General features: G+C 72.2%; 55 protein-coding genes (1 of these 55 cut by a window edge). 25 read left to right on the forward strand and 30 right to left on the reverse strand.

What is annotated here, in order from left to right:
• Window positions 1–94: 94 nt before the first annotated feature.
• From ACFVSL_RS11665 to ACFVSL_RS11680, 4 genes are all read right to left on the reverse strand, one after another.
• Window positions 95–439, reverse strand: coding sequence for a hypothetical protein (locus ACFVSL_RS11665; RefSeq protein ID WP_386941142.1), 345 nt, complete (start codon window positions 437–439; stop codon window positions 95–97).
• Window positions 440–588: 149 nt separating this feature from the next.
• Window positions 589–957, reverse strand: a complete 369-nt coding sequence (locus ACFVSL_RS11670; protein ID WP_386941143.1) for a nuclear transport factor 2 family protein — start codon at window positions 955–957, stop codon at window positions 589–591.
• A 98-nt stretch (window positions 958–1055) separates the two neighbouring features.
• Window positions 1056–2060: a magnesium and cobalt transport protein CorA gene (locus ACFVSL_RS11675; protein WP_386941144.1), complete on the reverse strand. Its 1005-nt coding sequence runs from the start codon at window positions 2058–2060 to the stop codon at window positions 1056–1058.
• Between the two features lie 3 nt (window positions 2061–2063).
• Window positions 2064–2699: an MSMEG_1061 family FMN-dependent PPOX-type flavoprotein gene (locus ACFVSL_RS11680; protein ID WP_386941145.1), complete on the reverse strand. Its 636-nt coding sequence runs from the start codon at window positions 2697–2699 to the stop codon at window positions 2064–2066.
• Between the two features lie 271 nt (window positions 2700–2970).
• Between ACFVSL_RS11680 and ACFVSL_RS11685 the strand changes: the two genes are divergently transcribed.
• Genes ACFVSL_RS11685 through idi form a run of 9 tightly spaced genes read left to right on the forward strand, consistent with a single transcriptional unit; the run spans window position 2971 to window position 11971 of the window.
• Window positions 2971–4089: a polyprenyl synthetase family protein gene (locus tag ACFVSL_RS11685; RefSeq protein WP_386941146.1), complete on the forward strand. Its 1119-nt coding sequence runs from the start codon at window positions 2971–2973 to the stop codon at window positions 4087–4089.
• Between the two features lie 42 nt (window positions 4090–4131).
• Window positions 4132–5442, forward strand: coding sequence for an inositol-3-phosphate synthase (locus tag ACFVSL_RS11690; RefSeq protein WP_386941147.1), 1311 nt, complete (start codon window positions 4132–4134; stop codon window positions 5440–5442).
• Window positions 5439–6323: an SCO3242 family prenyltransferase gene (locus ACFVSL_RS11695; RefSeq protein WP_386941148.1), complete on the forward strand. Its 885-nt coding sequence runs from the start codon at window positions 5439–5441 to the stop codon at window positions 6321–6323. The genes ACFVSL_RS11690 and ACFVSL_RS11695 overlap by 4 nt, the downstream gene beginning before the upstream one ends.
• Window positions 6320–7177, forward strand: a complete 858-nt coding sequence (locus ACFVSL_RS11700; protein ID WP_386941149.1) for a sugar phosphate isomerase/epimerase family protein — start codon at window positions 6320–6322, stop codon at window positions 7175–7177. The genes ACFVSL_RS11695 and ACFVSL_RS11700 overlap by 4 nt, the downstream gene beginning before the upstream one ends.
• On the forward strand, window positions 7174–7836 hold the full coding sequence (locus ACFVSL_RS11705) for an EboA domain-containing protein (protein ID WP_386941150.1): 663 nt from the start codon (window positions 7174–7176) through the stop codon (window positions 7834–7836). The genes ACFVSL_RS11700 and ACFVSL_RS11705 overlap by 4 nt, the downstream gene beginning before the upstream one ends.
• A 1-nt stretch (window position 7837) precedes the next feature.
• Window positions 7838–8731: a TatD family hydrolase gene (locus ACFVSL_RS11710; protein WP_386941151.1), complete on the forward strand. Its 894-nt coding sequence runs from the start codon at window positions 7838–7840 to the stop codon at window positions 8729–8731.
• The gene (gene eboE, locus ACFVSL_RS11715; RefSeq protein WP_386941152.1) at window positions 8731–9972 is read left to right on the forward strand and encodes a metabolite traffic protein EboE; all 1242 of its coding nucleotides are present in this window, start codon (window positions 8731–8733) and stop codon (window positions 9970–9972) included. The genes ACFVSL_RS11710 and eboE overlap by 1 nt, the downstream gene beginning before the upstream one ends.
• Window positions 9969–11372 (forward strand): alkaline phosphatase family protein, encoded by a 1404-nt coding sequence (locus tag ACFVSL_RS11720; RefSeq protein WP_386941153.1) that lies wholly within the window; start codon window positions 9969–9971, stop codon window positions 11370–11372. The genes eboE and ACFVSL_RS11720 overlap by 4 nt, the downstream gene beginning before the upstream one ends.
• Window positions 11369–11971, forward strand: a complete 603-nt coding sequence (gene idi / locus ACFVSL_RS11725) for an isopentenyl-diphosphate Delta-isomerase (protein WP_386941154.1) — start codon at window positions 11369–11371, stop codon at window positions 11969–11971. Before ACFVSL_RS11720 ends, idi begins: the two co-directional genes overlap by 4 nt.
• Here the strand turns inward: idi and ACFVSL_RS11730 are convergent.
• On the reverse strand, window positions 11862–12563 hold the full coding sequence (locus ACFVSL_RS11730) for a TrmH family RNA methyltransferase (RefSeq protein WP_386941155.1): 702 nt from the start codon (window positions 12561–12563) through the stop codon (window positions 11862–11864). The genes idi and ACFVSL_RS11730 overlap by 110 nt on opposite strands.
• Window positions 12564–12648: 85 nt before the next feature.
• Window positions 12649–13029 carry a hypothetical protein gene (locus ACFVSL_RS11735; RefSeq protein WP_386941156.1) on the reverse strand — a complete coding sequence of 127 codons (381 nt, stop codon included), beginning with the start codon at window positions 13027–13029 and terminating at the stop codon, window positions 12649–12651.
• A gap of 85 nt (window positions 13030–13114) precedes the next feature.
• Between ACFVSL_RS11735 and ACFVSL_RS11740 the strand changes: the two genes are divergently transcribed.
• From ACFVSL_RS11740 to ACFVSL_RS11765, 6 genes are all read left to right on the forward strand, one after another.
• Window positions 13115–14566 (forward strand): Nramp family divalent metal transporter, encoded by a 1452-nt coding sequence (locus ACFVSL_RS11740; protein WP_386941157.1) that lies wholly within the window; start codon window positions 13115–13117, stop codon window positions 14564–14566.
• Between the two features lie 138 nt (window positions 14567–14704).
• Entirely contained in the window at window positions 14705–16006 is a 1302-nt protein-coding gene (locus tag ACFVSL_RS11745; RefSeq protein WP_386941158.1) for an ATP-binding protein, read from the forward strand.
• A 36-nt stretch (window positions 16007–16042) separates the two neighbouring features.
• The gene (locus tag ACFVSL_RS11750) at window positions 16043–16741 is read left to right on the forward strand and encodes a metal-dependent transcriptional regulator (protein WP_386941159.1); all 699 of its coding nucleotides are present in this window, start codon (window positions 16043–16045) and stop codon (window positions 16739–16741) included.
• A gap of 132 nt (window positions 16742–16873) precedes the next feature.
• Window positions 16874–18238, forward strand: a complete 1365-nt coding sequence (locus tag ACFVSL_RS11755) for a serine hydrolase domain-containing protein (RefSeq protein ID WP_386941160.1) — start codon at window positions 16874–16876, stop codon at window positions 18236–18238.
• 97 nt (window positions 18239–18335) lie between these two features.
• The gene (locus ACFVSL_RS11760) at window positions 18336–19130 is read left to right on the forward strand and encodes an HAD-IIA family hydrolase (RefSeq protein WP_386941161.1); all 795 of its coding nucleotides are present in this window, start codon (window positions 18336–18338) and stop codon (window positions 19128–19130) included.
• A 41-nt stretch (window positions 19131–19171) separates the two neighbouring features.
• Entirely contained in the window at window positions 19172–19660 is a 489-nt protein-coding gene (locus ACFVSL_RS11765) for a hypothetical protein (protein WP_386941162.1), read from the forward strand.
• A 27-nt stretch (window positions 19661–19687) separates the two neighbouring features.
• Here the strand turns inward: ACFVSL_RS11765 and ACFVSL_RS11770 are convergent, their stop codons facing one another.
• Window positions 19688–20695, reverse strand: coding sequence for an aldo/keto reductase (locus ACFVSL_RS11770; protein WP_386941163.1), 1008 nt, complete (start codon window positions 20693–20695; stop codon window positions 19688–19690).
• A gap of 106 nt (window positions 20696–20801) precedes the next feature.
• On the opposite strand from ACFVSL_RS11770, the gene ACFVSL_RS11775 reads away from it, so the two are divergent.
• A complete protein-coding gene (locus tag ACFVSL_RS11775) occupies window positions 20802–22286 on the forward strand; it encodes a PLP-dependent aminotransferase family protein (RefSeq protein ID WP_386941164.1) in 1485 nt (494 codons plus the stop codon).
• A gap of 34 nt (window positions 22287–22320) precedes the next feature.
• Here ACFVSL_RS11775 and ACFVSL_RS11780 read toward each other — a convergent pair whose 3' ends face one another.
• From ACFVSL_RS11780 to ACFVSL_RS11825, 10 genes are all read right to left on the reverse strand, one after another.
• Window positions 22321–22506 (reverse strand): hypothetical protein, encoded by a 186-nt coding sequence (locus tag ACFVSL_RS11780; protein ID WP_386941165.1) that lies wholly within the window; start codon window positions 22504–22506, stop codon window positions 22321–22323.
• 292 nt (window positions 22507–22798) lie between these two features.
• Complete coding sequence (locus tag ACFVSL_RS11785) at window positions 22799–23503, reverse strand: NUDIX hydrolase (RefSeq protein WP_386941166.1); 705 nt, start codon at window positions 23501–23503, stop codon at window positions 22799–22801.
• A gap of 42 nt (window positions 23504–23545) precedes the next feature.
• Window positions 23546–24478 carry a nucleoside hydrolase gene (locus ACFVSL_RS11790; protein ID WP_386941167.1) on the reverse strand — a complete coding sequence of 311 codons (933 nt, stop codon included), beginning with the start codon at window positions 24476–24478 and terminating at the stop codon, window positions 23546–23548.
• The gene (locus ACFVSL_RS11795; RefSeq protein ID WP_386941168.1) at window positions 24475–25428 is read right to left on the reverse strand and encodes a ribokinase; all 954 of its coding nucleotides are present in this window, start codon (window positions 25426–25428) and stop codon (window positions 24475–24477) included. The genes ACFVSL_RS11790 and ACFVSL_RS11795 overlap by 4 nt, the downstream gene beginning before the upstream one ends.
• A 1-nt stretch (window position 25429) precedes the next feature.
• Window positions 25430–28963 (reverse strand): septum formation family protein, encoded by a 3534-nt coding sequence (locus ACFVSL_RS11800; protein ID WP_386941169.1) that lies wholly within the window; start codon window positions 28961–28963, stop codon window positions 25430–25432.
• Window positions 28963–29523 (reverse strand): orotate phosphoribosyltransferase, encoded by a 561-nt coding sequence (gene pyrE / locus ACFVSL_RS11805; protein ID WP_386941170.1) that lies wholly within the window; start codon window positions 29521–29523, stop codon window positions 28963–28965. The genes ACFVSL_RS11800 and pyrE overlap by 1 nt, the downstream gene beginning before the upstream one ends.
• A gap of 10 nt (window positions 29524–29533) precedes the next feature.
• Window positions 29534–30982, reverse strand: coding sequence for a threonine/serine exporter ThrE family protein (locus ACFVSL_RS11810; RefSeq protein WP_386941171.1), 1449 nt, complete (start codon window positions 30980–30982; stop codon window positions 29534–29536).
• A 10-nt stretch (window positions 30983–30992) separates the two neighbouring features.
• Window positions 30993–32348: an anaerobic C4-dicarboxylate transporter family protein gene (locus tag ACFVSL_RS11815; protein ID WP_386941172.1), complete on the reverse strand. Its 1356-nt coding sequence runs from the start codon at window positions 32346–32348 to the stop codon at window positions 30993–30995.
• On the reverse strand, window positions 32345–33085 hold the full coding sequence (locus tag ACFVSL_RS11820; protein WP_386941173.1) for a Type 1 glutamine amidotransferase-like domain-containing protein: 741 nt from the start codon (window positions 33083–33085) through the stop codon (window positions 32345–32347). The genes ACFVSL_RS11815 and ACFVSL_RS11820 overlap by 4 nt, the downstream gene beginning before the upstream one ends.
• Before the next feature lie 320 nt (window positions 33086–33405).
• Window positions 33406–33528, reverse strand: a complete 123-nt coding sequence (locus tag ACFVSL_RS11825; protein ID WP_281349888.1) for a hypothetical protein — start codon at window positions 33526–33528, stop codon at window positions 33406–33408.
• A gap of 139 nt (window positions 33529–33667) precedes the next feature.
• On the opposite strand from ACFVSL_RS11825, the gene ACFVSL_RS11830 reads away from it, so the two are divergent.
• On the forward strand, window positions 33668–34585 hold the full coding sequence (locus ACFVSL_RS11830) for a LysR family transcriptional regulator (RefSeq protein ID WP_386941174.1): 918 nt from the start codon (window positions 33668–33670) through the stop codon (window positions 34583–34585).
• 60 nt (window positions 34586–34645) lie between these two features.
• Here the strand turns inward: ACFVSL_RS11830 and ACFVSL_RS11835 are convergent, their stop codons facing one another.
• Entirely contained in the window at window positions 34646–35242 is a 597-nt protein-coding gene (locus ACFVSL_RS11835) for a dihydrofolate reductase family protein (protein ID WP_386941175.1), read from the reverse strand.
• 68 nt (window positions 35243–35310) lie between these two features.
• Between ACFVSL_RS11835 and ACFVSL_RS11840 the strand changes: the two genes are divergently transcribed.
• The 3 genes from ACFVSL_RS11840 (at window position 35311) to ACFVSL_RS11850 (ending at window position 37708) form a co-directional block, all read left to right on the forward strand.
• The gene (locus tag ACFVSL_RS11840) at window positions 35311–36150 is read left to right on the forward strand and encodes a helix-turn-helix domain-containing protein (RefSeq protein WP_386941176.1); all 840 of its coding nucleotides are present in this window, start codon (window positions 35311–35313) and stop codon (window positions 36148–36150) included.
• 147 nt (window positions 36151–36297) lie between these two features.
• A complete protein-coding gene (locus ACFVSL_RS11845) occupies window positions 36298–37071 on the forward strand; it encodes an enoyl-CoA hydratase/isomerase family protein (protein ID WP_386941177.1) in 774 nt (257 codons plus the stop codon).
• A gap of 97 nt (window positions 37072–37168) precedes the next feature.
• Window positions 37169–37708 (forward strand): CinA family protein, encoded by a 540-nt coding sequence (locus ACFVSL_RS11850; RefSeq protein ID WP_386941178.1) that lies wholly within the window; start codon window positions 37169–37171, stop codon window positions 37706–37708.
• A gap of 84 nt (window positions 37709–37792) precedes the next feature.
• Here the strand turns inward: ACFVSL_RS11850 and ACFVSL_RS11855 are convergent, their stop codons facing one another.
• The 9 genes from ACFVSL_RS11855 to ACFVSL_RS11895 all read right to left on the reverse strand — a co-directional run bounded on the left by ACFVSL_RS11855 (window position 37793) and on the right by ACFVSL_RS11895 (window position 47901).
• Window positions 37793–39286, reverse strand: coding sequence for a CoA-acylating methylmalonate-semialdehyde dehydrogenase (locus tag ACFVSL_RS11855; protein ID WP_386941179.1), 1494 nt, complete (start codon window positions 39284–39286; stop codon window positions 37793–37795).
• A 25-nt stretch (window positions 39287–39311) separates the two neighbouring features.
• Window positions 39312–40634, reverse strand: a complete 1323-nt coding sequence (locus ACFVSL_RS11860; RefSeq protein ID WP_386941180.1) for an aspartate aminotransferase family protein — start codon at window positions 40632–40634, stop codon at window positions 39312–39314.
• Between the two features lie 74 nt (window positions 40635–40708).
• The gene (locus tag ACFVSL_RS11865) at window positions 40709–41860 is read right to left on the reverse strand and encodes an ABC transporter substrate-binding protein (protein ID WP_386941181.1); all 1152 of its coding nucleotides are present in this window, start codon (window positions 41858–41860) and stop codon (window positions 40709–40711) included.
• Between the two features lie 18 nt (window positions 41861–41878).
• Window positions 41879–42718 (reverse strand): ABC transporter permease, encoded by an 840-nt coding sequence (locus ACFVSL_RS11870; protein ID WP_386941182.1) that lies wholly within the window; start codon window positions 42716–42718, stop codon window positions 41879–41881.
• Entirely contained in the window at window positions 42718–43632 is a 915-nt protein-coding gene (locus ACFVSL_RS11875) for an ABC transporter ATP-binding protein (RefSeq protein WP_386941183.1), read from the reverse strand. The genes ACFVSL_RS11870 and ACFVSL_RS11875 overlap by 1 nt, the downstream gene beginning before the upstream one ends.
• On the reverse strand, window positions 43629–44510 hold the full coding sequence (locus ACFVSL_RS11880; RefSeq protein WP_386941184.1) for an ABC transporter permease: 882 nt from the start codon (window positions 44508–44510) through the stop codon (window positions 43629–43631). Before ACFVSL_RS11880 ends, ACFVSL_RS11875 begins: the two co-directional genes overlap by 4 nt.
• On the reverse strand, window positions 44507–45523 hold the full coding sequence (locus ACFVSL_RS11885) for a TIGR03842 family LLM class F420-dependent oxidoreductase (protein WP_386941185.1): 1017 nt from the start codon (window positions 45521–45523) through the stop codon (window positions 44507–44509). Before ACFVSL_RS11885 ends, ACFVSL_RS11880 begins: the two co-directional genes overlap by 4 nt.
• A gap of 45 nt (window positions 45524–45568) precedes the next feature.
• Window positions 45569–47011: a dihydropyrimidinase gene (gene hydA, locus ACFVSL_RS11890; protein WP_386941186.1), complete on the reverse strand. Its 1443-nt coding sequence runs from the start codon at window positions 47009–47011 to the stop codon at window positions 45569–45571.
• 41 nt (window positions 47012–47052) lie between these two features.
• Window positions 47053–47901 carry a nitrilase-related carbon-nitrogen hydrolase gene (locus ACFVSL_RS11895; protein ID WP_386941187.1) on the reverse strand — a complete coding sequence of 283 codons (849 nt, stop codon included), beginning with the start codon at window positions 47899–47901 and terminating at the stop codon, window positions 47053–47055.
• 290 nt (window positions 47902–48191) lie between these two features.
• On the opposite strand from ACFVSL_RS11895, the gene ACFVSL_RS11900 reads away from it, so the two are divergent.
• Window positions 48192–49571: a PLP-dependent aminotransferase family protein gene (locus ACFVSL_RS11900; RefSeq protein WP_386941188.1), complete on the forward strand. Its 1380-nt coding sequence runs from the start codon at window positions 48192–48194 to the stop codon at window positions 49569–49571.
• Window positions 49572–49621: 50 nt separating this feature from the next.
• Window positions 49622–50011: an MmcQ/YjbR family DNA-binding protein gene (locus ACFVSL_RS11905; RefSeq protein ID WP_386941189.1), complete on the forward strand. Its 390-nt coding sequence runs from the start codon at window positions 49622–49624 to the stop codon at window positions 50009–50011.
• 16 nt (window positions 50012–50027) lie between these two features.
• Here the strand turns inward: ACFVSL_RS11905 and ACFVSL_RS11910 are convergent, their stop codons facing one another.
• Window positions 50028–50507, reverse strand: coding sequence for a hypothetical protein (locus tag ACFVSL_RS11910; protein ID WP_386941190.1), 480 nt, complete (start codon window positions 50505–50507; stop codon window positions 50028–50030).
• Between the two features lie 167 nt (window positions 50508–50674).
• Window positions 50675–51676, reverse strand: coding sequence for a hypothetical protein (locus ACFVSL_RS11915; protein WP_386941191.1), 1002 nt, complete (start codon window positions 51674–51676; stop codon window positions 50675–50677).
• 122 nt (window positions 51677–51798) lie between these two features.
• Here ACFVSL_RS11915 and ACFVSL_RS11920 point away from each other — a divergent pair, with 122 nt between their 5' ends.
• Complete coding sequence (locus tag ACFVSL_RS11920) at window positions 51799–52068, forward strand: hypothetical protein (protein WP_386941192.1); 270 nt, start codon at window positions 51799–51801, stop codon at window positions 52066–52068.
• On the opposite strand, the gene ACFVSL_RS11925 is transcribed toward ACFVSL_RS11920, so the two are convergent.
• A complete protein-coding gene (locus ACFVSL_RS11925; RefSeq protein WP_386941193.1) occupies window positions 52065–53504 on the reverse strand; it encodes a P-loop ATPase, Sll1717 family in 1440 nt (479 codons plus the stop codon). The genes ACFVSL_RS11920 and ACFVSL_RS11925 overlap by 4 nt on opposite strands.
• 291 nt (window positions 53505–53795) lie before the next feature.
• Here ACFVSL_RS11925 and ACFVSL_RS11930 point away from each other — a divergent pair, with 291 nt between their 5' ends.
• Entirely contained in the window at window positions 53796–54857 is a 1062-nt protein-coding gene (locus ACFVSL_RS11930) for a DNA polymerase IV (RefSeq protein WP_386941530.1), read from the forward strand.
• A 27-nt stretch (window positions 54858–54884) separates the two neighbouring features.
• A protein-coding gene (locus tag ACFVSL_RS11935; protein WP_386941194.1) for a bifunctional lysylphosphatidylglycerol flippase/synthetase MprF crosses the window boundary here: on the forward strand, window positions 54885–55324 show its start. The gene runs 1720 nt beyond the window's last position; only the first 440 of its 2160 coding nucleotides appear in the window; the start codon lies at window positions 54885–54887; the stop codon falls past the right edge of the window.

Consider the following 55324-nt stretch of genomic DNA (forward strand, 5'->3'; position numbering starts at 1 on the left):
GGGGGGGCCCCCCCCCCCCCGCCCCCCGCAGGGCGGGGGGGGGCCCCCGGCCGGCCCTGGGGCGTCGCTGCGGCGGGCGTCGCTGCGGCGGGCGTCACTGCGGCGGGCGCTCGTCCTCCACGCAGCCGTTCTCGGCGAAGTCGGGATCGCCGCGCCCCTCGAACCAGGTGGGCGTGCCGTGGTCGTCGTACCAGAAGCCCGGGTAGACGTCCTCTTCGTCCTGGTGCTTGGCATGCGCCTTCACCACGGCGAGCTTGTCGGTCTCGATGTACACGAACGGGTTCTTGGCGCTGTGCGTGGCATGGCAGTACGGCACGCGGTGGTCGCCGCCGACCGGCGCGCTCGCGTTCGCGGCGACGCCGGCCCCCAGCACGCTCACGGCGATGAACGGCAGGGCGGCAGCGCCGGCGACGAGCCGGCGCGAAAGTGCGGTTGACATGGCGGAGTCTCCCCTCTGACTCGATTCGACGCCAAGCCAACTCCGACCCGGCGCGAGCGGCAATCCCGAGAACGGGGTACAGCGAGCACGCGGCATCCCCGTGATCACCGGCGACGCCGGTCAGGTCGACCCCCGGAACGGGGGACGGGTCAGGCGGGCGTCTGCTGGTGCGCCGCGACGTGCCAGGCGCCGTCGTCGTAGAGGTACGTGGTCGACATGCGGAGGTTCACCTCGTCGTCGCCGCGTCGCGCGACCGCGCGGTAGACGACGACCCCGGCGCGATCGCCGAGCCGGATGACGGCCGGCTCGTGCAGCTCGTACGCGTCCCACGGGGGCGTGCTGCGGAATGCCGCGAGGATCTCGTCGCGGCCGAGGACGGCCCCTTCGACGACCATGAGCGCGTCACGGGTCATCGCACGCTGGTAGTGCTCGCCCCCGCGGCCCTCGACGATCGCACGCCACCCGGCGTGCTCCTCGTGCAGCAGACGGGCGGGCAGATCATCGGTGATCGCGGTCATGACCCAACGCTAATCGCGATCGGATGACTCGGGAAGGGCCGCGTTCGGGATGCCGGACGAGTGGCCGCCGCCGCGGGGCGCCCCGGGGCATCCGGCGATCACAACCAGTGCTTCGACTTGAAGATCAGATACAGGATGAAGCCGGAGACGAACATGAGCAGGATGGCGAACGGGTAGCCCGCGCTCCAGCCGAGCTCGGGCATGTTGTGGAAGTTCATGCCGTAGATGCCCGCGACGAGCGACGGCGCGAAGAAGATCGCCGCCCAGCTCGAGATCTTCTTGGTCTGCTCGCTCTGCGCGATGCTCGCCTCGTTCTGCCGCTGTGCGACGAGCGTCGCGTGCACGCTCAAGGCGTTCTGCAGGGTCTGCCGGTACTCCTCCGCGCGCTCGGTGATGCGGATGACGTGATCGAGGACGTCCCGGAATCCGCGTCGGAGCTCGAGCTCGGGGTCGCCCGCGTCGTCGTGCAGCTCGCCGCGGATCGTCTCGACCATGTCGCGCAGCGGCTTCACCGCGCGCTGGAACTCCATGACCTCGCCCGAGAGGTCGTAGATGCGCTTCGCGACCGCGTCGTCGCCGCTGAAGAGCTGCTCCTCGATCTCGTCGATGTCGTTCTCGAGGCCCGCGACGACCGGGGCGTACTCGTCGACGATCTGGTCGACCACCGCGTAGAGCACGCCGATCGGGCCGCGGGCGAGCAGTTCGGGCTCGGCCTCCAGCCGGGCACGCACGCGACCGAGGTCGGGCTTCTCGGCGTGGCGGATCGCGACCACGAAGTCGCCGCCGACGAAGAGGTGGACCTCGCCGAACTCGACCCGCTCCTCGGCATCGAGGTAGCGGGCGGGACGCAGGACCACGAATTGCGTCGTGCCGTAGCGCTCGAGCTTCGCGCGCTGATGCCCGCTGAGCGCGTCTTCGACGGCGAGCTCGTGGAGTCCGAACTCCTCGGCGACGACGCCGAGCTCGGCCGCGTCGGGACGGTACAGGCCGATCCAGGCGAACCCGCCGGCATGCCGCTCGAGGGCCTCGAAGGTGTCGGCGAGCGCGGCGGGCGAGGCGGCCCGCCGGCCGTCGACGTAGATCGCATTGTCGATGACCGGCATGGGTCAACCGTAGATGCGGTCGGCGTAGCTCGGGCCGTAGTAGGCGTCGAGCTCCTCGAGCGAGTCGCCCTGACGCTCGACCGCCTTCGAGATGACCGCGCGCCGTGGTGCGGCGTCGGGAGCCCAGGTGTCGGGCTGCCAGGCCTTCGAGCGCAGGAACGCCTTCGAGCAGTGGAAGAAGACCTCGTCGATGTCGACCTCGATCGCGAGGATGGGCCGGTTGCCGCGCACGACCCCGTCGTCGAAGTACGGCGCATCGCGCACGATCGTCGCCCTGCCGTTGACGCGCAGGGTGTCGCCGCGCCCGGGGATCGCGAAGAGCAGCCCGACGTGCGGGTTCCGCAGCAGGTTGCGGAACCCGTCGACGCGCCGGTTGCCGACGCGCTCGGGCACCGCGATGGTGCGCTCGTCGAGCACCACGGCGAACCCCGAGGGGTCGCCCTTCGGCGAGACGTCGAGGTTGCCCAGCTCGTCGCTCGTCGCGACGAAGGCGAGGGGGGCGGCGGCGAGCCAGGCGATGTCGACCTCGTGCAGCCGGTCGCGCGTCTTGTTCGCGGCGGTCGGCAGCGGCGCGCCGACGATCGCCTCGAGCTCGTCGAGCGTGGTGACGGGGATGCCGCGGGCGTTCGCTTCGACCATGACCGCCACGCTACCCCGGGGGCCCGGACGAGCCCGCGCGCCGGCCCGGGCGCCGGCCGAGCGCCCGTTCGGCGCCGGCGCGACATCGTCAACTTTTGCATGATCGACATCCAAATGTCGATCATTGACAGCAGACTTTTATCGAAGTAGCGTGCAATTCACGGTCGCCGTCGGCAGATCCGATTCGATTCGACATCGGGTTCGCGAGGGGTTCCGACCTGCTCCGACGAGCGTCGGCGCTCGCACCCGGTCGACGATGACGGAGGTCAGCATGCTCACTGCGCCCACCGCGACCGCCCGCACCGGCGTGCCCTCCCCGGCGACCGACGGCGCGTTCGGCGATCGCCTCCGCGACGCGCTCGGCGACCCCGCGCTGCTCACCGCCGCGGTGTGGCACGAGGTCGACGCGCGGCTCGAGGCCGCCGGGCCCGAGGCCGCAGAGCTCGTGGCCGCCGCGCGGGCCGCCGACGGGGGCAAGCACCTGCGCCCGGGGCTGGTCGCCGCATCGTACCTCGCGCACGGGGGCGACGACCCCGCGCTGCTCCGCCGCGTCGCCGCCGCCCAGCAGCTCGTGCATCTCGCCCTCTGCATCCACGACGACCTCATCGACGGCGACCTCGTGCGCCACGGGCGCCCGAACGTCGTCGGCCTGACCGTGTCGGCCTCGCAGGCCGAGGGGCTCGGCCCCGCGGCGGCCGCGCGGCGGGGCGAGGCATCCGCCCTGCTCGCCGGGGACCTCGCCCTCAACGCGGCCGTGCTGGCGCTCGTGGGCGCCCCCGCGGCCGAATCGGTGCGCCTCGGCCTCGCCGCCGCCGCCCTCACCGCGGTCGAGCGGGCGATCGCCGGCGAGCTGCTCGACGTGCGCGCCGAGACGCTCGCACCCGAGCTGAGCGCCCCGCTCCTGATCGCGACGCTGAAGACCGCCTCGTACAGCGTCACGCTGCCCCTGCTCCTCGGTGCGATCGCCGCGGGCGCCGACGACGCGTCGACCGCACGGTCGATCGAGCGCACGGGCACGGCGCTCGGCATCGCGTACCAGCTGGGCGACGACGACCTCGGGCTGTTCGGCGATCCGGCCACGACGGGCAAGTCGACCCTGTCCGACCTGCGCGACGGCAAGCGCACCGAGCACGTCCGCCTCGCGCTCGAGTGGTCAGGCGGCGACGACCGGGAGTTCATCGCCCGGGTGCTCGGCGCTCCCGACGCGACCGAGGCCGACGCCCGGCGCGTGCGCGAGATCGTCACGGCGACCGGGGCGCGCGCCGCGGTGCACGGGCTCATCGAGACCCACCTCGACCGCGGCCTGAACGAGGCGCGCACCGGGCTGCCCGTCGAGCTGGCCGACCACCTCGCCCTGCTCGCGGGCGCGCTGCGCCGCCGCGACCACTGACCGACCGACTGACCGACCCAGACCCGTTCGAAGGAGACCGACATGGAGCCGAACACCGCCGAGCACGCCGCCGCAGCGACGGGCGCGACCTGGAGCGGGGGCCGCGTGGGCCTCTGGCTCAACGGCGCCCGGGGCTCGGTCGGCACCACCGTCGCCGTGGGCGTGCACGCCGTCGCCGCCGGGATCGCGCCGCCGACCGGTTGCACCACCGAGGGACCGGCGCTCGTCGGCGTTCCGCTGCCCGGGTTCGACCAGATCGTGATCGGCGGGCACGACGTGAGCCCGACGCCGCTCGTCGAACGCGCCGAGGCGCTCGCCGGCTCGGGCATGCTGCCGCAGGCGATCGTCGCCGCGGTGCGCGAGCAGCTCGCCGCGACCGACGCCGAGATCCGCCCGGGCCACGACCCGGCGACGCACGAGGGCGGCCAGGCCGACTCGGTGCAGCGACTCGCGAGCGACATCGTCCGGTTCCGCGAGCGCCACGGACTCGCGCACGTCACCGTGATCGACGTCTCGTCCACCGAGGCGCTCCCCGACGACCGCCCCGAGTTCCACGACGCCGCGGCGCTCACCGCCGCCCTCGCGGACCCGGGCCTCGCGCCACTGCCGCCCAGCTCGGTCGCGGCGCTCGCGGCCGTCGAGGCGGGTGCCGCCTACGCCTGCTTCACCCCGTCGGCCGGGCTCGGCCTGCCCGTGCTCCGCGCGATCGCCGAGCCGCGCATCGCGTACGCCGGGCAGGACGGCAAGACCGGCGAGACCCTGCTGCGCACCGTGCTCGGCCCGATGTTCACCGAGCGGGGCATGCGGGTGCTGTCGTGGTCGGGCACGAACCTGCTCGGCGGCGGCGACGGGCGCACCCTCGCCGACCCCGCAGCGGTGCAGAGCAAGCTCGTCTCGAAGACGCGCGGGCTGCGCAGCCTCGTCGGCGAGCACGTCGTCGCCCCGCTGCACATCGACAACGTGCCCGACCTCGGCGACGTCAAGACCGCGTGGGACCACGTGCACGCCGAGGGGTTCCTGTCGTCGCGCATCACGCTGCAGACCACGTGGAGCGCGTACGACTCGATGCTGGCGGCCCCCCTCGTGATCGACCTCGCCCGGCTGCTGTCGCTGGCCGGCGCGGCCGGCGTCCGCGGAGTCGTCCCCGCGCTGGGTTCCTTCTTCAAGGACCCGTGGGGCAGCGAGGTGCACGCCTTCGCCGACCAGACCGCCGCGCTGCGGTCCTGGGCCGACGACGTGTCGCGCCGGCTCGCCGCGGGCGCCGAGTCGCACCGGTCGTTCGCCCCCGCCGGTGCGGGCGCCCCGGTGCCCGCGGCGGCGGCGTCGCCGATGCCCGTGGGCGGCGAACGGTGACGACGGTCCGCGACGTCCTCGAGCTCGTGCGCGCACCTGCTGCGCTCACGGTGCTCGGCGACACCGCGGTCGGCGCCGGCACCGCAGCGGGCGGCCTCTCGCGGCGGGGCTGGCTGCTCCCGCTCGCGTCGGTCGCCATCTACAGCGGCGGGATGGCCCTCAACGACTGGGCCGACCGCGACCTCGACGCGGTCGAACGACCCGAGCGCCCGATCCCGTCGGGGCGCGTCACCCCGCGACGCGCGCTCGCCGTCGCGGCCGGCCTCGGTGCGGTGGGGCTCGCGCTCGCCGCGGCCGGCGGCGGACGGCGGTCGCTCGCGGTCGCGGTGCCGCTCGTGGCATCCGTCGTCGCCTACGACGTCGTCGCGAAGCCGACCGCCGCCGGACCGCTCGCGATGGCCGTGTGCCGCGGGCTCGACGTGCTCATGGGCGCGGGCGGTTCGCCGCGCGCGCTGCCGGCAGCGCTCACGATCGCCGCGCACACGGCCGGGGTCACCGCGCTCTCCCGCGGCGAGGTGCACGGCGGCTCGAGCGCCGACATCGGGCTGGCCCTCGCCGCCACGGGGGCGGCGGCCGCCGGCGTCGACTCGGCGAGCCCCGACGTGCGCACACCGCTCGCCCGGGTCACGGGCGCCGCCGGGTCGGCCGCGTACCTCGCCGCGGCGCTGCCCGGTCAACTCGCCGCGGCCGAGGACCCCTCGCCCGAGCGGGTGCGCGACGCGACCCGCGCGGGCATCGGCGCGGTGGTGCCGCTCCAGGCGGCGCTCGTCGCGCGCAGCGGCGCACCGGTCGTCGCGCTCGGGCTCATGGCCGTGCACGCCGTCATCCGCCTGCGAGGGCGGGCCGGCCGGGCGGGCCGCCGCCGGGGAGACATGACGTGAGCCGCGCGCTGTTCGGGGCCCGGTTCGCGGTCGGCTACGGCACGAACGGCTTCGCCGACCACCCGCTCGACGACGTCGTGACCGTGCTCGACGCGCTCGGCTACGAGGGTCTCGCGCTCACCCTCGGCAACCCGCACCTCGACCCCTTCGCGTCCGACGCCGCCCGCACGGCCGCGCGCCTGCGCGATCGCCTCGACGGACTGGGCTGGCCGATCGTCGTCGAGACCGGCACGAGGTACCTCCTCGACCCGTTCCGGAAGCACCGGCCGACCCTGCTCGACGACGACGCGTCCTCCCGCGAGGACTTCCTGCGTCGCGCGATCGAGCTGGCCGGCCTGCTCGGCGCCGACTGCGTATCGCTCTGGTCGGGCGTGCTGCCCGAGGGCGTCTCGGCCGACCGCGCCGCGGACCGGCTGCGCGAGCGCCTCGCCCCGATCGTCGGCGAGGCCGCGGCGGCCGGGGTGCCGCTCGCCTTCGAGCCCGAGCCGGGCATGCTCGTCGAGACCGTCGCCGATGCGCTCGCCCTGCGCGCCGACCTCGGCGATCCCGAGGCGCTCGGCCTCACCGTCGACCTCGGCCACTGCGTGGTCGTCGAACCCGACGGGGTGGTCGGCGCACTGCGGGCCGCTGGCGCCCTGCTGCGCAACGTGCAGCTCGACGACATGCTGCCCGCCGCCCACGAGCACCTCGAGTTCGGCCACGGCGCACTCGACCTCGCGGCGGCACTGCGCACCCTCGACGAACTCGACTACCGCGGGATCGCCGCCGTCGAGCTGCCCCGGCACTCGCACGATGCGCCCGGGGCGGCCGCACGCTCGATGACCGCGATCCACGACGCATGGGAGGCACGATGAACGACGAATGGGTGAGCGCGGGCGAGGCGGCGATCTCCGCCGATCCCTCGCGCATCGCCGAGCTGTTCCCCGCCGCCGGCCGCGAGGCCGGCCGTGGGGCGATCGATCCCGCCGCCGACCCGCAGGGGTACCGGCTCGGCACCGTCGACGACCGGGCCAGGGAGCGGTTCGTCGTCGCGCTGATCCGGGCGCTGCCCGCGGACCGGGCGGCGGCCGAGCTCGCCGAGCTGTACCGCTACGGCGACGACGCCGAGCAGCGCGGCGTCCTGAGGGGCCTCGGCGCCGCCGAGATCGCCGGACTGGTCGCGGCGAGCGCGGGCGGCGCGCCGGCCGATCCCGTCGTCTCGACCGGCCTGCGCCTCGTCGCCGAGGCGCTGCGCAGCAACGACCCCCGCCTCGTCGCGGCGGCGCTCGGCCCGTTCGCCGCACGCCGCCTCGACCAGCACTCGTGGCGGCACGCCGTGCTCAAGACGCTGTTCATGGGCGTTCCCGTCGACGCGGTCGCGGGGCTGGAGCTCCGCACCGACGCCGAGCTCGCCCGCATGGCCGCCGGGCTCGTCGCCGAGCGACGGGCGGCCGGCCGAGCCGTGACCGACGACATGACCCGGCTGGCCGCAGCCGCCGACCCCGGCGACCCCGCCGACGCCCAGGAGGACTGACATGCGCATCTTCGACCCGCACATCCACATGACCTCGCGGACCACGACCGACTACCGCGCGATGTACGACGCCGGCGTGCGCGCGCTCGTCGAGCCGTCGTTCTGGCTCGGGCAGCCGCGCACGAGCGCCGGCAGCTTCACCGACTACTTCGACGCGCTGATCGGCTGGGAGCGGTTCAGGGCGGCGCAGTACGGCATCCGCCATCACGCCACGATCGCCCTCAACCCGAAGGAGGCGAACGACCCCCGCTGCCGCGAGGTGCTCGACGTCCTCCCCCGCTACCTCGCCAAGGACGGCGTGGTCGCGGTCGGCGAGACCGGCTACGACTCGATGACCCCCGAGGAGGACGAGGTCTTCGCCCGCCACCTCGAGCTCGCGCTGCGGCACCGCCTGCCCGCACTCGTGCACACCCCGCACCGCGACAAGGCCGCCGGGACCCGGCGCACCCTCGACGTCGTGCGCGAGTCGGGCCTCGCCCCCGGGCTCGTGGTCGTCGACCACCTGAACGAGACCACGGTGGCCGACGTGGCCGACAGCGGATGCTGGATGGGCTTCTCGATCTACCCCGACACGAAGATGGACGAGCATCGCTTCGTCGCGATCCTCCGCGAGTACGGCACCGAGCGCATGCTCGCGAACAGCGCGGCCGACTGGGGCCACTCCGATCCGCTGAAGACGCTCGCGACGGCCCGGGCGATGCTCGACGCCGGGTTCGACGACGACGACGTCGACCGGGTGCTCTGGCGCAACCCGGTCGAGTTCTACGGCCAGAGCGGCCGGCTGAACCTCGACCCGGTACCCGGCTTCGACGAGGCGACGGATGCCCCGGCATCCGAGCCGCTCGCGCCGACGACGTTCGAGGGCAACTCGGTGCTGCGGGGGGTGCGGGTCTGATGGAGCTCTCCTACTGCACCAACGTCCACCCCGCGGAGGACCTCGAGGGCGTGCTCGACCAGCTCTCCCGTTACGCGGGGCCCGCACGGCGGGCGGCCGGACTCGAGCGGCTCGGCGTCGGGCTGTGGCTGCCGGCCCCGCTCGCGCGGCGCCTCGCGGGCGACGCCGACGCGCGCGCGCAGCTGAAGGCGGCGCTCGAGGCCGAGGGCCTCGAGGTGCGCACGGTGAACGCGTTCCCGCACACCGCGTTCCACGCCGAGGTCGTGAAGCTCGACGTCTATCGGCCCGACTGGACGGACCCGAGGCGGGCGGACTACACCCTCGACTGCGCCGAGGTGCTCGCCGAGCTGCTGCCCGACGGCGCCGTCGGCAGCCTCTCGACGCTGCCGCTGGGCTGGCGGTTCCCGTGGACCGCGACCGAGGACGACGCGGCGACCGCCGCCCTCGCCCGGGTGTCGTCGGGCCTGCGCGGGCTCAGGGAGCGCACCGGCCGGACGGTGCGGCTCGCGATCGAGCCCGAGCCGGGCTGCGTGCTCGACACGGTCGACGACGTGATCGACTGGCTCACCCCGAGGCTCGGCACGGCGTCCGCGTTCGACGACGCCCGAGCACTGCCCGGGGCCCGCCCGGGCGACCGGGGCGAGCAGGGCGACCCGGGGCGCATCGACCCCGAGTTCGTCGGCATCTGCCTCGACACCTGCCACCTCGCCGCCTCCTTCGCCGACCCGGTCGAGACGGTGCGGCGCGTCCGGCGCGCCGGCCTGCGCATCCCGAAGATCCAGGCCTCCGCGGCACTCCACGTCGACGATCCGTCCGACCCGGCCGCGCGGTCGGCGCTCGCGGAGTTCGCCGAGCCGCGCTACCTGCACCAGACCCGTGCGCTCGCCGCCGACGGCGCCGTGCTGCGCATGGACGACCTGCCCGAGGCGCTCGACCGGCTGCGGACCGACGGTCCGTGGCGGGTCCACTTCCACGTCCCCCTGCACCTCGCACCGGCTGCGCCGCTGACCTCGACCACCGAGGTGCTGCGCCGGGCGGTGGCCGAGGTGCGCGAGCTGTTCCCGGGCGACGAGACCCATCTCGACGTCGAGACCTACACGTGGTCGGTGCTCCCGGGCGGAGCCGGCGACCTGGCCGCGGGCATCGCCGCGGAGCTGCGGTGGGCCGTCGCCGAGCTGGACCCGGACCCGGCGACCGCGACGGCGACGGCGACGGCCCCGGCGGAACGGATCGCGTCATGACCCGGGTGCTGCTGCTCGACGTCGTCGGCCTCACCGCCCGGGCGCTCGCGAAGATGCCGAGGCTGCGCGCACTGGCCGACCGCGGGGCATCCGCACGACTGGGCACCGTGCTGCCCGCCGTCACCTGCAGCGTGCAGTCGACGATGCTGACGGGCCTCGCGCCCGCGCAGCACGGCATCGTCGGCAACGGCTGGTACCACCGCGACATCGGCGAGGTGAACCTCTGGCGCCAGCACAACGCCCTCGTCGAGGGCGAGAAGGTCTGGGAGACGGCCCGCCGTCGCGAACCGGGTTTCACGACCGCGAACGTGTGCTGGTGGTACGCGATGGGGGCGACCACCGACCTCACCGTCACCCCGCGCCCCGTCTACCACGCCGACGGCCGCAAGTCGCCCGACTGCTACACCCGGCCGCCCGCGCTGCACGACCGCCTGACCGGCGAGCTCGGCGACTTCCCGCTCTTCCAGTACTGGGGGCCGACCGCGTCGATCGCGTCGACCCGGTGGATCGTCGAGGCCACCCGATCGGTGCTGCGCGAGGAGTCGTCCGATCTCGTGATGGCCTACCTCCCGCACCTCGACTACGACCTCCAGCGCTTCGGCCCCGACTCGCCCGAGGCCGACCGCGCCGCGGCCGAGCTCGATGCGACGCTCGCCCCCCTGCTCGACGACGCGATCGCCGCCGGCGCCACGGTCGTCGCGGTCGCCGAGTACGGCATCGCCGCCGCCGACCGGCCGGTCGACGTGAACCGGGCCCTCCGCCGAGCGGGCCTGCTCGAGGTGCACGAGCAGCAGGGCCGCGAACTGCTCGACCCGATGGCCTCGCGCGCCTTCGCCGTCGCCGACCACCAGGTCGCGCACGTCTACGTCCGCGACGAGGCCGACGTCCCGCGGGTGCGGGCGCTGCTCGCGGGCCTCGACGGCGTCGACGAGGTGCTCGACCGCGCCGCCCAGGCCCGCTACGGGCTCGACCACTCCCGGTCGGGCGAGCTCGTCGTCGTCGCCGAGCCCGGTGCGTGGTTCACGTACTACTACTGGCTCGACGACGCTCGGGCGCCCGAGTTCGCCCGCGGCGTCGACATCCACCGCAAGCCCGGGTACGACCCCGCCGAGCTGTTCTTCGACCCCGCCGACCCGGCCGCGAAGCTGCGCGCCGGGCTCGGGCTCGTGCGCAAGAAGCTCGGGTTGCGGTACGCGATGAACGTCGTGCCGCTCGACCCCTCGTACGTGCGCGGCACGCACGGACGCCTACCGGTCTCCGACGCCGACACCCCCCTGCTCATCTGCTCCGACCCCGGGCTGCCGTTCTGGGGCGCTGCGCCCGAGCTCGTGCCCGCGGCACGGGTGCGCGATCTCGTGCTCGAGGCGGCCGGGGTGCCCGAGCCGGCGGCCGCACCGTGACGGGGGCGCTCGCCGGCACCGCCGCCGAGCAGGTCGTGCTCGTCGACGACGCGGGCACGCCGATCGGCACCTTCGACAAGGCGCTCGTGCACGGCGCCGACACGCCGTTGCACCTCGCGTTCTCGTGCTACGGCTTCGATGCGAGCGGCCGGATGCTGCTGACCCGGCGTGCGCTCTCGAAGGCGACGTGGCCCGGGGTGTGGACGAACGCCTGCTGCGGGCACCCGCTCCCCGGCGAGGATCCGGTCGACGCGGTCGCCCGGCGGGTCCGCACCGAGCTCGGCGTCGAGGCCCGCGACATCCGCCTCGTCCTGCCCGACTTCCGCTACCGTGCGGTCGACGCGGGCGGCATGGTCGAGCACGAGCTCTGCCCGGTCTTCTTCGCGGAGCTCCCCGTCGAGCTGCACCCCGACCCCGCCGAGGTCGTGTCGTGGGACTGGGTCGAGCCCGACGCCTTCTTCGAGGCGGCCGAGCGCACGCCGTTCCTGCTCAGTCCGTGGAGCGTGCTGCAGGCCGAGCAGCTCCGCCGCCGGGGTTCGGCCCCGCATGCGACAGGATCCACGAGTGCATCGCGATGGCGGCGGCCGCACTCGCGTTGAGCGAGCGCGTCGAGCCGTACTGGGTGATCTCGACGAGGGCGTCGGCGGCCTCGGCCGCCTCGGGCGAGAGCCCCGGCCCCTCCTGACCGAAGAGCAGCACGCAGCGCTCGGGCCACGCGAACGCCTCGATGGGCACCGCGCCCTCGAGGTTGTCGAGGGCGATCACGGGCAGGGATGCCTCGTGCGCCCAGCGCGCGAACGCCGCGACGTCCTCGTGGTACTGCACGTGCTGGTAGCGATCGGTGACCATCGCGCCGCGCTTGTTCCAGCGGCGCCGCCCGATGATGTGCACCGTGTCGGCCGCGAAGGCGTTCGCACTGCGCACGATCGACCCGATGTTCATGTCGTGCTGCCAGTTCTCGATCGCGACGTGGAAGCCGTGCCGCCGCTCGTCGAGGTCGGCGACGATCGCCTCCATGCGCCAGTAGCGGTAGCGGTCGATGACGTTGCGGGTGTCGCCCGCCGCGAGGAGCTCGGGATCGTAGCGGGGGTCGTCGGGCCACTCGGCCTCGCCGCCGGGCCACGGCCCGACGCCGTGCTGCGGCAGGGTCGCCTCGGGTTCGGATGCCTCGGGGCCGACCTCGTCACTCACACCCGCAACGCTACCCGTGCGCGCCGCGGGCGCGGAGTCGGGCGTCCGCCCCGACCCGGCGGTGCCGGCGCCGGCCGCGCGGGCGTCAGCGTCGGCGGAACGGCCAGAACCCGCGCCGGGGCGGGGTGATCGCGGCGGCGGCCCCGGTGGCGTTCACGTGCCCTGCGCTCGGCGTCGCGGCGGCGGTCGGGGCGGTCGCGGCCCGCGCCGGCGATGCGGCGGCGCCGCCACGCACCGAAGCCGCGGCGGTCGGCGCCGCGCGCGGCTCGGCCGTGGCCGGATCGTCGACCGCCTCGTCGTCGATCGCGAGATCCTCGGGGTCGCCGGCGAACCCGGGTCGCGCAGCCGACTCGGCCTCCTCGATCGGCGGGCGGCCCGCCTCGACCCATCGCAGGTAGAGCGCGTAGGGGTCGTCGTCCGCTCCGGGCGGCGCCTCTTCGGCCCGCGAGCGGGTTCGCCCGATCAATCGACGCAGCATCATGCACTCCCCTGCTACAACGATACGGCGACGACGGCTTTTCGGCGTACCTAAATATTGATACCTTTTCGGTATGCCGAAAACTCTCGACGACGAGACCGATGCCCCCGACGCCACCGTGACGACCGCGGCAGGCGCGCGGCGGCCGCGCGACCCCTCGGTGCCCCGGGTCGCCTGGCTGATCGGCCCCGCGCTCGTCGCCGGCGTCGCCTACCTCGACCCGGGCAACGTCGCGAGCAACATGACCGCCGGAGCCCAGTACGGGTACCTGCTCGTGTGGGTCGTCGTGCTCGGCAACGTGATGGCCTGGCTCATCCAGTACCTGTCGGCGAAGCTCGGCATCGTCACGGGCCGCAGCCTCCCCGAGGTGCTCGGCGGGCGCATCCGCAACCGCTGGGGCCGTCGTGCGTACTGGCTCCAGGCCGAGCTCGTCGCCATGGCGACCGACCTCGCCGAGGTCATCGGCGGCGCCGTCGCGCTCAACCTGCTGTTCGGGGTGCCGCTCATCTGGGGCGGGCTCATCACCGGCGCCGTGTCGATCGGCCTGCTCGTGCTGCAGTCGCGGCGGGGGCCCCGCACCTTCGAGTTCGTCATCATCGGGCTGCTCGCGATCATCGCGATCGGCTTCACCGTCGGCGTCTTCGTCGCTCCGCCCGACCCCGCCGGGCTCCTCGGCGGGCTCGTGCCGCGCTTCGCCGACGCGAACTCGGTGCTGCTCGCGGCATCCATTCTCGGGGCGACGATCATGCCGCACGCGATCTACGCGCACTCGGCGCTCTCGCGCGACCGCTTCGCGACGCGACGCGGCGAGCAGGCGGGGAGCGCACGCGCGCCGCTCGGCGGCGTCGCTGCCGGCGCCGCCCGCGGCACCGACGCCGCAGGCCCGCGTCCGGCAGCCTGGCACGGCTTCGGCGTGCGTCGCGGCACCGACGCCGCGCCCGAGCTCGCCCCGGGCACCGCGACCCGCGTGCCGACCGACGTGCTCGTGCGCGCCACCCGCTGGGACGTGTCGATCGCGATGGCCATCGCCGGCACCGTGAACCTCTGCATCCTGCTGCTCGCGGCGGTGAACCTCGCGGGCGTCGAGGGCACCGACAGCCTCGAGGGCGCCTACGCCGCGCTCGGCACGGCGCTCGGGCCCGTCATCGCGACCCTGTTCGCCGTCGGCCTCCTCGCCTCGGGGCTCGCCTCGACCTCGGTCGGCGCGTACGCGGGTGCCGAGATCATGTACGGCCTGCTGCACGTGCGCGTCCCCCTGATCCTGCGCCGGCTCGTGACGCTCGTGCCGGCGCTCGTGATCCTCTGGCTCGGCTTCGACCCGACGCTCTCGCTCGTGCTCAGCCAGGTGGTGCTGTCGTTCGGCATCCCGTTCGCGCTCGTGCCGCTCGTCGCGCTCACGGCGAAGGCGGGCGTGCTCGGGCGGTGGCGCAATCACTGGGCGACGACCGCGGCGGGCATCGCGGCCTCGGTGTTCCTCATCACGCTCAACGGCGTGCTGCTCTGGCTCGTCTTCACGGGGGCGTGAGACGGCGCTGCCGCAGAACTGCCGCAGAACTTTCCGTCGGCGCAACACTCGACGTTCTTTCCTCCGCGGGCGACGTCACACAGGCGGCGCGCGCCTGGCCGTCGCCTACGCTGCTGAAACCCACGGATGGAGGACATCATGACCGGCTGGCGACTGCGCGAGTTCCACAACGACGATCTCGACGGCATCCTGCACCTCTGGGAGGCCCAGCGGCAGTCGTCGCACGAGCCCGTGTACGACCTCAGCGAGGTGATCGCCTCGTGCCAGATGGACCACGCGATCGTCGCGGTGCACGCCGACGAGGTGATCGGCGCCGCCGTCGGACGCGCCGCGCACGACCAGGGCTGGGTCGTCTTCTTCGCCATCGACGACGACTGGCGCCACCGGGGCATCGGCTCGGCGATGCTGGCCGCCCTCGAGAAGCGCATGGCGCAGCACGGCCTCACCAAGCTGTCGGCGCTGATCCCCGAGAACGAGAGCCGCGTCGACGCCTTCGCCAACCAGGGCTTCGAGCCCAAGCACCAGCTGCGCTACTTCGAACGGCGCATCCCCGTGCAGCGCCAGGAGCTGAGCTCGCTCGCCGAGCTCGGCGGGCGCCTGCTGCCCCGCACGCTCTGGGAGTCGGTCGCCGGCATGCGCCGCGAGAAGGAGATCCTCGAGCAGCGCCTCGTGCTGCCGCTCGCCGAGCCCGACCTCGCCGACCGCTACGGTGTCGTGCCGCCCCGCGCCGTCGTGCTGTTCGGCCCGCCCGGCACGGGCAAGACGACGTTCGCGAAGGCGATCGCCTCGCGGCTCGAGTGGTCGTTCGTCGAGGTCTTCCCGTCGCGGCTCGCGGCCGAGCCGGGCGGCCTGGCCGGGGCGCTGCGCGACACGTTCACGAAGATCGCCGAGCTCGAGCACGCGGTCGTCTTCATCGACGAGGTCGAGGAGATCGCCGCCCAGCGCTCCGGCGAGCCGCCGTCGCCCCTGCAGGGCGTGACGAACGAGCTCCTGAAGATCATCCCCGCGTTCCGCGAGCAGCCGGGCCGGCTGCTCGTCTGCGCGACGAACTTCATCCGGGCGCTCGACAGCGCGTTCCTCCGGCACGGGCGGTTCGACTACGTGATCCCGATCGGCCTGCCCGACGAGGCGGCGCGCCTCGCGATCTGGCAGCGCTACGTCCCCGAGCAGATCGTCGATGCGGTCGACCTCGACGTGCTGGTCGAACGCACCGCGGGCTTCTCGCCCGCCGACATCGAGTTCGCCGCCCGCAGCGCGTCGCAGCGGGCGTTCGAGACGGCGGTCCGCAACGGGGCGAGCGACGACGGGGATGCCGCCGCGCACACCGAGGGACCGTCCACCGCCGACTACCTCGAGGCGATCGCCGGCACCCGCACCACGGTCTCGACCGAGACCGCCGACGCGTTCCTGGAGGACATCGAGCGGCTCGCACGCGTCTGACCCGGCGCGCGGAGCGTCGCGGCTAGGCTGGGGCCGATGCCGGCCAGCAAGAACCCCGCGATCGAGGACTACCTCAAGACGGTGTACTCCCACACCGAGTGGCAGCCCGACCCCATCACGCCGAAGGCGCTCGCCGACAAGCTCGGCGTCGCCCCCTCGAGCGTCACCGAGATGGTGAAGAAGATGGCGGCGCAGGGGCTCATCGCGCACGTCCCCTACGGTCCACTGCGGCTCACCGACGACGGCCGCGACCGCGCCCTCGCCGTCGTGCGCCGGCATCGCCTGATCGAGACCTGGCTCGTGCGGGAGATGGGCTACGGCTGGGACGAGGTGCACGACGAGGCCGAGGTGCTCGAGCACGCGCTCAGCGACCGGCTGCTCGAGACGATCGACGCCCGGCTCGGCCGCCCCTCGCGCGACCCGCACGGCGACGCGATCCCCGCGGCCGACGGCTCGATCGCGGTCGAGCCGTTCCTGCGGCTCGACGGCGCGCCCGCGGGCCATACGGGCCGCGTGCTGCGCATCAGCGACCGCGATCCCGAACGGCTCCGCGCGCTCGCGGCGTCGGGCATCGCGCCCGGCGTGAGCCTCACGGTCCGGGCGGACGCCTCCGGCGAGCGCGTGCTCGTCGGCGTGACCCCGGTCGCCGGCGACGCCGCGAGCGGCGCGGCGCCCGTGGCATCCCCCGTCGAACTGACCGTCGAGGCCGCGGCCGAGATCTGGGTGACCGGCTGAGCCGACCCGCCGCCCGCCGCGTCGCCCCGACTCCGGCGCCGATCGTCGACCGGGCACAGCGATCGGAGCGATCCTCCGTGGATATCCGCAGATGATGCGCGAGTTCCCGCACGCCGCTGTTAGCATCCCGCGGTGCGCATTCTCCGCAGGACACTGGTCGTCCTCCTCGTCGTCGTGCTCGTTCTCGTGGCGGGTGCCGTCGCCGTCTACTGGTGGCAGCGTCCGATGCTGCGCACCGGCACCGGCTACGCCGCGCACAACGCCTGCGCGGTGACCGAGGTCGCGGGTCGCGACGACCCCGCGAGCGACCTGCCGTCGAACCCCCTCGTGCCGTACCTGCAGGTCGACGTCGACCGCGAGGAGGGCGTCACCACCGGCTCGCTGCTCGGCCTGCTCGCCGCGCAGAAGGCCTGGTTCACGCCCGGCTTCGGCTGCACGCTCGCCGAGGAGGCCCCCGAACTCGGCGAGGCGTCGACGGTGACGAGCGAGGGCAACCCGTTCACGGATGCCGCGGCGCCGGCGCCGTCCGACGATCTCGACGCGGCACTGGCCGCCGCCTTCGGCGACGAGCTCTCCGAGGCCGACGCCGCGGCGCTCGGCACCCGCGGCGTCGTCGTCGCGAAGGGCGGCGAGCTCGTCGCCGAGCGGTACGCCCACGGCTTCGACGCCGAGACCCCGCAGCTCGGCTGGTCGATGTCGAAGAGCGCGACGAGCCTCATCGCGGGCATGCTCGCGCAGCAGGGCGAGATCGCCCTCGACGACGCGGGACTCCGCCCCGAGTGGAGCGACGAGCGCGCCGACATCACCGTCGAGCAGCTGCTGCGCATGACGAGCGGGATCGAGTGGGACGAGACCTACGACCTCGGCACCCCGATCACCCAGATGCTCTACAACGAGGGCGACATGGCCGGCTACGTCGCCGGTCTCCCCCTCGAGAGCACGCCCGGCACGGTGCAGGAGTACTCGAGCGGATCGACGACGCTGCTGTGCTCGATCCTCGCCGAGCGCACCGGGCTCGGCGCCGACCTGCCGCGGCAGACGCTGCTCGGCGCGCTCGGCCTCTCGTCGGCGACGTTCGAGCCCGACGCGGCCGGCACGCCGGTCTGCTCCTCGTACCTCTGGGCCACCCCTCGCGACTGGGCCGCGATCGGCCAGTTCGCGCTGCAGAACGGCGAGTGGAACGGCGAGCAGCTGCTGCCCGCCGACTGGATGGCGAAGAGCCTCGACGTGCTGCCGGTCGACGCGACCGACGACCCCGGCTACGGCATGGGCTGGCGCGTCAACGTGCTGGCCGACGGCAGCCTGCGCTGGCCCGAGCTGCCCGAGGACACGTACTACGCCTCCGGCCACGACGGCCAGAAGGTCATCGTCGTGCCGTCGGAGGACCTCGTGGTCGTGCGCATGGGCTTCACCCCCGAGGCCGACGACGAGCCGAGCGAGGTAAGGCTCGTCGCCGACGTGATCGCGGCGCTCGGCACCACTCCCGCGGGCGAGTGACGCCGACGCCGGCGCGACGAGGCCGGCCGGGGCATCCCGCGCGGTCTCGTCACCGGGCCGTCATCGGGGCGTGACATGCGCAGCCTAGGCTTGACCCATGGGACGACGTGACGAAGTCGAGTGCTGGCTGACCGACATGGACGGCGTGCTCGTGCACGAGAACCACGCCCTTCCGGGCGCCGCCGAGCTGCTGCAGCAGTGGGAGGACGCGGGCACTCCGTACCTCGTGCTGACGAACAACTCGATCTTCACGGCGCGCGACCTCTCGGCGCGGCTGCGTTCGAGCGGGCTCAACGTGCCCGAGGACCGCATCTGGACCTCGGCGCTCGCGACGGCCGACTTCCTCAAGCAGCAGCTGCCGGGCGGCTCGGCGTTCGTGATCGGCGAGGCCGGCATCCTCACCGCGCTGCACGACGCCGGCTACATCATGACCGAGACGAATCCCGACTTCGTCGTCGTCGGCGAGACCCGCAACTACTCCTTCGAGGCGATCACCAAGGCGATCCGCCTGATCGACCGCGGGGCGCGCTTCATCGTCACCAACCCCGATGCCACGGGGCCGAGCGTCGACGGGCCGCTGCCCGCGACGGGGGCGATCGCCGCGCTCATCACGAAGGCGACGGGCAAGGAGCCCTACGTCGTGGGCAAGCCGAACCCGATGATGTTCCGCTCGGCGCTCAACAAGATCGGCGCGCACTCCGAGAACACGGCGATGATCGGCGACCGCATGGACACCGACATCGTCGCCGGCATCGAGGCCGGCCTGCACACCGTGCTCGTGCTCACGGGCATCAGCGACCAGGCCGAGATCGAGAAGTACCCGTTCCGGCCCGACGAGATCCTGTCGGGCGTCTCCGAACTCGTCGGCGACCCCGCCGAGACCGAACTCTGACCGCCGCCGTCTCCGAACCGCTTCTCCCGAAGGACAACGCCATGATCGAACTCACCGACATCGACCTCGACGACGACGGGGAGCTCAGCGCCGTCGTCTCCCTGCCCGGCGACCGCCAGGTGGCCGTGCTCTTCGCGCTCGACGACGACGAGCAGCTCGAGACGCCCGTCATGCTCGCGACGGCGCAGCGCGCGCTCACCCCGCTGACGGCCGAGCAGCTCGACCGCCTCGAGAACGAGATCGTGCGCGAGCTCGTCGACTCGGAGTTCGAGGGCGAGGAGGAGTCCGCCGGCGACGGCGACTACGCCCTGCTCGCCGACGAGCTCGAGCTGCAGGGGGCGATCGTCTCGAGCGACGCCACCCTCGTGCTCGTCTACGAGGCGCCGACGCAGTACGCCGGCCTCGTCATCTACGCGCAGCTCGACGAGGACCTCGAGATCGAGGTGCTGAGCGTCGCCGACACCGGCGACGACGAGGACGAGCTCGACGACGACGCGGAGGCGGAGGAAGAGGTCGAGCAGGGCGACTGACGCCCGCCCGACCCCTTCGCACCGGGTCTACGCCGCGAGCGGCGCCTCCTCGGGGTCGGCGTCGAGCCGAGCCCGCACCTCGGGGTCGAGGTCGAGCTCGGCGGCGCCGAGCACCTCCTCGAGCTGCGCGACGCTCGACGGGCCCGCCACCGGGATCACGGGCACCTCGCGCCCGAGCAGCCACGCGAGCGCGACCTGGTTCGGCGTGGCGCCGATGTCGCGGGCGACCTCGCGCAGGAGCGCGATGCGCGCGTGCGTCGTCGGGTGGTTCACCCCGCCCCACAGGTTCTTGTCGCTGCGCGTGAACGCGCCCTGGTGGAGCGGCGAGTACGCGGTCACCGCGAGCGGCGGCCGCCCGTCGACCCCGGTGGATGCCGCGTACGAGAGCAGCTCGGGCGTCACGAAGTTCTGCCGGCCGAGCTTCGGCGCCGGGTACACGTAGCTGTACTGCTGCTGCACGAGCCCGTAGGGCGCGATGCCCTGGCGGATCGCCTCCTCGCGCGCCTCGACGATGCGCCAGAGCGCCACGTTCGAGATGCCGGCGACGCCGACGAGCCCCTCCTCCTGCAGCGCGCCGAAGGCGCCGACCGTCTCGGCGAGCGGGGTGTCGAGGTCGTCGACGTGGCCGTAGACGACGTCGAGGTGGTCGACCCCGAGGTGCTTCGCGCTCTCGCGCGCCTCCCAGTCGATCGTCGACGCGCCGAGCCCCTGGAAGTTCGTCGGCGCGGTGTTCGAGAGCGGCAGCGCCGGGTCGGCCTTCGCGGCGCCGAGCTTCGTGGCGATGCGCAGCCGGTCGCGCCCGCCGCGCGACGCCAGCCAGCGGCCGAGCAGGTCCTCGCTGTCGCGGCCGTACCCGCCGTCCCAGAAGCTGTAGTTGTTCGCGGTGTCGATGAAGGTGCCGCCGGCCTCGACGAAGCGGTCGAGGATCGCGAACGAGGTCGCCTCGTTGATCTTCGTGCCCATCTGCATGGTGCCGAGGCAGATCGTCGAGACGTCGAAGCTCGTGCTGCCGTTGCCGATCGTGCGGTATCGCATGGATGTTCCTCCGTTGGTGTGGGTGACGGTTTCGAGCGTAGGAATCGATCGGCTCGGGCATACACTCCAATCAGCCCACCGTTCACCAGACCAATCGAGAGACCGGATGCCACGCTCCCGCCCCGCACCGGGCCCCGTCCTCGCCTGGGAGACCCTCATCGACCTCGGCTCGGGGCCCGAGCCGCTGCGCGACCGGCTCGAGCGGGCGATCCGCGACGCCGTCACGAGCGGGCGCGCCCCGGCGGGCGCCGCCCTGCCGCCGAGTCGCGGCCTCGCCGAGACGCTCGGCGTGTCGCGCTGGGTCGTCACCGAGGCGTACGGGCAGCTCGTCGCCGAGGGGTTCCTCGAGGCGACGGTCGGCTCGGGCACGCGCGTACCGGCGACCACCGTCGCTTCTGCAGGAGATCTGACGCGAGGCGGGCCTGCAGCCGACCATGGAGCCCATTCTCCTGCAGAAGCAGCAGCGGGTTCCGGGCTGCGGCCCGAGTACCGGCGACCGCCCTACGACCTCGGGCCGGGCGTCGCCGACCTGCGCCACGCGCCGCGCGCCCGGTGGGCGGCCGCAGTACGGCACGCCCTCGAGACGCTGCCCGACGCCGAGCTGACGGTCGTCGACCGGCTGGGGCATCCCAGCGCCCGGACCGCCGTGGCCGACTATCTCGCCCGCTCGCGCCGGGCGGTCGCCGCGCCGGCCGACGTGGTGATCACGCACAGCGCGACCGACGGCATGACCGCGGTGGTCGCGGGGCTCCGCGCGGCCGGGCACCGATCGATCATCGTCGAGGACCCGAGCTGGTCGCGCCTGCGCGAGGTCGCCGCGGCCGCGGGGCTCACGCCCGTTCCTGTCCCGGTCGACCGCGACGGCATCGACGTCGACCGGCTCGTCGACGCCGCGGCGCGCACGGGCGCGCGTGCCGCGCTCCTCACCCCCGCGCACCAGTTCCCGCTCGGGGCGGCGCTGTCGCCGGCCCGGCGCGAGGCCGTGGTGCGCTGGGCCCGCGTGGTCGACGGCGTGCTCATCGAGGACGACTACGACGCCGAGTTCCGCTACGACCGTCGGCCCATCGCCGCGTTGCAGAGCCTCGCGCCCGAGCACGTCGTGCTCGTCGGCTCGCTCTCGAAGTCGATGGCGCAGGCCTACGGGCTCGGCTGGGCGCTCGCCCCGGCGACGCTCCGCGAGCGCGTGCGACTCGCGGAGCGGCCACGGCCCTCGACGCTCGAGCAGGCGGCGCTCGCGCGATTCATCGAGTCGGGCGACCTCGAGCGGCACCTGCGGGCGGCGCGCGGCCGGTTCAAGCGACGCCGGGCCGCCCTGCTGGCCGCGTTCGGGCGGGAGCTGCCCGAGTTCGAGGTCACGGGCATCGCGGCGGGCATGCACGCGGTGCTCGCGCTGCCGCCCGGGATGCGGGCGGCCGAGGTGTCGGCGGCGGCCGCCGTGCACGGCGTCGCGGTCTCCGACCTCACGCGCTACCGGGCGACGAGCGCACAGGCCCTCCCCGAGGCGCTCGTCGTCGGCTACGGCAACCTCTCGGACGCCCTCGTCGACGAGGCCGTCGCGCGGCTCGCCCGGGTCATCCGGTCGCTCGGGTGAGCGAGGGCGCGGCGCGTTTCGGTGTCCGCCGCGCTCAGCCGCCGAACGTCGTCCAGAACGTGCCGCGCGCCTTGCCGCGCTCGACCTCGAGCATGCCGTCGGAGGCCTCGCGGTCGCGCCCACGGATCTTCTCGGATCCGCGCCGCAGCGAGAACGCCCATTGCGTCACGACCCAGGCCACGACGACGAGGCCGATGAAGACCCATCCGGTCCAGTCCATGATGCCGCCTCTCCGTCGAAGTCCTCCGACGCTACCGCGCGGGCGGCCCGCTCACGGGCGTTCTCGGGTGATTCACGGCCCGTCGTGCGGATGGGCCTCGGGGGCACGGCTGCGCGCCCGCTCCGACTCGCGCCCGCGTGCGAAGGCCCACCGGGCGGCCGGCCAGATCACGAACGAACAACACGCCGACGCCGACCCAGAAGGTGAACTCCATGGCGATCACCCCTCTCGCGCCACGGTACTCCGGCCCAACGGCGACGACAACGAGGAATCCTCGCTACGCCTCCGGCCGTCAGGGCGTGAGCTCGTACTCCTGCGCCCGGTCCCACGGCTCGGCCCAGCCGAGCCGGTCGAGCATGCGGTCGAGCACCAGGGCCGTGAACCCCCAGACGAGGTGCCGCCGACCGCCGACCGTCGGCACGAAGCCCGGGCCGCGCCATTCGTCGCCGTCGCGGCGCGCCACGGTCGTGTACCGGTTGGCCGGGTCGACGAGGTCGGCGACCGGCGTGCGGAACACCGCCGACGACTCCGCGACGTCGACCACCCCGACCGGCGACGGGGCGCGCCACCAGCCGAGCACGGGAGTCACGAGGTGCCCCGAGTACGGCACCGGGATCGACGGCAGCGCACCGAGCACCTCGACGCCGTCGGTGTCGAGCCCGGTCTCCTCGCGGGCCTCGCGGAGCGCCGCGTCGACGGGCCCGCGATCGCCGGGATCGACCCGCCCTCCGGGGAACGCCACCTGGCCGGCGTGCGAGCGCAGCGTCTCGGCGCGGGCGAGCAGCAGCACGTCGAGGTCGCGCGAGACCGCGCGGTCCTGCGCGGCGTGATCGCTCGGCAGGTCGTCGAGCACACCGAACAGGATCAGCACGGCCGCGTCGCGGAACTCGACGTCGCCGAACCGCTCGTCGTTCGGCCAGTCGGCGAAGAGCTCGGCGTCGCGCGCGAGCGCCTCGAGCTCCACGCGGGCGGCTCCGACTCCGGCAGGTGCAGTCACCCTCCCGAGGCTACCCCTCGGCGTGCGGAGCGAGGTGCCCAGTCAGGCGAGATTCGCGACGGCCGTCTCGACGTGGCTCCAGAACCGCTCGACGTCGAGTTCGACGGCGACGTGGGCGTTGGGCTCGCGGCGGAGCATCCCGTCGAAGTCGACGCTCGTCGCGCCGAGCGTCTCGGTGCCCGCCAGCTCGATGTCGAGCCGGGTGCGCCGGAGCGTCACGATGTCGGGGGCGACCAGCACCGCGACCGCGACCGGGTCGTGCAGCGGCCCCTCGGGCATGCCGAAGACCTCGTCGTTCGTACGGCAGAAGAATTCGAGCAGCTCCTCGCCGAACGCGGCGGTGCGCGAACCGATCGCCGCGAGACGGTCGCGCACGCCCTGCGTCACGAGCGCCCGGTGGGTGACGTTGAGGCCGACCATCGTGAAGTCGACGCCGCTCCGCACCACGAGGTCGAGCGCGTGCGGGTCGACCCAGGCGTTGAACTCGGCGTACGGGGTCGCGTTGCCCCGCTCGGTCGATCCGCCCATCCAGACGATCCGGTCGATGCGCGACGACACCTCGGGGCGGTCGCGCAGCAGGATCGCCACGTTCGTGAGCGGACCCGTCGCGATGATCGCGACCGGCACCTCGGCGGCGAGCAGCGTGTCGGCGATGAGCTCGGTCGCCCCGCGGGGGTCGAGCGGCACCGTCGGCTCGGGCAGCTCGGGCCCGCCGAGCCCGTTCTCCCCGTGGATCCACTCGGCCGTCTCGAGTTCGCGCTCGAGCGGCGCGGCGGCGCCCGCCGCGACCGGCACGCCCGTGACGCCGGCGACGGTGAGCGCGACGCGGGCGTTGCGGCTCGTGTGCTCGAGCGCGACATTGCCGCCGACGGTGGTCACCGCCCGAAGATCGAGAGCCGGATGCCCCGCGGCCAGCCACAGCGCGAAGACGTCGTCGTGTCCGGGGTCGCAGTCGATGATCACGGGCAGGGTCATGCGGGTGGCGCTCCTTCGTCGATCCGCGCGGCGGCGAGGATCGCCGAGCGGGTGGCGTACGAGTCGACCGTGCCGCGCGCCTGCACGGCGAGGGCGCCCGCCGCGACGGCGATGCGCATCGACTCGGCGAGGCCGCGCCCCTCGGCGAGGAACGCCGCGAGCGTGCCCGTGAAGCAGTCGCCCGCACCGGTCGTGTCGACGGCCACGACCTCGGGTGCCGCCTCGGCCCAGTCGCCCTCGGGCGACGCCGCGACCGCGCCGGCCCCGCCGAGCGTCACGACCACCGAGCGGGCGACCCGGCCGACCGCGGCGGCGGCGTGCGCGCGCCACTCGTCGAGCGAGGCACCGGCCGCGACCTCCGCGCCGATGCCGACCGCCCGCGCCTCGTGCTCGTTGACGACGAGCGGATCGCACATCGCGAGCGCCGCCGCGGAGACGTCGGCCGGCGGCGCGAGGTTCACGACGAGGCGCACGCCGAGCGCCTCGCAGTGCTCGGCGAGCCGCTCGATCGTCGCGACCGGCAGTTCGCCCTGGGTGAGCACGAGCGCGGCCGCGGCGAGGCGCGCACGCTCGGTGTCGAGGGCGCCCGGGTCGAGCGCGAGGTTCGCGCCGCCCGTGACGATGACCGTGTTCTCGCCCGAGTCGGCGACGGTGACCTGCGCGACGCCGGTCGGGGCATCCGCGACCCGCCCGATGCCCTCGGTCGCGAGGCCGAAGCCATCGAGCGCACCGAGCGCGAGCGAGGCGTTGGCGTCGTCGCCGACGCGGGCGACGAGATCGACGTCTGCGCCGGCCAGGTGGGCCGCCACGGCCTGGTTCGCACCCTTGCCGCCGAGGGCGGTGCGGAAGGCGCGCGACGTCACGGTCTCGCCGGGCTCGGGGAACCGCTCGACGTAGCTGGTGGCGTCGACGTTCAGCGAGCCGACGACGACGACCGCGCCGCGTGCCAACTCAGGCCGCCGGACCCGGGCCCGCGATGCTCGCCGTCAACGGCTCGCCGCCCGAGCGATTGGCGAAGCAGTAGTAGTCGCGCGCGCCGGCATCCCACTGGGCGGCCTCGGCGGGGTAGGAGGCCTGGACCTGCAGGTCGTCCATGCCCGAGGCCGCGGCCACGTCGATGACGCCGGCGGCGGTGCACAGGAGGTTCATCTGCGTGGCGAGCTCCGCCTCGCCCGGGTACGGCGCTGCGGCGTCGCCCGGAAGCGTGCCGCGGTAGACGAGCTGCGCGGCGTGCGGGGTGGCGCAGTCGACGACCGTGTACTCCTCCTGCCAGGCGTCGGTGAACGGCTCGAGGCACTCGCCGCCGAAGAGGGTGTCCCAGGCGTGCACGCCTGCCGGCTGCGGGGCGGTGGGCGCCGGGGGCGGCGTCTCGCTCGCGCTGGCCGACGGGGAGCCGCTCGGTGCCTCGGCGGCGCTGCCCTTCGTGAAGGTCGTGCCGAGGAAGAACAGTCCGACGAGCACGAGCAGGGCGACGAGGCCGCCCGCGATCCAGACGAGGGGGCGGATGCCGCCCTTGTTGCCGCTGCCGTTGCCGTTGCCGGGGCCGGAGGAGCCGCTGCCGGAGCCGTTGCCCGGGCCGGACGGACCGCGGCCGCCCTGGCCGCCGCCCGCGCTGCCGCCCGGGAAGCCTCCGTTCGAGCCGGAGCCGGCCGCGAAGCCGCCGGCACCGGCACCGGCACCGGCCGCGCCGCCCATGCCGCCCGCGGCACCCGCGCCGCCGGCGCCGCCAGCGGCGAAGAGCTGCGCGGTGGCGCCCGTCTGCAGCAGCGCCGTCGCCGGGTAGGCCTCGGCCGGTCGGCCCGCGGAGGGGTCGACGAGACGGAGCGGGCCCGTCGCCGTCACGCTGCCGAACAGCGCGGCGAGGCCGTCGTCGGCCTGATCGTCGGACTCGGGGGCGTCGCCGAAGGGCTGGTCGCCGAGCACCCGCTCCGCCGACCAGGGGTCGGGGTCGGCGCCGAAGGGGTCGGCGCCGAAGGGCTCGGTTCCGGGCTCAGGCCCGGCGACGGGCTCGGCGTCGAACTGCGGTTCGAACTCCGCGGTGCGCGGGGCGAACGCGTCGAAGAACTGGTCGTCGCTCGTGATCTCCGCGGATTCGACCGCGAGGTCGGGCGCCGGCTCGAGCTCGGGCTCGGCCTCGGGAGCGAACCGGACGAGCGAGCCGAGGCCGCTGCTCATCGGCTCGTCGTCGACGACGGCGGTCGCGCCGCTCGCCGGCGCACCGCCGGCGAGGATCGCCGACACCGACCCCGGCGACTCTGCGCGGGGATCCTCGGCGTTCGGATCGGGCCGGAGATTCCAGAGGTAGCCGACCTCGTCGGAGGCGTCGTCGTCCTCGTCGCCCGCGTACTCGTCGTCGGCGTCGACGGGGTCGAGCTGCGCGACCCGTCGCTCGTTCCAGAACGGAGCGCGGCGCGCCGGCAGCTCGTCGCGGTCGTCGGCGGCGTCGCGGTGATCGTCGCCCTGGTCGTCGAAGACCAGGCCGAGGCGGTCGAGGCCGTCGGTCTCGGTGGACACGGCCGGGACGTCGACGCCGGCGGACGTACCCGTGAACGCTGCGGATGCCGCGGCGGGCTCGGGCGCGACGGCACCTCCGCCGAGCGCGGCGAGCAGGTCGTCGACCGGCGGGACCGACCCGAACGGCGTCGGCTCGGGCCGGGGCGCCGCAGTGGCGAACGCGGGGAACGGGGCTCGCGGCGCAGCGAGCATCCCCTCGGCCTCGTGGTCGCGCTGGACCGGCAGCGCAGCGGTCGCGGGGTCGGATGCCTCGGCATCACGCCCATGGAACGCCTGCGCCTCGACGACCGGCTCGACGACCGGGCGTCGCTCGGCCCGCGGGGTCCATTCGAGCTCCTCGGCGAAGGCGTCGAAGCGGCTCGAACGGCGGGCGACGGGCTCGGGAGCCTCGAACGGCTCGGGAGTCTCGGGGTGACGGGCGGGGGTCACGACCGCCTCCGCGGCCTCGACGGGTGCCTGCGGCGGCTCGACGGCGGCGGCGGCGAACGCGGCCGGGACTGCTGCGGACGGGTACTCGGGGGCCGGCGCCTCGGGACGCGCGGTGGCGAAGTCGGTCCACGCACGACCCGGCGTCCATGACGGGGTCGCGGGCTCGGGGTCGACGACCGCGGCCGAGCCTGCGGGGACCGCCGGGGCCGCCGCGACGGGCGGCTCGGGCGTCACCGGCGCCGCGGGTGCGAAGGCCGCGGGCTGAGCGGGTGCGAAGGCCGCGGGCTGAGCGGGCTCGGGCGTCACCTGCGCTGCCGGCGTGAAGGCCGTCGGCTGAACCGGAGCGGCCTCGGACGCGGGCTCGGGCTCATTGAGCGCCGCCCAGAGCTCGTCGTCGTAGCTCGCCGTGCGCGGCGCGGGCGCCTCGCCCCACCCTGCGGGCGCCTCGGGCGGCGCGGTCGGGTGCGGCTGCTGGATCGGGATGCCGCCCACCGGGGTGAACGAGCTCCGCGCGACCGCGGGCGCGGAGAATCCGGCGAACCGGCCGTCGTCGGCGGGAGCCGGCCCGGCGGAGGCCGGATCGGGAGCGAACGACTCGGCGACAGGTGCCTGCGGAGCGGCCGCTGGGGCCGACTCGTCGGCCGGCAGCCCGATCGAGGCGGAGCTGTCGGAGAGCTGCTGGAAGGCCGCACGCAGCGCGGCCTCCGACTCGAGCTCCTGGTCGCCCCAGGTGAGCGCGAACGATGCGGTCGGCGTGACCGGTCCGGGCGGTGCGACCGGCGCGGTCGGCTCGACGGACGCGGCGGGCGTCGTCGGTGCGGGCGGCGACGCCTGCTGGTACTGCCAGGCCGCGGGCTCGGCGGGCGCCATCGGGCTCGCGTCGACGACGGGGGGAACCGGCGCGGGCGCGGCGGGAGCGCCGCCGACGGGCGGCTCGACCTCGGTCAGGCGCACGGTCGGTGCGGGCGGTGCGACGGTGAACGGCGGGGTCCAGGCCGGGAGGCCGGATGCGGCGGGTGGCAACGGGGTCGCACCCGGCGCGGTCGCGCCCGGAAGCACACCTGCGGCTCCGGCGACCGCACTCGCGGCCCCGGCCGAAGCCGAGCCGGCACCGGTCGCGAACCCGGCGTCGCCCCACGGCGCCGGCTGAGCCGGCGCCTGCGGCGGAAGCGAGTGAGCGGCCGGTGCGTCGGGGGCCATCGACGGCGGCTGGCCGGGCTCGCCGATGATGGGGAGCGCCCGGGTGGCCGTGTCGTCGCGCGCGGGCGGCTCGGCGAGCGAGAACCAGTCGAGCACCTCCTCGTGCCGCGAGGCACGTGCCGGGCCGACGGGCGGGGCGACCGGCGCGGCGGGCGGCGGGGACGCCGGGGCGGCGAACGGCGAGGCAGGGGCGGCGGGGGCGGCGGGCGCCGCGAACGCCGAGGGTGCCTGCGGCTGGGACTGCGGCGGGGACGCCTGCGGCGCGGAGCCCGTGGCTCCGCCGCCCGCGAGCTGCGCGAGCAGCCAGTCGGCTCCGTCGTCGAATCCCTGCCGCTCGCTCATCAGGCCAGGCCCAGGTCTTCCAGGCCGATCGCGTAGAGGTAGGGCACGCCCTCGGCCTCGATGACCTCACGGGCACCGGTCGCACGGTCGACGACGACCGCGACCGCCACGACCTCGGCGCCGACCTTGCGCAGCGCTTCGATGGCCTTGATGGGCGAGCCGCCGGTGGTCGAGGTGTCCTCGAGCACGATCACGCGCTTGCCGGCGAGGTCGGGGCCCTCGACCTGCTTGCCGCGGCCGTGGTCCTTCGGCTCCTTGCGCACGACGAAGGCGTCGTACTCGAGGCCGCGGGCGGCACCCTGATGCAGGATCGCGGAGGCGATGGGGTCGGCACCCATCGTGAGGCCGCCGACGGCGGCGACATCGGGGATGTCGGCGATGACGTCGAGCATGACCTGCCCGATGAGCGGTGCGACGCGGTGGTCGAGGCTGACCTTGCGCAGGTCGACGTAGTACGTCGCCTTCTTGCCGCTCGTCAGCGTGAAGTCGCCGTGGAAGACGGCGTCGGCGGAGATGTAGTCGATGAGCCTGCGGCGGGCGTCGGAGTCGTGCGTGGTCACCCGCAATACTTTACGGCCCACCTGCCTGTGAGGAAGGGGTGGAGTCCTCGGCCTCCTCGTCCGAGGTCCGCTCCGAGTCGTCACGGGTGCGCTTGTCGTCCCGTACCTCGCGGCCTCGGCGCCGGCGCTCTCCCCACAGCGAGCGCGGCGTCCCCGGGACGAGTCGCGCCCAGAACGGCGGCTCCTTCTCCTCGGTGAGCGCGGCCGGCACGTCGATGTGGAAGTCGGCGAGTTCCTCGGCGCCGTGGTGGACGACCCGGTAGAGCGCAGTGCCGATCAGCACGCCGAGTGCGATCGACATGACCGCGGTCAACGCCGTCGCGAAGTCCTCGACGCCCTGGGCGGTGCCGACCGCCTCGGTGAGCCCGACGAGCCCCGCAGCGCCCGGCACCAGCAGCCAGAATCCGGGCAGGAACGTGAGCTGCGACGGCGCGCCGTGCGGCAGCGAGGCGATCCACAGCACGACCGGGGTCATCGCGAGCGCGCCGACGAAGCCGCTCACGGTCGAGCCGACGAGTGCCGTGCCGACCGCCTGTCCCGCGTAGGCGACCACGAGCACGAGCAGCACCCAGCCGAATGTGCGGCGGGGCGCCGAGAAGTGCAGGTAGTTGCCGATCGCGAACAGCAGGACGCCGAGGAGCGCCACCCACCAGGGGAACGGGGCCGATGCGTCGAGTGCCGCGTAGCTCGAGCTCGCGACGCCGACCACGGTGCCCGCGGCGAGGATGCCGAACGCGAGCAGGGCGAGTTGCACGAGCCCGAACACGAGCCGGGATGCGCCCGAGAGCATCTGGCCGACGGCGAGTTCCGCGACCGCGGTCGTGAGCACCCCCCCGGGCAGGAACGTCGCGAGCGGTGCGATGAGGAGCCTGATCGGATCGCCGATCTCGACGTAGGGGGCGATGAGGAACACGGCGAGCGCGCAGGCGAAGGCGGCGAAGACCGGGAACACGAGCTGCAGGGTCGGCGAGCGGACGAGCTTCGCGAGGCCGACGAAGGCGCCGAGGCCGAACGCGATGAGGGCGCCCTGCCACGTCGGCGTGAGGAGCAGCGCGAGGCCCGTCACGAGGATCGCGTGCCCGAGGGTGCGCACGAACCAGCCGCGGCGCGGCTTCATGGCGCCGATCTCGTTCAGCCGGTGGATGCCGTCGAGCGGCGAGATCCCCGCCCGCTCCGCCGTGGCGATGAGCGTGTAGAGCTCGGCGATCTGGTCGAACCGGAACGACGCGTTGATCGCCGACCGCACCGCGACATGGCCCTCCTTGCCGCCGCCGGTCTGCACGAGGATGACGGTCGGCAGGACGACGACGTCGGTGTCCTCGCGGCCGTACGCGCGGGAGACGCGCACGAGCGTCGAGTGGATGACGTCGACCGACTCCGCCGCCGCGTTCATGCCCTCCGCGAGCCCCAGCAGGAAGCTGCGGAGGATGTCGCGATCGACCGCGTCGCCGTCGGCCATCGGGACCGCCTCAGACCACCACGAACGAGAGCAGCACGCCGACGATCATCGCCGAGACGACGTAGACCAGGTTCGGGAGCTGGAACGAGTGGTCGAACACGAACTTGCCGAGCTTCGTCGTGCCCGTCTGGTCGAACGCGGCCGTCGCGACCTGCGACCCGTTGGCCGGCAGCGTGTACATGCCCATCGCCGACGGCCAGAGGCCGACGATGAGCGACGCCGGCAGGCCGATCGCGAGGCCGATCGGCACGATCGCGTTCGTCGCGCTCGACTGGCTCGTCGTGAGCATCGCGACGAGGAAGAGCGCGAGTGCGAACAGGAGCGCCCCGACGAACGCACTCGAACCCTCGACGAGCGATCCGAGTCCGTCGACGATGAGCTGGTTGTTGTACGCGACGAAGGTGTTCGCGAGCCACGCGATGCCGAAGAGGGCGAACGCCCCGACCATGCCGGCGGGGAAGGTCGACTGCTTCGGCACATCGGCCGACTTGACCTTGCAGAGCACGAAGATGAGGGCCGCGATGACGCCCATCGTGACCTCGATGATGACGGTCACCGAGACGCGCACGGGGTCGCCGTTGTCGTCGGTGCCGACGATCGGGCGGATGCCCTCGAAGAGCCCCATGAGCACGATGAACCCGACGCCGGCGAGGAAGATCGAGGCCGACAGCACGGCGGTGCGCGGCAGCTTCTTGCTCGTCACGTCCTCGGCAGGGGGCTTGATGAGGTGCTCGGCGAGGCGGCGCTGGTACTCGGGGTCGTCCTCGAGGTTCTTGCCGTGCCGCACCATGAGCAGCGACGCCAGGAAGAGGCCGACGATCGAGGCCGGCCACATGATGAGCAGCACCTGCCCGAGGTCGACGCCGCTCGGCGCCAGCAGCACGACGAGCGACGCCGTCGCGGCGGAGACCGGGCTGCAGAGGATGCCGACCTGCGAGGCCACGGCGGAGACCGACAGCGCCCGCTCGGGGCGGATCTTCTGGTGGTACGAGACGTCGTAGATGACGGGCAGCAGCGGGTAGAAGATGTTGCCCGTGCCGGCGCCCACCGTGAAGAGGAACGACATCGCGGGGGCGAGGAAGACGACGCTCTTCGGCCTCGACTTGATCGCCTTCGCCGCGACGGAGACCATCCAGTCGATGCCGCCGGCCGCTTGCATGACGGACGCGGCCGTGATGACCGTGAGCACGATGAAGACCGCGTCGACGGGGGCGTTGCCCGGCGGGGTCTGGAACCCGAAGATCAGGACGGCGACGCCGACGAGCCCCCAGACGCCGAGGCCGATCCCGCTCGTGCGGGTGCCCATGTAGATCGCCAGGATGACGACCAGCAGCTGGGCGAAGAGGATCCAGACGTTGTCGTTCACGCGCTCGGCCCCTTCACGATCGGCCCGGTGCCCTCGAGCACCCGGACGGGAAGCGGCGTCTCGACGATCCGGCCGTCGATCGCCTCGACCCGGAGGGCGAGCGCGGGGTCGACGGGGCTGATCGCCGTCACGAAGTCCTGGTTCTCGAAGTGGAGCGACTGCAGGTTGCCGACGGCGTAGCCGGTCGCGAGCTCGCCGCTCTGCAGCGCGGCGTGGAAGATCGGCTGCCGCTGGTCCTCCGCGTCGTAGTGGGGGCAGAAGCTGCCGTGCAGGAAGCCGAGCCCCTCGGGCAGCACCTGCAGGGTCGGCCCGTAGCTGTCGGTCGTGCCGCCCTCGAACCAGCAGATGCCGCCGGCCGAACCGCCCGTGAACACGACGTTCGAGCTCGGGTCCTCCCACATCTCGCGCATGATCTCGTCGAGGCCCTGTCGCTTCCACACGTCGAGCATGTTCGCCGTGTTGCCGCCGCCGACGTGGATGACGTCGAAGCCCTTCACGAAGCCCGCGAGGTCGTCGAGGTCGCGATGGAAGAGCGTGAGGTGGTGCGGTGCGCACCGATCGGAGTCGTAGGTCTTGTAGAAGCTCAGCGTGTAGGCCTGCTCGTCACCCGTCGCGGTGCCGACGAACAGCACCCGGGGGCGCTCCTTGCCCGTGAGCTCCAGGATGTAGTCGTGCGTCGGGTCGGCCCGTCGCTCCATCATGACCTTGCCGGCCCCGGTCGCCACCACGTGCGCCATCGTTCCCCCCTCGACCGATGTACCCCTCGCGGTCACGCTATCGGTCGGCGAGGAACGGTGTCGAGAGGCGCGTCAGCCGTGTCGTCGCGGTCGGGTCACGGCGCCGGCGCGCCGGCCGCGGGGCATCGCGATCCCCCCAGGCTCATCTCGATGCGCTCGTCGACCGGACACGACGGCACAGAGGAAGGGCCGCCCCGCGGGGTGTCCCTCCCCCGCGCGGCGGCCCTTTCAGAGGGCCGCGCCTCGCGGTCGGAGGGTGTCCCTCCCCCGCGCGGCGGCCCTGCAGTCCCGGAGAACGGACCTCCGGGGATTCGCGGCACTCAGACGGTGCGCGCGAACGTCTCTCGCGGCTGGCGGCGGTAGCCGTCACGAGCGGTGACGACGATCGCGCCGGCGACGGCGGCGACGGAAACAGTTCCGAGAAGCACGATGATGCTGATCACGATGGATCCTTTCGACGAAGACGGTGCGGGCTGGTCGAGCGACTTTGCGCCGTTGCACGTGTTCGACATGCACTATTCTTCCGCGTCGAAACATTCAGCACAAGCTCACGGTCCTACAAGCACGATGTAGCATTACTACATGGATGTCCGCCGCCTCGACCTGCTCCGCGAACTCGCCGAACGGGGTTCGGTGACCGCGGTCGCCGAGGCGACCGGGCGCACCCCGTCCGCGGTCTCGCAACAGCTCAAGGTGCTCGAGCGCGAGGCCGGCATGCCGCTCACCGAGCGCAGCGGCCGCGGCGTCGTGCTGACGAGCGCGGGGCACGCGCTCGCGCGCAGCGCGACCGACGTCGCGATCGCCCTCGAACGCGCGACCTCCCTGTGGGACGAGTTCCGCAACGACCCGAGCGGTGAGGTCACGCTGATGACCTTCCCCACGATCGGCGCGACGGTGCTCCCCGCGGTGCTGAGCGAGCTCTCGCAGGTCGCGGGCCTCGTCGTGAACGCCACCGACCTCGACCCCGAGCTCGCCGAGTTCGCCGACCTCACCGCCGACTACGACATCGTGCTCGCCCACACCATGCCGGGCGTGCTGCCGTGGGGCGGCCGCGGGCTCAGGGCGGTGCCGCTGCTCACCGAGCCGCTCGACATCGGCCTGCCCGCCGATCACCGGCTCTCGGGCCGATCGCACCTCACCCCCGGCGACCTCGTCGACGAGACGTGGCTCGGGGTGCCGCCGGGCTTCCCCTTCGAGCGCATCCTCCATGCGATCGAGCAGCAGACGGGCCGCCGTGTCCAGGTCAGCCAGCGGTTCAGCGACATGCGCATCATCGAGGCCTTCATCGAGGCGGGCCTCGGCATCGCGTTCGTGCCGCGGTTCACGAGCGGCGCCGTTCCCGACTCGATCGTGCTGAAGCCGCTCCGCGGCGTGGCATCCTCTCGCCAGATCGTCGCCCTCGTGCGCCCCGACGTCGCCGAGCGCCTCGCCGTGCGCACCGTGCTCGACGTGCTGGTCTCGCAGTCCGCACGACTCGAGCGCGAGCACCTGGCCGACTGAACGGCGCTCGCCCGCGCCCGGTGCCCGCCGTGGCCGACGACGGCCACGGGGCATCCGCGCTCACCCCCCGGCACCGCGCTCGAGGTCGTACTCGAGCACGAGGCTGCCGGCCGCCGTCGTGTCGAACGCCGTGAGCACGAGGGGGCGCGGCGACTCGAGCTCGCCGAAGAGCCGCTTGCCCGAGCCGAGCAGGAGCGGGTGCACGAACAGCCGGAACCCGTCGACGAGGTCAGCCCGCAGGAGCGAGCGCACGAGGACCCCGCTGCCGAGGATCGCGATGTCGCCCTCCCCCGTTCGCTTCAGGGCGCGCACGCCGTCGGTCGCGTCACCGACCAGCGGTCGCGTGTTCGCCCAGTCGAACGTGGCCGGGCTGCGGGTGGCGACGTGCTTCTCGGTGGCGTTCAGGTGGGCGGCCATCGGGTTCTCGTCGGGTACCGACGGCCAGAACGCCGCCATCTTCTCGTAGGTCTTCCGGCCGAAGAGGTAGGCCGTCGTGCGGCCGAGCCCATCGGCGACGGTGGAGGCGTGGATCGCATCGGCGTAGGGTGCCCCCCAACCGCCGTGCTCGAAGCCGCCCTCGCGGTCCTCGTCCGGCGATCCCAGTCCCTGCATGACTCCATCGACCGAGAGGAACTCGATCGCGATCAATCTGCGCATCAGCTTCTCCTTTCACACTCCATGCTGCTCCGTCGGGCGGCGCAGGGCTTGAAGGAAATCGATCGGCGATGACGAACGACGCACGCTCCGAGGCATCCGCACCCGGCCCCGTCCTGGTGCGGCATCCCGTGCGTCCCGAACTCGCCGGACTCGTGGCGGGCGTCGTGGGCCACCACGAGCTCGTGGACCGCCCGGTGGTCCGTCGGCAGGTCGCCGGGAGCCTCATCCCGCTGGTGCTCTCGTTCGGCACCCCGCTCGACGTGCTCGACCTCTCGGCCGGCGAGGGGCGCGGTCGCCGCACCTCGTTCGTCGCGGGCATCATGCCCGGCCATGCGACGACCTCGTTCGAGCACGAGCAGCACTGCCTGCAGGTCTACCTGACCCCGCTCGGCGTCGTGCGCCTGCTCGGCCTGCCGGGTCGTGAGCTCGCCGCGCGCGTCGTCGATCTCGCCGATGCGGCGCCCGCGTTCGACGACCGGTTCGTCGAGCGGCTGCTCGAGGCCCGCACCTGGCCGCGCCGCTTCGAACTGGTCGATCGGGTGCTGCTCGACCTGCTCGGGCACGGCCGCCCGGTCGAGCCCTTCGTGGGCTGGATGTGGCGGCAGATCGAGCGCTCGGGCGGGCGGGCCAGGATCGGCGAGCTGGTCGAGCAGACCGGGTGGAGCCAGCGCCACGCGACCGCGCGCTTCACCGAGGAGGTCGGCATCCGGCCGAAGACGGCGGCGAGCATCGTCCGGTTCGAGCGCGCCCTCGCCGAGCTGCGGGATCGCCCGGCCGCCGAGGTCGCGGCCGCCGCCGGCTTCGCCGACCAGAGCCATCTCGTGCGCGAGTTCCGCAGGTTCGCCGGATGGACGCCCACCGAGCTGCTCCGCACCGAGCCCACGACCGCCCAGGCCGCCATCGGTTGACGACGCGACGACGAGTCGATCCGGCGACGGGATCCGGCGACGGGATTGGCGATCGGCCACCACCGGCGGGCGCGGGTCGCCGCCGCCGCGAGAGGGGGTCGCCAAAGACCCGCCCGCGCCGCGACCGTCGCGGTAGGCTCCGGCACCATGGCCGATGACGCGATCCTCCTCGACGTGACCGACGGGCTCGCCCGCGTCACCCTCAACCGCCCCGCCCGCCTCAACGCGGTCGACCCCGACGCGATCACCCGCTGGCAGGCGATCGCGCACGAGGTCGCCGAGCGCGACGACATCGGCGCGGTGCTGCTGGATGCCTCGGGGCGGGCGTTCTGCGCGGGCGGCGACGTCGTGGCGATGTCGGAGCTCGCCGCCGCGGGCGGCGACGCCGCGACCGTGATCACGGAGCTCGCCGACCGCATCCATGACGGCCACCTCACGCTCCGCGAGAGCGCCAAGCCGATCGTCGCCGCGGTGCAGGGGCCCGTCGCCGGCGGCGGGCTCGGCTTCATGCTCGTCGCCGACTTCATCGTGGCGAGCGAGCAGGCGACGTTCTCGAGCCGCTACAGCGACATCGGGCTGACGCCCGACTGCGGCGTGAGCACGCTCCTGCCCGAGGCGATCGGCGTGCGCCGCGCGCTCGAGCTCACCCTCACCCCGCGCACGATCACCGCCGGCGAGGCCCTCGGCTGGGGCCTCGTTACCGAGGTCGTGCAGCACGAGGAGGTCGCGGAGCGCGCCCACGCGATCGCGCGTTCCTGGCTCGACGGGGCGACCGGCGCCTTCGGGCAGGCGAAGCGGCTGGTGCGCTCGGGCCTCTCGCGCTCGTTCGCCGACGCGCTCGACGACGAGGCGCGCACGATCGGGGCGGCCTTCGCGACCCCCGAGGCACAGGCCCGCATCGCGGCGTTCGCGCGCCGCTGACGCGGGTCGCCGTCTCATCGGCGCCCCGCGTCAGGACGGCCCGGTAGGGGGTTGGCCGCACCGGAGGGATCGGAGCAGAATCGGGGCGGAGGCCCAGATGCAGGATCCAGCTGACGAGTTCGCGGCGATCGCCGAGGAGATCGCGACCCGCGCGCAGGCGGCGGGCCTCACGGTCGGCGTCGCGGAGTCGCTCACGAGCGGCGCGATCGCGAACTCCCTCGGCGCGGCCCCCGAGGCATCCGAGTGGTTTCGCGGGGGCGTCGTCGCCTACTCGGAATCCGTGAAGCGGCGGGTGCTCGGGGTCGAGGCCGAGCTCGTGGTCTCGGCGCAGTGCGCGAGCGAGCTCGCCACGGGCGTCGCCCGGCTGCTCGACGCCGACGCGGCCGTCGCCGTCACCGGGGTCGGCGGACCCGACCCGGCCGACGGCGAGCCGCCCGGCACCGTCTTCGCCGCCGTCGCCGTGCGCGGCGAGGTGCGCGGCGCGCGCTTCGCGTTCGAGGGCGACCCCGCCCACGTGGTCCACCGCACCGTGGGGGCGGCGCTGGATCTCCTGCGCGCCGCCCTGCCACCCGCCTCCTCCCACCCGGATTCAGGAGAAGGTCCGCTGCTCAGGACGAAATCCGAGAAATCGTCCTGAGCAGCGAACTTCTTCCTGAAACGGTGGGGGCGGGGCGGGTCCGGGCGGGGCCGGGCGGGGCGGGGTCCGGGAGAGTCGCGGGGGCTAGTCGTGCTGCGGGAACCCGAGGTTCAGCCCGCCGTGGCTCGGATCGAGCCAGCGCGAGGTGATCGCCTTCTCCTGCGTGAAGAAGTCGAAGCCACGGGCGCCGTACGCCTTCGCGTCGCCGAACAGCGACGCCTTCCAGCCGCCGAACGAGTGGTAGGCGACCGGCACCGGAATGGGTACGTTGATGCCGACCATGCCGACCGTCACCTCGCGCTGGAACCGCCGGGCAGCGCCGCCGTCGTTCGTGAAGATCGCCGTGCCGTTGCCGTAGGGCGAGTTGTTGATGATCTCGAGCCCGTCCTCGTACCCGTCGACGCGCACGACCGAGAGCACCGGCCCGAAGATCTCGTCGCGGTACACCGACGACGAGGTCGGCACGCGGTCGACGAGGGTCGGCCCGAGCCAGAAGCCGGCCGAGTCGCCGTCGACGACCGGGTCGCGGCCGTCGACCACGAGGCTCGCGCCGTCGGCGGAGGCCACCTCGAGATATCCCGCGACCTTGTCTCGGTGCTCGCGGGTGATCAGCGGGCCCATGTCGCAGCCGCGCGTGCCGTCGCCCGTCGTCAGGCGCGACATCCGCTCGGCCACCTTCGCGACGAACTCGTCGGCGATCGAGTCGACCGCGAGCACCGCCGAGATCGCCATGCAGCGCTCGCCCGCTGAGCCGAAGCCGGCGTTGACGGCGGCGTCGGCCGCGAGGTCGAGGTCGGCGTCGGGCAGCACGAGCATGTGGTTCTTCGCGCCGCCGAGCGCCTGCACCCGCTTGCCGTTGGCGGTCGCCGTCGAGTAGATGTACTGCGCGATGGGCGTCGAGCCGACGAACGAGATGGAGCGCACGGTCGGGTGGTGGAGCAGCGCGTCGACGGCGACCTTGTCGCCGTGCACGACGTTGAGCACGCCGTCGGGCAGGCCCGCCTCCTGCATGAGCCTCGCGAGCCAGACGGCGGCGGACGGATCCTTCTCGGACGGCTTCAGCACGACCGTGTTGCCCGTCGCGATCGCCAGCGGGAAGAACCACAGCGGCACCATCGCCGGGAAGTTGAACGGCGAGATGATGCCGACGACGCCGACCGGCTGGCGCAGCGTGTAGACGTCGATGCCGGTCGACACGTTCTCGCTGTACTCGCCCTTGGTGTAGCCGGGCATGGCGCAGGCGAGCTCGACGACCTCGATGCCGCGCGCGATCTCGCCGGCGGCGTCGCCGAGCACCTTGCCGTGCTCGCTCGTGAGGATCGCGGCGAGCTCGTCGGTGCGCCCGGCGAGGAGCTCGCGGAACCTGAACATCACCTGCTGCCGCTTCGCGATCGAGGTGTCGCGCCACCCCGGGAACGCTCGCGCGGCGGCCTCGACCGCCGCGTCGACGTCCTCGGTCGACGCGAAGTGCACGCGGCGCTGCTCGACGCCGAGTGCGGGGTTGTAGACGGGGCCGCTGCGAGCGGGGTCGCCGGCGACGGATGCCCCGTCGATCCAGTGCTCGATGAAGTCGGTCATGATCTCCTCTTTCCTCGTCGGGGGTTCAGTCGCCGGATGCGGCGACCGCCAGCACGTCGTCGTAGATCGGCATCGCGTCGGCGACCTCCTCGGCCGTCACCACGCACGGCGGCACCACGTGGATGCGGTTGTCCTGGATGAACGGCAGCAGCCCGCGCTCGACGAGCGCCGCCTTGATGCGACCCATCGCCGGGGCGGGCAGCGGTTCGCGGGTCTTGCGGTCGGCGACGAGCTCGATCGCCCAGAAGACGCCCTCGCCCCGCACCTCGCCGATGACGGCGTGCCGCTCGGCGAGCTCCTCGAGGGCGGGCCCGATCGACTCGGCGCCGATCTCGCGCGCATGCTCGACGATGCCCTCGGCGGCCATGGCGTCGAGGGTCGCGACGATCGACGCCATGGCGAGGGGGTGCCCCGAGTAGGTCAGCCCTCCCGGGAAGACCCGTTCGTCGAAGGTCGCCGCGATCTCGTCGGAGATGATGACGCCGCCCGCCGGCACGTAGCCCGAGTTCACGCCCTTCGCGAAGGTGATGAGGTCGGGACGCACGTCGTAGCCGTCGAAGGCGAACCAGCGCCCGGTGCGCCCGAAGCCCGCCATCACCTCGTCGAGGATGAGCAGGATGCCGTGCTTGTCGCAGAGCGCGCGCACGCCGGCGAGGTAACCCGGCGGCGGCACCAGGATGCCGGCCGTGCCGGGGATCGTCTCGAGGAGGACCGCGGCGATCGACGCCGGCCCCTCCGACTCGATCACCCGCGAGAGGTGGCGCAGCGCGCGCTCCGACTCCTCCTCGGGGGTGGCGGCCCAGAACTCCGAGCGGTAGAGGTACGGGCCGAAGAAGTGCACGTGCCCGCGGGCGAACTCGTTCGGCACACGGCGCCAATCACCGGTCGCGACGATCGCCGCGCCCGTGTTGCCGTGGTACGAGCGATAGGTCGAGAGCACCTTGTCGCGCCCCGTGTGCAGTCGGGCCATGCGCACGGCGTTCTCGTTGGCATCCGCGCCGCCGTTCGTGAAGAACACCTTCCTGAAGCCCGCCGGCGCGCGCGAGGCGATGCGCTTCGCCGCCTCGCCGCGGGCGAGGTTGACCGTCGACGGGGCGATCGTCGTGAGCAGCTCGGCCTGCTCGCGGATCGCGGCGACGACCGAGGGGTGCTGGTGGCCGATGTTGACGTTCACGAGCTGGCTCGAGAAGTCGAGGTACTCGCGGCCGCCGTGGTCCCAGACGCGCGCGCCGCGGCCGCTCGCGACGACGAGCCCCGAGGGGTTCGCCTGCGCCGACCAGGAGTGGAAGACGTGCTCGCGGTCGAGCCGCCGGGCGATGTCGTCGAGGTCTTCGAGGTTCTCGCTCATGGCTTCACTGCCTTTCGCTTTCGATGAAGAAGTCGGATGCCGCGCCGCCGACCGACGACGCGGCATCCTCGCTGCTAGTTGCCGCCCTCTTCGAGGGTGACGTCGATGGGCGACCAGTCGGCGCCGGTGAGGTCGAGGTCCTCGCCCTCGAGCTCCGACAGCGCCTTCTCGATCCACTCGTTCGACCAGGCGGTCGCGGGCGGCTCCTCGGTGATGAGGTGGTCGCCCGCCTCGTTCACCGCGGCGAGCGCGCCGGCGACGGTCTTGTCCCAGGCGGCCTCGTCGATCATGCCGATGCCGTCGTCGGAGGGCCAGATGAGCTTGTTGGTCTCGTTCACCATCCAGAGCTCGTGGCTCGGGCCCCAGCCCGACCCGGCGGCGATCGTGATGTCGGCCGCATCCTCAGGGTTGGCCGCGGCGAACGCCCAGCCCTTGATGACGGCCTTCAGGAACTTGACCGTCGTCTCCTGGTAGTCGGCGTCGCTCTCGAGGCGTTCCGTGTCGGCCCAGATCGCGTCCTGCAGCATGGCGCCCTCGGTGTCCTCGTACGAGATCACGTTGAAGTCCTCGGGCTGGTAGAGCTCGCCGGTGTCGGGGTTCGGCGTCTCGAGCAGCTGCGCGTACTCGTTGTAGGTCATCGCCTGGGCCGCGTCGATGTCGCCCTGCAGGAACGCGTTCATGTTGAAGTCCTGCGTGATGATCTCGACGGTGGTCGAGTCGAGTCCCTCCGCGGCCATCGCCGCGAAGATCTCCCACTCGTTCCCGAAGCCCCACGAGCCGATCTTCTTGCCCTCGAAGTCGGCGACCTCCTCGATGCCCGAGTCGGCCCACGAGACCTGCAGGGTGCCCGAGCGCTGGAAGATCTGGGCGATGTCGGTGAGGTTCGCGCCCTGTTCGATCGAGCCGAGCACCTTCGGCACCCACGCGATCGCGTAGTCGACGTCGCCGTTGGCGAGCGCGTCCTGCGGCACGATGTCGCCGCCCGAGGGGATGATCTCGACGTCCAGGCCCTCCTCTTCGAAGAAGCCCTGGTCGGCGGCGGCGAAGTACCCGGCGAACTGCCCCTGCGGGAGCCACTGGAGCTGGAGCTTCACCGGGGTGAGCTCGCCGTCGGCGGAGTCGCCGCCCGAGCCGCCCGAGTCGCCGGACGAGCAGGCGGCGAGGATGAGCGCGGCCGTGACGGCGAACGCTCCGGCCGCGAGTCCGCGGCGTGTGCTGTGCTTCATGTCGGTCCTTCCCTGTTCTCAGTGCGAAACGGTGGTGCTGGTCGTGCTGACGGTGCTGGTACTGGTGGTGCGGGTCCCCGGGGTGCGGTCGGCGGGCCTGCGGCCGCGCAGCACGAGCCGCTCGAGCGCGAGCGTCGCGAGGTAGAAGAGCAGGCCCAGTGCGATGGATGCCACGACGTACGCCCAGGCGCGGGCGTACGCGCTCGACGCGGCCGAGGTCGAGATCAGGCTGCCGAGTCCGCCGCGCGGTCCGCCGAAGTACTCGGCGACGAGCGCGGAGATCACGGCGAGCGAGGAGGCGATGCGGATGCCGGTGAGGATGAACGGTCGCGCGGTCGGCAGGGTCAGCGAGCGCAGCACCTGCGCGGGCGTCGCCGCGTAGGCGCGCATGAGCTCGCGGTGCACGGGCGTCGTCTGCCGGAATCCGCGCAGCGTGTTGAGGAACACGGGCACGAACGAGGCGATCGCGGCGATCGCCTGGCGGCCGAACTGGCTGTCGGCGCCGAACATCGAGTTCAGCACCGGCGCGAGCGCGACGATCGGCACGACGGCGAGCGCGGCGATGACGGGGGCGCTCATCCGGTCGACGGCGCGCCATCTCGCGGCGAGCGCGGCGAGCGCGATGCCGAGCACCGAGCCGACGACGAGGCCGATGAGCGCGTTCGTTCCGGTGATGATCGTGGCCTGCACGATCGAGTCCCACGAAGCGATGAGGGCCTCGACGATCGAGGCCGGGCTCGGCAGCAGGTAGTCCGAGACGCCGACGACGCTCACCAGGAACTGCCAGATGCCGAGCACGATCAGGCCGACCGCGATCGGTGCCACGATGCGCAGGGTCGTCTCGGTCCGCGGGCTCATCAGCGCGTCTCCACCCCGCGTGCTCCCGTGGCCACGGGGGCGCCGTGCAGTGCCTCGCGCACGGCGGTCACCATCTCGAAGAAGGAGCGGTCCTCGCGGAGGCCCTCGGTGCGGGCGGTCCTCGTGGCGGCGGGGGCAGCGGCGTCGGCAGCGCCCGCGGCCGCTCCAGCGCCTGCGCCTGCGCCGCCGCCGAGCCGCATCGGCACGATCTCGCGGATGCGCCCCGGCCGCGGCGACATCACGACCACCCGGTCGGAGAGGAACACCGCCTCGGGGATCGAGTGGGTGACGAAGACCACGGCCGCCCCCGTCTCGCCCGCGATGCGCACGAGGTCGGCCTGCATCTTCTCGCGCGTCATCTCGTCGAGCGCGCCGAACGGCTCGTCCATGAGCAGCAGCCGGGGCTGCTCGGCGAGCGAGCGGGCGATCGCGACGCGCTGCTGCATGCCCCCCGAGAGCTGGTCGGGGTAGCGCTCGGCGAACTCGCTGAGCCCGACCATGTCGAGCAGCTCGTCGACCTTCGCCCGCCGCGCGGCCTGGGCGACGCCGTGCAGCTCGAGCGGCAGCGCGATGTTCGCCGCGACCGTGCGCCAGGGCAGCAGGCCCGCCTGCTGGAACGCGATGCCGTACTCCTGGTCGAGCCGCGCCTGCGTCGGCGTCTTGCCGAAGACGGCGATGCTTCCCGCCGTCGGACCGTCGAGGTCGGCGATGAGCCGCATCAGGGTCGACTTGCCGCAGCCGCTCGGGCCGATGAGCGAGACGAACTCGCCGGCCGCGATCGTGAGATCGATGCCCTCGAGCGCGTGCACCCGGCCGCCCTGCGTCTCGAACACCTTGTCGACGCCGCTCACCTGCACGGCGGTGGCGGGTGCGGCGGTCGCGCCGGGGGCGGCGGTGGTCTCGGGAGCGCTCATGCGGCTTCCTCCGTTCGTCGGTAGTTCTTCAGGATCACGCCGAGCAGCGCCACCGAGCCGGCCGCGACGAGGCCCAGCACCACGGCGCCGAAGATCGGCCCCCAGGCCTTGGCCGGGTCGCCGGAGGCCTGTCCGGCGAACTGGATGAGGAGTCGCCCGATGCCGCCCTGCAGGCCGGTCGACACCTCGGCGACGACCGCGCCGATGACGGCGTTGGCCGCGCCGAGCCGCAGTGCGGGCAGCAGGTAGGGCACGGCGGCCGGGAAGCGCAGCTTCACGAGCGTCGCCCAGTAGCCCGCGGCGTAGCTCTGCATGAGCTCCTCGTGGATGCGGTCGGGCGACTGGAGCCCCTTCAGCGCGCCGATCGCGATCGGGAAGAACGCGAGGTAGCTCGCGATCAGCGCGACCGACATCCAGTCCTGCCACTCGAAGGCGCCGATCTCGACGCGCGATCCCCAGCTCTTCACGATCGGGGCGAACGCGATGAGCGGCACCGTCTGGCTGAGCACGATCCACGGCAGCAGGCCCCACTCGGCGATCCGCCAGCGCTGCATCACGAGCGCGAGGCCGACGCCCACCACGACACCGACGAGCCAGCCGGCGGCGGCGATGCCGAGCGTCGTGAGCGCGCCGAGCAGGATCACGACCCAGAGCGCCTGCGCGGAGGGCGAGCGCGTGACCGGTTCGGCGAGCCGGGCGAACATGTCCCAGACGTGCGGCATGGCGAGGTCGGTGGTGCGCGGCAGCACCCGCGTGTCGCCGATGAGCACGCCGTCGGCGGGGGCGAGCAGCTTGTAGCCCTCCCAGAGCGCGACGAGCAGCAGGACGCCGGCGACGCCCCATCCGACGACGGACGCTCGGCGCGCTGCGGTGGTCATGCCTTCGCCGTGATGTGCTCGGTGAGCGCCGGGATCACGGTCTCGCCGTAGACCCGCAGCGTCTCCTCTTTGTTGTCGTGCTGGAGGTAGCCGGCGAACTGGTCGACGCCCAGGTCGGCGAGCTGCTTCAGCTTCTGGATGTGCTGGTCGGCCGAGCCGAGCACGCAGAACCGCTCGACGATCTCGTCGGGCACGAAGTCGACGTGGTCGTTGTCGGCCTTGCCGTGGGTGTTGTAGTCGTAGCCCTCACGACCGCGGATGTAGTCGGTCAGCGCGTCGGGCACCGTGCCGTGCGCGCCGTACTTCGCGACGATGTCGGCGACGTGGTTGCCGACCATCCCCCCGAACCAGCGCGACTGGTCGCGCATGTGCGCCCAGTCGTCGCCGATGTACATGGGCGCGGCGACGCAGAACTTGATCGACATGGGGTCGCGCCCGACGGCCTCGGCCGCGTCGCGCACCGTCGTGATCATCCACGCGGCGATGTCGACGTCGGCCAGCTGCAGGATGAAGCCGTCGCCGACCTCGCCCGTGAGCTTCAGCGCCATCGGGCCGTAGGCGGCGACCCAGATGTCGAGCTCGGAGCCCTTCGACCACGGGAACTGCAGCTGCGAGCCCTTGTACTCGACGCTGCGCGAGTTCGCGAGCTCGCGGATCACGTGGATCGACTCGCGCAGCTCGCTCATGCTCACGGGCTTGCCGTTCGTGACGCGCACGGCCGAGTCGCCCCGGCCGATGCCGCAGATGGTGCGGTTGCCGTACATCTCGTTGAGGGTCGCGAAGATCGACGCCGTGACCGTCCAGTCGCGGGTGGCCGGGTTGGTGACGAAGGGGCCGACCTTGATGCGGTGGGTCTCGGCGAGGATCTTGCTGTAGATGACGTACGGCTCCTGCCAGAGCAGGTGCGAGTCGAACGTCCACGCGGTGCTGAAGCCGTACTGCTCGGCGAGCTTGGCGAGGTGCACGGTGCGCGAGGCGGGCGGGTTGGTCTGGAGGACGACGCCGAAGTCCATGTCGTTCCCTTCTGTCGATCGTGGGGGCTCGGTCGGTCGGGATGCTCAGATGAGGTACTGGCTGAGACCCCGCTTGAGGTACTTCCCGTCGCCCTTGGTGCCGAGGTACCGGTCGCCCTCGACGATGACCTTGCCGCGCGAGAGCACGGTGTCGACGCGACCGTCGATCTCGTAGCCCTCCCAGGCGGAGTGGTCCATGTTCATGTGGTGCTTGCGCCCCTCGCCGTAGCCGATCGAGGTGTGCCCGTTCGGGTCGTAGACGACGATGTCGGCGTCGGCGCCGGGCTGGATGACGCCCTTCCGCCCGTAGAGCCCGAACATCCGCGCGGGCGTCGTCGACGTCAGCTCGACCCAGCGCTCGAGCGTGATCTCGCCGGTGACGACGCCCTGGTACATGAGGTCCATGCGGTGCTCGATCGAGCCGATGCCGTTGGGGATCTTCCGGAAGTCGCCGAGCCCGAGCTCCTTCTGGTCCTTCATGCAGAAGGGGCAGTGGTCGGTCGAGACCATCTGGAGGTCGTTCGTGCGCAGCGCCTGCCACATCGAGTGCTGGTGGCCCTCGGCCCGCGAGCGCAGCGGCGTCGAGCACACCCACTTCGCGCCTTCGAAGGCGCCCCATTCGTCGCTGGATGCCCCGAGCTGATCCTCGAGCGAGAGGTAGAGGTACTGCGGGCAGGTCTCGCCGAACACGTTCTGCCCCTTGTCGCGCGCCCAGGCGAGCTGCTCGACGGCCTGCTTCGCCGACACGTGCACGACGTAGAGCGGGGCGCCGGTGAGCTTCGCGAGCATGATCGCGCGGTGGGTCGCCTCCTCCTCCATCTCCCAGGCGCGGGCGATGCCGTGGTAGTACGGGTCGGTGTTGCCGGCGTCGACGAGCTGCTGGGCGAGCACGTCGATCGCGGGGCCGTTCTCGGCGTGCATCATCGTGAGCATGCCGGTCTCGCGCGAGACCTGCATCGACTTGAGGATCTGCGCGTCGTCGGAGTAGAAGACGCCCGGATACGCCATGAAGAGCTTGAAGCTCGTGATGCCCTCGTCGGGCAGGCGCTTCATCGCGGCGAGCGAGTCGTCGTTGACGTCGCCCACGATCTGGTGGAACCCGTAGTCGATCGCGCAGTTGCCCGCGGCCTTCTCGTGCCAGGCGGCGAGTCCGTCCTCGATGCGCTGGCCGTAGGTCTGCACCGCGAAGTCGATGATCGAGGTCGTGCCGCCGTGCGCGGCGGCGCGGGTGCCGGTCTCGAAGGTGTCGGAGGCCTCGGTGCCGCCGAACGGCAGCTGCATGTGGGTGTGGGCGTCGATGCCGCCGGGGATGACGTACTTGCCGGTGGCGTCGATGACGCGGTCGACGGCGGCCGAGACATCCGTGCCGAGCAGTTCGCTGCCCGGTTCGATGACGGCGACGATGCGCTCGCCGTCGACGAGCACGTCGGCCGCGGCGCGGCCGGTGGCGCTGACGACGGTGCCGCCGGTGATGAGGGTGGTGGTCATGATCTCGATTCGCTCCTTCGTCGCTGCTCGATCACCGGGGACTACGGCTTCGCGATCTTCGCGTAGGAGTCGGGCCGGCGGTCGCGGTAGAACTGCCAGTCGTCGCGCATCTGCTGCACCATGTCGAGGTCGAGGTCGCGCACGAGCAGTTCCTCGTGCTCGCTCGAGCCGCGCTCGCCGACGAAGTTGCCGCGCGGGTCGATGACCTGGCTCGTGCCGTAGAAGTCGACGGCGAGGTCGCCGTACTCGTTGTCCTCCCGGCCGACCCGGTTGGGCTGCAGCACGAAGTAGCCGTTCGCGACGGCGGCGCACGGCCCCTCGACCTCCCACAGGCGGTTCGAGAGCCCGGGCTTGGTGGCGTTCGGGTTGAAGACCATGTGCGCGTCGTTCAGGCCGAGCTCGCGCCACCCCTCGGGGAAGTGCCGGTCGTAGCAGATGTACATGCCGACGCGGCCGACGGCGGTCTCGAAGACGGGGTAGCCGAGGTTGCCGGGGCGGAAGTAGAACTTCTCCCAGAAGCGGTCGAGGTGCGGCAGGTGGTGCTTGCGGTACTTGCCGAGGATGGTGCCGTCGGCGTCGACGAGCACCGAGGTGTTGTAGTAGACGCCCGTCTCGGCCTCTTCGTAGATCGGCAGCACCATGACGGTGCCGAGCTCCTTCGCGACGTCGGCGAAGCGCTGCACGATGGGCCCCTCGGCCGACTCGGCGAAGCGGTAGTACTTCTGGTCCTGCGTGATGCCGAAGTACGGGCCGTAGAACAGCTCCTGGAAGCAGACGACCTCGGCGCCCTGCGCCTTCGCATCGCGGGCGAACTGCTCGTGCTTGTCGAGCATCGAGGCCTTGTCGCCGGTCCAGGTGGTCTGCGTGATGGCCGCTCTGACGATCGTCATGAATGTCTCCTGAGTCGGGCGGCGCCATTGCCGTGCACTCGAGGATCGCCTGGCGTGGTGCTCGTGTCAGGTGATCATCGGCTGCTGCTGCGACGCCGAGATGTACCGATTGAACTGCCGGTGGAACTGCCGAACGGTGTGACGGACCAAGGGCTTGTGGCCCGTTCTGTTATTGTTCGGCTTGAACATTTCTCTTCTGTTTCACTCTGTGACGCTGTGGTTACATATCTTGTCCCTTGCGCGGTTCGGAGGCAATGGTGGTGTCAGGTATTCGAATGGATGCCTCGCGATTGATCGAACTCGCCGAGTTCGCCGATGCCTCGCCGCGCACGATCGCCGGTGACGTGGCCCGGCTCGTGAACGGCGGCGAACTCGCCGCGGGCGACCGCTTGCCCACCGTGCGCGAGCTCGCCGCCGCGCTGAGCGTCAGCCCCGCGACGATCAGCCAGGCCTGGCAGGCCCTCGCCCGAGCGGGCGTCATCGAGAGCCGCGGCCGCGCCGGCAGCTTCGTTCGCGGCGCCGAGGCGCTGCGGCTCGCCCCGCGCATGCGCGGCATGGCCGCCCCCGACGATCCCGTTCGGCTCGACCTCTCTCGCGGCACTCCCGACCCGCTGCTGCTGCCCGCCCTCGGCCCGGCGCTCTCACGCGTCTCGACCAGGGCCGAGACCGGCAGCTACCAGGCCGAACCCGTCATTCCCGCGCTCGCGCGCGCCCTGCGCGAGTCGTGGCCGAGCGACGCCGAGTCGCTCATGGTGGTCGACGGCGCCCTCGACGCGATCTCCCGCACGCTCGAGGAGCTCGTGCGCTTCGGCGATCGGGTGGTCGTCGAGAGCCCCGGGTTCCCGCCGTTCCTCGACCTGCTCGAGGTGCTCGGCGCGGTCGCGGTGCCGGTGCGGCTCGACGAGCACGGCATGGTGCCCGAGGCGCTCGCCGTCGCCCTGCGCAAGCGGCCCGTGGCCGTGCTGCTGCAGCCGCGCGCACAGAACCCGACCGGGGCATCCATGACGCCCGGGCGCGCCGAAGCGCTCGCCCGCACCATCGCGACCGCCGAACGCGTCGACGACCTCGTGGTCATCGAGGACGACCACTCGGGCCTCATCTCGATCGAGGGCGACGTCACGCTCGGCACCTGGCTGCCCGGCCGCGTCGTGCACGTGCGCAGCTTCTCGAAGTCGCACGGCCCCGACCTGCGCATCGCCGCCCTCGGCGGACCGCGCGAGCTCGTCGAGCACATCGCCGGGCGCCGCATGCTCGGCCCCGGCTGGACGTCGCGCATGGTGCAGACGATCCTGCTCGACCTGCTCACCGACGGCGCCTCGATCGACGCCGTCACCGAGGCGCGCCGCCAGTACTACACGCGCCAGCGCATGCTCGGCGACGCCCTCCGCGAGCGCGGCGTCGCCGTGCACCACGCCGACGGCATCAACCTCTGGATGCCGGTGCTCGGCGAGCGCTCGGCCCTCGTGCAGCTCGCGGTCGCGGGCATCAGGGTCGCCGCCGGCTCCCCCTTCCTCGCCGCCGCGAACGGCACGGATGCCCCGGGCGCGGGCCGCACACGACGCCCGGGCGAGTTCGTGCGCGTCACGGTCGGCATGGTGCGCGACGACGTCGACGGGGTGGCCGACGCGCTCGCGACGGCCGCCCAGCACGTCGTGGCCGGAGGGTACTGAGGGCGAGCCGCTGCGGAGGTGGTGCCGGTGGTGCCGCCTAGGCTCGCAACATGCCCGACCTCGACGACGTCCGCCGCATCGCGGCCGGGCTGCCTGGCAGCGAAGAGCGGTCGATGACCGGCGGCGCCGCGTGGTTCGTGCGCGGCAAGCTCTTCGCATGGGAGTGCCACCCGTGGCCGAGCATCCCCGACGACATGCGCGAGGTGATCGCGGCCGAGCTCTGCGTCGGCGTCAAGGTCGCCGACCCGGTCGACGCGCTCGCGCTCCGTGAGATGCAGCCCGAGGTGTTCCTGCGCGCGACGACGCGATGGGGCGAGCCGAAGGTCGCGTTCCGAATGGCCGGCATCGCGGACGACCACCTCGACGAGCTCGTGACCGAGGCCTGGCGGGTGCAGGCGCCGAGGTACCTGCGGCGCGAGTTCGGGGTCGACGACGCGTAACGCCGATCGGTGGGGGCTACGCAAACCGGCGGTCTCGGGGATCGGCCGCCGCACGCCACTCGGTGAGCGCCGTGAATGCGACCTCGTACTCGCCGGCGGGCGAGAGCAGTATTCGGTGCGCGAATCGACCGTCAGGCTCGAGATCGATCTCGTCGTAGACGATCTCGGTCGCGGCGTTGAAAAGCCGCAGCGACTCGATCGACGCGCCGTGCTTCAAGCGCAACTCAGCGTCGATGAAGGTCAACTCGAGGAGCTCGTATCCGATCTGCAGATGCCCGATGTGCGCCCGCATCACCAGTGCCGCACCCGGTCGGTAGTCGAAGGTGTGAACCTGCGCATCGTGCAGGTCGATTCCGTCGGCCAAGCGCTCGGCGCCCGAATGGAGACTTGGCAGCACCTGCTCGCGATGCGCCTCGTACGCCTGCCACCGCTCGAGCCACTCATCGTCTCCGAGTGAGCCCGAGGCCCATTCTCGGGTGAGCCACTTCATCGTCACGTTCGAGAATCTATTTGCCTCTGGTAGGTGGGGCGATGTCTTGCTGATTGGATATCACAGTCGAACATCCAACCCGTCATCTTCATCGACGCCGACACGTGCCGGGGTAGAAAAACGGCGCGGTCCTCACCGAGTTCGCGCACTGGGGGTCACGCGAGTGAACCGGCCTACTCGCCCACGTAGAACCACTGAGCAAACTCGTTCAGATCGAAGTCAGGGTGGAGGTTCTCATCCTCGACGTCATATTGAGCGGACGGCAGCCCCGCTTCTGCGAGCTCCTCGATATCGCTCAATCGAAGCTGACAGACTGAGCAATGGAAGGCCCCAGGTGCGAAGGTCGGCTGCAGGTAAACCGACGGGATATGCTCCCACTCGCCGTCCCCGGTCTTCTCCACGTCCCAGTCGACTTCCTCGGAACCGTCAAGTTCGCCCCTCAAGATCCCCATGAATTTGCACTCAGGGCATTCGAATTGGGCGAAACCTTCTCCGCTCAGCCGGAACGCGAACCCCCAACGCCGGTCTTCGAGCGCCCTATTTGTTTGGGCGTAAGCCACCTCACCTAGGTCATTCGCCCGCCGATCAAGTCGATTGCGAGCCTGAACTCTCTTCAGCGACACGCGCCGCGCGATTTCAGTCTTTTGAGTGTCCACGAGGGTCGAGACCAGCTCCGCGTACGCGCCGAAGAATGCAGCCTCGTCGAGCCCCAGCCGAGCGACAAACTCGCGCAAAACGGTCAGGCAGTCGAGCAGAACATGTCGCGCATCGGTGCCCGCGCCAACGTGGACCGCGCCGTTGCGGACGTTGATCATGCGGGTCAGCCGAGTACCCGGGACAGAAAGCGCACCAGTGACCTCACCCGCCCGACGCAGCACGACCTTCAGACCGATTGTCTTGAGGCCCGTGGCGTAGATGTCAGGCTGGTCGCCTGCCAGCTTCAGGAGCGAGCCCTCATCGTTTTCGGGCACAAGTAGTACCGGGTTCTTGGACCACAGCACAGCCTTTCCAAGGAGCTCAACAGCAATCGAAGCAAACGCTACTCGGGTGCTGTTCTCCTCGGCCCATGCCTCAAGGGAGTCGTGGGCGAGTTGCCGCGAAGACTCGATGAGGAGCGCCTGCGACTCGGTGCGGCGATCACGCTCGGGGGCGAGGACGGCTTCTTCTGCTGACACACCGACACAATGCCATCAATTGCTCGTCTCTGCCTAAGCTGCGCCTGAATTGAGATTCACACTGCGGAGCTACCCAACCATGTCGGCAGTCCCTGGCCGAAACGATCAAAGGGCTTGTTCAGGTGGCCGAATTCACACAGCACACCATGTGGGAGGTCATCGCTAGTGAGCTCGATGTCGAGGTGAAGGTCGCCGATCTCATCGGCGCTGGAGTTCCGCGCACCACGACGCGGGTGCCGAAGGTCGCATTTCGCATGGCGGTCATCGCGAAGGCCAACCCGAGAGGGCTGGTTACCGAAGCGTACGCGCGGGCACCGAAAGACGTGCGGCTCGCGCTCGAGCCCCCTAGCCTTGAAAGCGGGCCAAGGCCATTTTCGTGCCCAGATGCCTAACTAATTCCCAGACCCTTCCAGATCCCACGATGCAGGAGAAGCCTGTCGGGAAACCCCAGCGTGGAATTCCTGTTTCGGTATTTGAAAGTGTACGAGCTGTATCCGTTTCGGTTGCTATGAACCGTTCCAAGTGCGCTGCGCTCGAACAGGGCCACTACGATTTCCCGAATCTTTGACGATGAAAGCGGCACCTGCAGCTCAACTGCAGTGTTCAGGAGGTCTTTGTACTTGAAGTCTCTGGAGCGCATTGCTGAGAGAAGGGAGATCATGCTCTCTATCTCCTCGGCGGTTCCCACGCCGACGAGCTCATCGCGGATTTCGGGGAGGAAGTACTCGATTGAGTACTTCCTCATACCCTTTTCAATTGCATCGCGCGAGATGACGCCCGCGGTCGGGCTGGTGAAGTCCTGCACACACTCAAGCAGTTGGAGGAAGTCCCGGGGAGTGTGACGGGTGAGAGAGAGCAGGGCCTTAATGGAGCTTTCTCCGCCCATGGTCGGAGGGAGGTAACTCGAAAGGCACACATCTGGATCGCCCGCGGAGTACTGCACCCGAAGATCGGCGAGCGCGACGAGCGCTGAATTCTCTGGGTGTTTGACATCGTGGTACCAGTCAAGAACAACAGCGCTATCTCGTCGCATCTTGTTCTTGTTCGCATCTGGGAATCGCTCGAACATGTCCGTCCGACAGAGTAGGACGATCTTCGCCGGCACAGCATACGCGGCGAGGTCGTCGTTGATACGGCTGACCTCTTGCATGAGAGCACCAAGCGAAATCCACTGAATGTCGCGCTGAATCAGAATGTCGTCGAGGCCGTCGATGACGATTACGTGGCGCGCCGGCCCTCGGAAGTTCTGAGTGAGGATGCGGAGATGCTCCACAAGCTGTAGGAAGCCCACGTCCAAGTTCGCAACCGATTCCTCACGGATCGCTTCAACGAGCCCTGGCACCGAGGCTTTGAAAGAGTTCTTCGACGACCTGACCACAAGCCCTTTGAAGTCCCCGATGGGTAGATATCCGGCGCGCTCGAGTGCTCCAATCGCCTTCTGAAATTGGGGTGTCTTCGCGGAACTAAGGTCACGATTGAACGAGTCAAGCAACCGAAGTAGCAATAGCCATGCCCAAGTTGTCGGATATTTCGATTCCGGCTCATCGCTCCCCACCCCGACACGTCCGAAGGCAGCGAACGGAAAGTCCTTCAGCGTGAGCGGCACAACATTCAACTGATCGTCGGCTTCGGCATCAAGTATCAGCCTCTGCCCAATCGCCGATTTCCCAGAGCCTTTGTAGCCGAGAAACAGGAAGCGGTCACCGTCCCTCGCTTCCGCGACAGTCCCATCCTGATCGTAAAAGCCCCGAAGGATTAGATCGGGTGCGTGCGACCCTTCCTTCTCCGCGCTCGCATAGCCGAATCGAATGGACTTGAAGTCGGTCACAGAACACCTTCGTTTCACGAATCGGGCAAGACATGTATTTGAACCTCGGACATGTGTATCGCGTTCCGTCGCGTCACATCTAGCCACCGGGTCCGATCCGGCCAGCTTGCATGAGCAGCCTTCGTCTCGGGGCCACAGGGCGCGCTCCTCGTGAGCCTAGCGCCGCGGTTCGCCCGCATCCGTTCGCGTCGCCTCAACCTCGCTGGCACGAGCGCCGACGGGAAAGGGACACATGACGGGAACGCCCGAACGAGGCAGACTGACCTCGTGAGCCAGCGCAGCCGAGCCTGGGTGCTGCACGTCGACCTCGACCAGTTCATCGCGGCGGTCGAGGTGCTGCGGCGCCCCGAGCTCGCGGGCAAGCCCGTGATCGTCGGTGGCCGCGGCGATCCGAGCGAACGGGCGGTGGTGTCGACGGCGTCGTACGAGGCGCGGGAGTTCGGCGTCGGCTCGGGCATGCCGTTGCGGATCGCGGCGCGCAAGGCGCCCGAGGCGATCATCCTGCCGGTCGATCACGAGGCGTACACCGCGGCATCCGAGGAGGTGATGGCGACGCTGCGCGCGCAGCCCGGAGCGACCGTGCAGGTGCTCGGCTGGGACGAGGCGTTCGTCGGCGTCGAGACCGACGACCCCGAGGCGATCGCGCGGGCCGTGCAGCGCGCGGTGCTCGAGCGCACGCGGCTGCACTGCAGCGTGGGCATCGGCGACACGCTCGTGCGCGCCAAGGTCGCGACGGGGTTCGGCAAGCCGCAGGGCGTGTTCCGGCTGACCGCGGAGAACTGGCTCGAGGTCATGGGCGATCGGCCCACGAAGGAGATGTGGGGCATCGGCACGAAGATCTCGCGGCGGCTGGCCGCGCTCGGCATCGCGACGATCGGCGAGCTCGCGGCCGCCGATCCCGAGGCGGGCGGCCTCGTCGCCGAGTTCGGCCCGCGCATGGGTCCCTGGTACGCGCAGCTCGGCCGGGGCGAGGGTGCGCGCGTCGTCGACGACACCCCCTGGGTCGCGCGCGGCCACAGCCGCGAGACGACCTACCAGCACGATCTCGTCGAGGCGTCCGAGATCGAAGCGGCGATCCGCGAGCTGGCCTCGCAAGTGCTCGCGGATGTCGCGGCCGAGGGCCGCCCGGTCGTCGGCCTCGCACTGAAGGTGCGGTACGCGCCCTTCATCACGAAGACGTTCACGAAGAAGATCGCCGAGACGGGCGACCACGCGGTCGTGCTCGCCCGGATGCTCGAGCTCGCGGGCCGCATCGAGCCCGACCGGCCCGTGCGGTTGCTCGGCCTGCGCGCCGAGATGCGCATGCCCGACGAAGCGCGCGACGGGCACACGCCGACCCGCAGCGGATGGTGAGCGAGCCCCGCATGCCAGACTCGCGGCATGACGGACCGCGATCGCCCGCCGGCCCCTGGCGCTGACTCCCCCGCCCCGGCGCCGGCCGGCACGGCGAGGCGCGCCATGCACCTGCTCCGGCGCATCCCGGTGACGCTCTCGGTGCTGCTCGTGCTCGTCGTCGCCGGCCTCGTGAGCGGCGGCTTCACGAGCCCGAGCGACCAGGCCCCCTGGTACGAGACCTTCGCCTACGGCCTGCCCTCCTTCGCCGACGGCCGGTGGTACACCGTCGCCACGGGCACGGTGCTCGTGGCGGTGCCGCCCGGGTACCTGCTCATCCTGCCGCTCGCCGCGCTGGGGCTCGGCTGGCTCGAGCTGCGGCGCGGCTCGTGGCTCACCGCCGCGACCTTCCTGATCGGGCAGGTGGTCGCCGTCGTCGGCACCGCCTTCATCGTCGCCGGGTTCGCGGCGTTCGGCTCGCCGTGGGC

The organism is Agromyces sp. NPDC058064, assembly GCF_042885275.1.
Taxonomy (GTDB): Bacteria; Actinomycetota; Actinomycetes; order Actinomycetales; family Microbacteriaceae; genus Agromyces.

What these genes read in the sequence shown, in the direction of transcription:
- ACFVSL_RS11665 (WP_386941142.1), bottom strand. Translation starts at nt 439, where the DNA reads ATGTCAACCGCACTTTCGCGCCGGCTCGTCGCCGGCGCTGCCGCCCTG.
- ACFVSL_RS11670 (WP_386941143.1), bottom strand. Translation starts at nt 957, where the DNA reads ATGACCGCGATCACCGATGATCTGCCCGCCCGTCTGCTGCACGAGGAG.
- ACFVSL_RS11675 (WP_386941144.1), bottom strand. Translation starts at nt 2,060, where the DNA reads ATGCCGGTCATCGACAATGCGATCTACGTCGACGGCCGGCGGGCCGCC.
- ACFVSL_RS11680 (WP_386941145.1), bottom strand. Translation starts at nt 2,699, where the DNA reads ATGGTCGAAGCGAACGCCCGCGGCATCCCCGTCACCACGCTCGACGAG.
- ACFVSL_RS11685 (WP_386941146.1), top strand. Translation starts at nt 2,971, where the DNA reads ATGCTCACTGCGCCCACCGCGACCGCCCGCACCGGCGTGCCCTCCCCG.
- ACFVSL_RS11690 (WP_386941147.1), top strand. Translation starts at nt 4,132, where the DNA reads ATGGAGCCGAACACCGCCGAGCACGCCGCCGCAGCGACGGGCGCGACC.
- ACFVSL_RS11705 (WP_386941150.1), top strand. Translation starts at nt 7,174, where the DNA reads ATGAACGACGAATGGGTGAGCGCGGGCGAGGCGGCGATCTCCGCCGAT.
- ACFVSL_RS11710 (WP_386941151.1), top strand. Translation starts at nt 7,838, where the DNA reads ATGCGCATCTTCGACCCGCACATCCACATGACCTCGCGGACCACGACC.
- eboE (WP_386941152.1), top strand. Translation starts at nt 8,731, where the DNA reads ATGGAGCTCTCCTACTGCACCAACGTCCACCCCGCGGAGGACCTCGAG.
- ACFVSL_RS11720 (WP_386941153.1), top strand. Translation starts at nt 9,969, where the DNA reads ATGACCCGGGTGCTGCTGCTCGACGTCGTCGGCCTCACCGCCCGGGCG.
- ACFVSL_RS11740 (WP_386941157.1), top strand. Translation starts at nt 13,115, where the DNA reads ATGCCGAAAACTCTCGACGACGAGACCGATGCCCCCGACGCCACCGTG.
- ACFVSL_RS11745 (WP_386941158.1), top strand. Translation starts at nt 14,705, where the DNA reads ATGACCGGCTGGCGACTGCGCGAGTTCCACAACGACGATCTCGACGGC.
- ACFVSL_RS11750 (WP_386941159.1), top strand. Translation starts at nt 16,043, where the DNA reads ATGCCGGCCAGCAAGAACCCCGCGATCGAGGACTACCTCAAGACGGTG.
- ACFVSL_RS11760 (WP_386941161.1), top strand. Translation starts at nt 18,336, where the DNA reads ATGGGACGACGTGACGAAGTCGAGTGCTGGCTGACCGACATGGACGGC.
- ACFVSL_RS11765 (WP_386941162.1), top strand. Translation starts at nt 19,172, where the DNA reads ATGATCGAACTCACCGACATCGACCTCGACGACGACGGGGAGCTCAGC.
- ACFVSL_RS11770 (WP_386941163.1), bottom strand. Translation starts at nt 20,695, where the DNA reads ATGCGATACCGCACGATCGGCAACGGCAGCACGAGCTTCGACGTCTCG.
- ACFVSL_RS11775 (WP_386941164.1), top strand. Translation starts at nt 20,802, where the DNA reads ATGCCACGCTCCCGCCCCGCACCGGGCCCCGTCCTCGCCTGGGAGACC.
- ACFVSL_RS11780 (WP_386941165.1), bottom strand. Translation starts at nt 22,506, where the DNA reads ATGGACTGGACCGGATGGGTCTTCATCGGCCTCGTCGTCGTGGCCTGG.
- ACFVSL_RS11790 (WP_386941167.1), bottom strand. Translation starts at nt 24,478, where the DNA reads ATGACCCTGCCCGTGATCATCGACTGCGACCCCGGACACGACGACGTC.
- ACFVSL_RS11800 (WP_386941169.1), bottom strand. Translation starts at nt 28,963, where the DNA reads ATGAGCGAGCGGCAGGGATTCGACGACGGAGCCGACTGGCTGCTCGCG.
- ACFVSL_RS11810 (WP_386941171.1), bottom strand. Translation starts at nt 30,982, where the DNA reads ATGGCCGACGGCGACGCGGTCGATCGCGACATCCTCCGCAGCTTCCTG.
- ACFVSL_RS11820 (WP_386941173.1), bottom strand. Translation starts at nt 33,085, where the DNA reads ATGGCGCACGTGGTGGCGACCGGGGCCGGCAAGGTCATGATGGAGCGA.
- ACFVSL_RS11830 (WP_386941174.1), top strand. Translation starts at nt 33,668, where the DNA reads ATGGATGTCCGCCGCCTCGACCTGCTCCGCGAACTCGCCGAACGGGGT.
- ACFVSL_RS11835 (WP_386941175.1), bottom strand. Translation starts at nt 35,242, where the DNA reads ATGCGCAGATTGATCGCGATCGAGTTCCTCTCGGTCGATGGAGTCATG.
- ACFVSL_RS11840 (WP_386941176.1), top strand. Translation starts at nt 35,311, where the DNA reads ATGACGAACGACGCACGCTCCGAGGCATCCGCACCCGGCCCCGTCCTG.
- ACFVSL_RS11845 (WP_386941177.1), top strand. Translation starts at nt 36,298, where the DNA reads ATGGCCGATGACGCGATCCTCCTCGACGTGACCGACGGGCTCGCCCGC.
- ACFVSL_RS11850 (WP_386941178.1), top strand. Translation starts at nt 37,169, where the DNA reads ATGCAGGATCCAGCTGACGAGTTCGCGGCGATCGCCGAGGAGATCGCG.
- ACFVSL_RS11855 (WP_386941179.1), bottom strand. Translation starts at nt 39,286, where the DNA reads ATGACCGACTTCATCGAGCACTGGATCGACGGGGCATCCGTCGCCGGC.
- ACFVSL_RS11860 (WP_386941180.1), bottom strand. Translation starts at nt 40,634, where the DNA reads ATGAGCGAGAACCTCGAAGACCTCGACGACATCGCCCGGCGGCTCGAC.
- ACFVSL_RS11865 (WP_386941181.1), bottom strand. Translation starts at nt 41,860, where the DNA reads ATGAAGCACAGCACACGCCGCGGACTCGCGGCCGGAGCGTTCGCCGTC.
- ACFVSL_RS11870 (WP_386941182.1), bottom strand. Translation starts at nt 42,718, where the DNA reads ATGAGCCCGCGGACCGAGACGACCCTGCGCATCGTGGCACCGATCGCG.
- ACFVSL_RS11875 (WP_386941183.1), bottom strand. Translation starts at nt 43,632, where the DNA reads ATGAGCGCTCCCGAGACCACCGCCGCCCCCGGCGCGACCGCCGCACCC.
- ACFVSL_RS11880 (WP_386941184.1), bottom strand. Translation starts at nt 44,510, where the DNA reads ATGACCACCGCAGCGCGCCGAGCGTCCGTCGTCGGATGGGGCGTCGCC.
- ACFVSL_RS11885 (WP_386941185.1), bottom strand. Translation starts at nt 45,523, where the DNA reads ATGGACTTCGGCGTCGTCCTCCAGACCAACCCGCCCGCCTCGCGCACC.
- hydA (WP_386941186.1), bottom strand. Translation starts at nt 47,011, where the DNA reads ATGACCACCACCCTCATCACCGGCGGCACCGTCGTCAGCGCCACCGGC.
- ACFVSL_RS11895 (WP_386941187.1), bottom strand. Translation starts at nt 47,901, where the DNA reads ATGACGATCGTCAGAGCGGCCATCACGCAGACCACCTGGACCGGCGAC.
- ACFVSL_RS11905 (WP_386941189.1), top strand. Translation starts at nt 49,622, where the DNA reads ATGCCCGACCTCGACGACGTCCGCCGCATCGCGGCCGGGCTGCCTGGC.